General features: G+C 60.7%; 55 protein-coding genes (1 of these 55 running past the window's edge). 19 read left to right on the forward strand and 36 right to left on the reverse strand.

The features are described from left to right. Positions 1-125: 125 nt before the first annotated feature. Together ACI0FO_RS21200 and ACI0FO_RS21205 are read right to left on the reverse strand one after the other, a co-directional pair. Positions 126-1,427, reverse strand: coding sequence for a UDP-N-acetylglucosamine 1-carboxyvinyltransferase (locus tag ACI0FO_RS21200; protein WP_416029866.1), 1,302 nt, complete (start codon positions 1,425-1,427; stop codon positions 126-128). 114 nt (positions 1,428-1,541) lie between these two features. Continuing rightward, positions 1,542-2,762 carry an MFS transporter gene (locus ACI0FO_RS21205; RefSeq protein WP_416029867.1) on the reverse strand — a complete coding sequence of 407 codons (1,221 nt, stop codon included), beginning with the start codon at positions 2,760-2,762 and terminating at the stop codon, positions 1,542-1,544. Between the two features lie 175 nt (positions 2,763-2,937). On the opposite strand from ACI0FO_RS21205, the gene ACI0FO_RS21210 reads away from it, so the two are divergent. Continuing rightward, a complete protein-coding gene (locus ACI0FO_RS21210) occupies positions 2,938-3,552 on the forward strand; it encodes a TetR/AcrR family transcriptional regulator (protein ID WP_416029868.1) in 615 nt (204 codons plus the stop codon). Between the two features lie 50 nt (positions 3,553-3,602). Here ACI0FO_RS21210 and ACI0FO_RS21215 read toward each other — a convergent pair whose 3' ends face one another. Continuing rightward, a complete protein-coding gene (locus ACI0FO_RS21215) occupies positions 3,603-4,148 on the reverse strand; it encodes a carboxymuconolactone decarboxylase family protein (protein ID WP_416029870.1) in 546 nt (181 codons plus the stop codon). Between the two features lie 122 nt (positions 4,149-4,270). Here ACI0FO_RS21215 and ACI0FO_RS21220 point away from each other — a divergent pair, with 122 nt between their 5' ends. Then, positions 4,271-5,137, forward strand: coding sequence for an AraC family transcriptional regulator (locus ACI0FO_RS21220; RefSeq protein WP_416029871.1), 867 nt, complete (start codon positions 4,271-4,273; stop codon positions 5,135-5,137). Between the two features lie 86 nt (positions 5,138-5,223). On the opposite strand, the gene ACI0FO_RS21225 is transcribed toward ACI0FO_RS21220, so the two are convergent. Next, positions 5,224-6,180, reverse strand: a complete 957-nt coding sequence (locus tag ACI0FO_RS21225) for a GlxA family transcriptional regulator (protein WP_416029872.1) — start codon at positions 6,178-6,180, stop codon at positions 5,224-5,226. Between the two features lie 125 nt (positions 6,181-6,305). On the opposite strand from ACI0FO_RS21225, the gene ACI0FO_RS21230 reads away from it, so the two are divergent. Further along, on the forward strand, positions 6,306-6,917 hold the full coding sequence (locus tag ACI0FO_RS21230) for a cysteine hydrolase family protein (RefSeq protein WP_416029873.1): 612 nt from the start codon (positions 6,306-6,308) through the stop codon (positions 6,915-6,917). A 9-nt stretch (positions 6,918-6,926) separates the two neighbouring features. Here ACI0FO_RS21230 and ACI0FO_RS21235 read toward each other — a convergent pair whose 3' ends face one another. From ACI0FO_RS21235 to ACI0FO_RS21245, 3 genes are all read right to left on the reverse strand, one after another. Beyond that, positions 6,927-7,424, reverse strand: a complete 498-nt coding sequence (locus ACI0FO_RS21235) for a hypothetical protein (protein ID WP_416029874.1) — start codon at positions 7,422-7,424, stop codon at positions 6,927-6,929. Positions 7,425-7,497: 73 nt separating this feature from the next. Continuing rightward, complete coding sequence (locus ACI0FO_RS21240) at positions 7,498-8,067, reverse strand: hypothetical protein (RefSeq protein ID WP_416029876.1); 570 nt, start codon at positions 8,065-8,067, stop codon at positions 7,498-7,500. 164 nt (positions 8,068-8,231) lie between these two features. Then, on the reverse strand, positions 8,232-8,708 hold the full coding sequence (locus tag ACI0FO_RS21245) for a nucleoside deaminase (RefSeq protein ID WP_416029878.1): 477 nt from the start codon (positions 8,706-8,708) through the stop codon (positions 8,232-8,234). Between the two features lie 120 nt (positions 8,709-8,828). Here ACI0FO_RS21245 and ACI0FO_RS21250 point away from each other — a divergent pair, with 120 nt between their 5' ends. Next, on the forward strand, positions 8,829-9,470 hold the full coding sequence (locus tag ACI0FO_RS21250) for a glutathione S-transferase family protein (RefSeq protein WP_416029879.1): 642 nt from the start codon (positions 8,829-8,831) through the stop codon (positions 9,468-9,470). A gap of 63 nt (positions 9,471-9,533) precedes the next feature. Here ACI0FO_RS21250 and ACI0FO_RS21255 read toward each other — a convergent pair whose 3' ends face one another. Next, positions 9,534-10,127: a BPSL1445 family SYLF domain-containing lipoprotein gene (locus tag ACI0FO_RS21255; protein WP_416029881.1), complete on the reverse strand. Its 594-nt coding sequence runs from the start codon at positions 10,125-10,127 to the stop codon at positions 9,534-9,536. A gap of 143 nt (positions 10,128-10,270) precedes the next feature. Between ACI0FO_RS21255 and ACI0FO_RS21260 the strand changes: the two genes are divergently transcribed. Both ACI0FO_RS21260 and ACI0FO_RS21265 read left to right on the forward strand, forming a co-directional pair. Further along, positions 10,271-11,050 carry a hypothetical protein gene (locus ACI0FO_RS21260; RefSeq protein WP_416029882.1) on the forward strand — a complete coding sequence of 260 codons (780 nt, stop codon included), beginning with the start codon at positions 10,271-10,273 and terminating at the stop codon, positions 11,048-11,050. Between the two features lie 183 nt (positions 11,051-11,233). After that, a complete protein-coding gene (locus tag ACI0FO_RS21265) occupies positions 11,234-12,379 on the forward strand; it encodes an alpha-hydroxy acid oxidase (protein ID WP_416029883.1) in 1,146 nt (381 codons plus the stop codon). 11 nt (positions 12,380-12,390) lie between these two features. Here ACI0FO_RS21265 and ACI0FO_RS21270 read toward each other — a convergent pair whose 3' ends face one another. Then, entirely contained in the window at positions 12,391-13,293 is a 903-nt protein-coding gene (locus ACI0FO_RS21270) for a LysR family transcriptional regulator (protein ID WP_416029885.1), read from the reverse strand. A gap of 111 nt (positions 13,294-13,404) precedes the next feature. Here ACI0FO_RS21270 and ACI0FO_RS21275 point away from each other — a divergent pair, with 111 nt between their 5' ends. After that, positions 13,405-14,433 (forward strand): NADP-dependent oxidoreductase, encoded by a 1,029-nt coding sequence (locus tag ACI0FO_RS21275; protein ID WP_416029887.1) that lies wholly within the window; start codon positions 13,405-13,407, stop codon positions 14,431-14,433. Positions 14,434-14,456: 23 nt separating this feature from the next. Here ACI0FO_RS21275 and ACI0FO_RS21280 read toward each other — a convergent pair whose 3' ends face one another. Then, entirely contained in the window at positions 14,457-14,885 is a 429-nt protein-coding gene (locus ACI0FO_RS21280) for a hypothetical protein (RefSeq protein ID WP_416029890.1), read from the reverse strand. A gap of 189 nt (positions 14,886-15,074) precedes the next feature. On the opposite strand from ACI0FO_RS21280, the gene ACI0FO_RS21285 reads away from it, so the two are divergent. Both ACI0FO_RS21285 and ACI0FO_RS21290 read left to right on the forward strand, forming a co-directional pair. Continuing rightward, the gene (locus ACI0FO_RS21285) at positions 15,075-16,988 is read left to right on the forward strand and encodes a B12-binding domain-containing radical SAM protein (RefSeq protein WP_416029892.1); all 1,914 of its coding nucleotides are present in this window, start codon (positions 15,075-15,077) and stop codon (positions 16,986-16,988) included. Positions 16,989-17,025: 37 nt separating this feature from the next. Next, on the forward strand, positions 17,026-17,475 hold the full coding sequence (locus tag ACI0FO_RS21290) for a hypothetical protein (RefSeq protein WP_416029894.1): 450 nt from the start codon (positions 17,026-17,028) through the stop codon (positions 17,473-17,475). Between the two features lie 32 nt (positions 17,476-17,507). On the opposite strand, the gene ACI0FO_RS21295 is transcribed toward ACI0FO_RS21290, so the two are convergent. From ACI0FO_RS21295 to ACI0FO_RS21305, 3 genes are all read right to left on the reverse strand, one after another. Then, on the reverse strand, positions 17,508-18,308 hold the full coding sequence (locus ACI0FO_RS21295; protein ID WP_416029896.1) for a DUF899 domain-containing protein: 801 nt from the start codon (positions 18,306-18,308) through the stop codon (positions 17,508-17,510). Positions 18,309-18,429: 121 nt separating this feature from the next. Further along, positions 18,430-19,335 carry a hypothetical protein gene (locus ACI0FO_RS21300; protein WP_416029898.1) on the reverse strand — a complete coding sequence of 302 codons (906 nt, stop codon included), beginning with the start codon at positions 19,333-19,335 and terminating at the stop codon, positions 18,430-18,432. Then, entirely contained in the window at positions 19,304-19,960 is a 657-nt protein-coding gene (locus ACI0FO_RS21305) for a DUF7716 domain-containing protein (protein ID WP_416029900.1), read from the reverse strand. Before ACI0FO_RS21305 ends, ACI0FO_RS21300 begins: the two co-directional genes overlap by 32 nt. Before the next feature lie 145 nt (positions 19,961-20,105). On the opposite strand from ACI0FO_RS21305, the gene ACI0FO_RS21310 reads away from it, so the two are divergent. Further along, a complete protein-coding gene (locus ACI0FO_RS21310) occupies positions 20,106-20,315 on the forward strand; it encodes a hypothetical protein (RefSeq protein ID WP_105557777.1) in 210 nt (69 codons plus the stop codon). Positions 20,316-20,404: 89 nt separating this feature from the next. Here the strand turns inward: ACI0FO_RS21310 and ACI0FO_RS21315 are convergent, their stop codons facing one another. The 6 genes from ACI0FO_RS21315 to ACI0FO_RS21340 form a co-directional block, all read right to left on the reverse strand. Further along, positions 20,405-21,172, reverse strand: a complete 768-nt coding sequence (locus ACI0FO_RS21315; RefSeq protein ID WP_416029902.1) for an aldolase/citrate lyase family protein — start codon at positions 21,170-21,172, stop codon at positions 20,405-20,407. 10 nt (positions 21,173-21,182) lie between these two features. After that, entirely contained in the window at positions 21,183-21,965 is a 783-nt protein-coding gene (gene hpaH, locus ACI0FO_RS21320; RefSeq protein WP_416029903.1) for a 2-oxo-hept-4-ene-1,7-dioate hydratase, read from the reverse strand. Between the two features lie 13 nt (positions 21,966-21,978). Further along, entirely contained in the window at positions 21,979-22,848 is an 870-nt protein-coding gene (locus ACI0FO_RS21325; RefSeq protein WP_416029905.1) for a fumarylacetoacetate hydrolase family protein, read from the reverse strand. Further along, a complete protein-coding gene (locus ACI0FO_RS21330) occupies positions 22,845-23,732 on the reverse strand; it encodes an amidohydrolase family protein (protein ID WP_416029907.1) in 888 nt (295 codons plus the stop codon). Before ACI0FO_RS21330 ends, ACI0FO_RS21325 begins: the two co-directional genes overlap by 4 nt. Positions 23,733-23,744: 12 nt before the next feature. After that, positions 23,745-24,125, reverse strand: coding sequence for a RidA family protein (locus ACI0FO_RS21335; RefSeq protein ID WP_416029909.1), 381 nt, complete (start codon positions 24,123-24,125; stop codon positions 23,745-23,747). Positions 24,126-24,260: 135 nt separating this feature from the next. Then, positions 24,261-25,229, reverse strand: a complete 969-nt coding sequence (locus tag ACI0FO_RS21340) for a Bug family tripartite tricarboxylate transporter substrate binding protein (protein ID WP_416029911.1) — start codon at positions 25,227-25,229, stop codon at positions 24,261-24,263. 248 nt (positions 25,230-25,477) lie between these two features. Here ACI0FO_RS21340 and ACI0FO_RS21345 point away from each other — a divergent pair, with 248 nt between their 5' ends. The 8 genes from ACI0FO_RS21345 to ACI0FO_RS21380 all read left to right on the forward strand — a co-directional run bounded on the left by ACI0FO_RS21345 (position 25,478) and on the right by ACI0FO_RS21380 (position 34,905). Further along, positions 25,478-26,110, forward strand: a complete 633-nt coding sequence (locus tag ACI0FO_RS21345; RefSeq protein ID WP_313462423.1) for a flavin reductase family protein — start codon at positions 25,478-25,480, stop codon at positions 26,108-26,110. Continuing rightward, complete coding sequence (locus tag ACI0FO_RS21350; protein ID WP_416029913.1) at positions 26,107-26,898, forward strand: IclR family transcriptional regulator; 792 nt, start codon at positions 26,107-26,109, stop codon at positions 26,896-26,898. Before ACI0FO_RS21345 ends, ACI0FO_RS21350 begins: the two co-directional genes overlap by 4 nt. A gap of 550 nt (positions 26,899-27,448) precedes the next feature. Next, the gene (locus ACI0FO_RS21355; protein ID WP_416029915.1) at positions 27,449-28,534 is read left to right on the forward strand and encodes a type I restriction endonuclease; all 1,086 of its coding nucleotides are present in this window, start codon (positions 27,449-27,451) and stop codon (positions 28,532-28,534) included. A 216-nt stretch (positions 28,535-28,750) separates the two neighbouring features. Continuing rightward, positions 28,751-29,371 (forward strand): hypothetical protein, encoded by a 621-nt coding sequence (locus ACI0FO_RS21360; RefSeq protein WP_416029917.1) that lies wholly within the window; start codon positions 28,751-28,753, stop codon positions 29,369-29,371. A 334-nt stretch (positions 29,372-29,705) separates the two neighbouring features. Then, positions 29,706-30,053 (forward strand): hypothetical protein, encoded by a 348-nt coding sequence (locus tag ACI0FO_RS21365; RefSeq protein WP_416029919.1) that lies wholly within the window; start codon positions 29,706-29,708, stop codon positions 30,051-30,053. A 295-nt stretch (positions 30,054-30,348) separates the two neighbouring features. Next, a complete protein-coding gene (locus ACI0FO_RS21370; protein WP_416029921.1) occupies positions 30,349-32,775 on the forward strand; it encodes an AAA family ATPase in 2,427 nt (808 codons plus the stop codon). Positions 32,776-32,909: 134 nt separating this feature from the next. Continuing rightward, the gene (locus ACI0FO_RS21375) at positions 32,910-33,668 is read left to right on the forward strand and encodes a hypothetical protein (RefSeq protein ID WP_416029923.1); all 759 of its coding nucleotides are present in this window, start codon (positions 32,910-32,912) and stop codon (positions 33,666-33,668) included. A gap of 178 nt (positions 33,669-33,846) precedes the next feature. After that, positions 33,847-34,905, forward strand: coding sequence for a hypothetical protein (locus ACI0FO_RS21380; RefSeq protein WP_416029925.1), 1,059 nt, complete (start codon positions 33,847-33,849; stop codon positions 34,903-34,905). 119 nt (positions 34,906-35,024) lie between these two features. On the opposite strand, the gene ACI0FO_RS21385 is transcribed toward ACI0FO_RS21380, so the two are convergent. The 16 genes from ACI0FO_RS21385 to ACI0FO_RS21460 all read right to left on the reverse strand — a co-directional run bounded on the left by ACI0FO_RS21385 (position 35,025) and on the right by ACI0FO_RS21460 (position 53,000). Then, entirely contained in the window at positions 35,025-35,336 is a 312-nt protein-coding gene (locus ACI0FO_RS21385; protein ID WP_416029927.1) for a hypothetical protein, read from the reverse strand. 272 nt (positions 35,337-35,608) lie between these two features. Then, complete coding sequence (locus ACI0FO_RS21390; RefSeq protein WP_416029929.1) at positions 35,609-36,472, reverse strand: class I SAM-dependent methyltransferase; 864 nt, start codon at positions 36,470-36,472, stop codon at positions 35,609-35,611. A 105-nt stretch (positions 36,473-36,577) separates the two neighbouring features. Further along, complete coding sequence (locus tag ACI0FO_RS21395) at positions 36,578-37,753, reverse strand: CMD domain protein (RefSeq protein ID WP_416029931.1); 1,176 nt, start codon at positions 37,751-37,753, stop codon at positions 36,578-36,580. 24 nt (positions 37,754-37,777) lie between these two features. After that, positions 37,778-39,136, reverse strand: a complete 1,359-nt coding sequence (locus ACI0FO_RS21400) for an acyl-CoA thioester hydrolase/BAAT C-terminal domain-containing protein (RefSeq protein ID WP_416029933.1) — start codon at positions 39,134-39,136, stop codon at positions 37,778-37,780. 3 nt (positions 39,137-39,139) lie between these two features. Beyond that, positions 39,140-40,723: an ABC transporter substrate-binding protein gene (locus tag ACI0FO_RS21405; protein ID WP_219992317.1), complete on the reverse strand. Its 1,584-nt coding sequence runs from the start codon at positions 40,721-40,723 to the stop codon at positions 39,140-39,142. Positions 40,724-40,825: 102 nt separating this feature from the next. Then, the gene (locus ACI0FO_RS21410) at positions 40,826-41,842 is read right to left on the reverse strand and encodes an ABC transporter ATP-binding protein (RefSeq protein WP_416029935.1); all 1,017 of its coding nucleotides are present in this window, start codon (positions 41,840-41,842) and stop codon (positions 40,826-40,828) included. Then, entirely contained in the window at positions 41,839-42,852 is a 1,014-nt protein-coding gene (locus ACI0FO_RS21415; RefSeq protein WP_416029937.1) for an ABC transporter ATP-binding protein, read from the reverse strand. Before ACI0FO_RS21415 ends, ACI0FO_RS21410 begins: the two co-directional genes overlap by 4 nt. After that, positions 42,849-43,766, reverse strand: a complete 918-nt coding sequence (locus ACI0FO_RS21420; RefSeq protein WP_100856132.1) for an ABC transporter permease — start codon at positions 43,764-43,766, stop codon at positions 42,849-42,851. Before ACI0FO_RS21420 ends, ACI0FO_RS21415 begins: the two co-directional genes overlap by 4 nt. Then, a complete protein-coding gene (locus tag ACI0FO_RS21425; protein WP_120155148.1) occupies positions 43,763-44,737 on the reverse strand; it encodes an ABC transporter permease in 975 nt (324 codons plus the stop codon). The genes ACI0FO_RS21420 and ACI0FO_RS21425 overlap by 4 nt, the downstream gene beginning before the upstream one ends. Further along, positions 44,734-46,221 carry a SidA/IucD/PvdA family monooxygenase gene (locus ACI0FO_RS21430; protein ID WP_416029939.1) on the reverse strand — a complete coding sequence of 496 codons (1,488 nt, stop codon included), beginning with the start codon at positions 46,219-46,221 and terminating at the stop codon, positions 44,734-44,736. Before ACI0FO_RS21430 ends, ACI0FO_RS21425 begins: the two co-directional genes overlap by 4 nt. Further along, positions 46,218-47,195 carry a LysR family transcriptional regulator gene (locus ACI0FO_RS21435; protein ID WP_416029941.1) on the reverse strand — a complete coding sequence of 326 codons (978 nt, stop codon included), beginning with the start codon at positions 47,193-47,195 and terminating at the stop codon, positions 46,218-46,220. Before ACI0FO_RS21435 ends, ACI0FO_RS21430 begins: the two co-directional genes overlap by 4 nt. Before the next feature lie 553 nt (positions 47,196-47,748). Beyond that, positions 47,749-49,233 carry a hypothetical protein gene (locus tag ACI0FO_RS21440; protein ID WP_416029943.1) on the reverse strand — a complete coding sequence of 495 codons (1,485 nt, stop codon included), beginning with the start codon at positions 49,231-49,233 and terminating at the stop codon, positions 47,749-47,751. A gap of 91 nt (positions 49,234-49,324) precedes the next feature. After that, entirely contained in the window at positions 49,325-50,116 is a 792-nt protein-coding gene (locus ACI0FO_RS21445) for a hypothetical protein (protein ID WP_416029945.1), read from the reverse strand. 148 nt (positions 50,117-50,264) lie between these two features. Further along, positions 50,265-51,791 carry a hypothetical protein gene (locus ACI0FO_RS21450; RefSeq protein WP_416029947.1) on the reverse strand — a complete coding sequence of 509 codons (1,527 nt, stop codon included), beginning with the start codon at positions 51,789-51,791 and terminating at the stop codon, positions 50,265-50,267. Between the two features lie 102 nt (positions 51,792-51,893). Next, positions 51,894-52,499: an OmpA family protein gene (locus ACI0FO_RS21455; protein WP_416029949.1), complete on the reverse strand. Its 606-nt coding sequence runs from the start codon at positions 52,497-52,499 to the stop codon at positions 51,894-51,896. A 3-nt stretch (positions 52,500-52,502) separates the two neighbouring features. Next, entirely contained in the window at positions 52,503-53,000 is a 498-nt protein-coding gene (locus ACI0FO_RS21460) for a hypothetical protein (RefSeq protein WP_416029951.1), read from the reverse strand. A 373-nt stretch (positions 53,001-53,373) separates the two neighbouring features. Between ACI0FO_RS21460 and ACI0FO_RS21465 the strand changes: the two genes are divergently transcribed. Continuing rightward, positions 53,374-53,775 carry a hypothetical protein gene (locus tag ACI0FO_RS21465; RefSeq protein ID WP_416029953.1) on the forward strand — a complete coding sequence of 134 codons (402 nt, stop codon included), beginning with the start codon at positions 53,374-53,376 and terminating at the stop codon, positions 53,773-53,775. An 18-nt stretch (positions 53,776-53,793) separates the two neighbouring features. Here the strand turns inward: ACI0FO_RS21465 and ACI0FO_RS21470 are convergent, their stop codons facing one another. Further along, positions 53,794-54,530, reverse strand: partial view of a 2-hydroxyacid dehydrogenase gene (locus ACI0FO_RS21470; RefSeq protein ID WP_416029955.1) — the 3' portion only. Its footprint extends 229 nt past the window's final position; only the last 737 of its 966 coding nucleotides appear in the window; the start codon falls outside the window, past its right edge — the gene reads right to left on this strand; its stop codon occupies positions 53,794-53,796.

The following is a 54,530-nucleotide window of genomic DNA, read 5'->3' on the forward strand; positions in this document are numbered from 1 at the left end:
AGAACCCCGTTAGGATAAAAACACATGTGTTACCCATGTCTCCGAACATGTGTCACCTATGTCCCCGGTCCGTACAAGCGCGCGTAACCCATCACACATGCCACCGCCGTGCCCCCAAAGCCATCTTATTCTTCGCTGGTCCATTCCACCTGCACGCCCAGGCTGCGCAGGTTTTCCACGAACTGCGGATGCGCCCGGCGGATCGGCGTGGCGTTGCGGATTTCAGAGCGGCCCTTGATGCTGCTGGCCACCATGAACAAGGCGATGGCCACACGGATGATGTAGGGGCTTTCGACCACGGCCGGCGTCAGCGGATTGCCGCCAAACGTCACGACCCGATGCGGGTCGGACGAAAACACGTGCGCGCCGAACTTCGACAATTCGCCCGTCCAGCCCAGCGCGCCGTCGTAGACCTTGTTCCAGAACATCGCATTGCCCTCGGCGCATACGCCCAGCGCGATGAAGATCGGCAACAGGTCCACCGGAAAGTACGGCCACGGCGCCGCCTCGACCTTGGTCAGCACGTTGCTGGTGAAGGGCGTCTGCACCTTCAGCGGCCCGGCGCGCAACGCGCGCGACCAGCCGTCCTTGTGCTCGATCTGCACACCGAACTTGGCGAACGTGCGGTCGATCAGCGGAAAGTTGCCCGGCGTGCGATTGCGCACCACCACGTCGCCGCCCGTGATCGCGCCCAACGCCAGGAAGGTCGTGATCTCGTGGAAGTCTTCTTCAAACGTGAACTCGCCGCCGGCCAGCGGCTTGCCGCCCCGGACCGTCAGGCGGGACGTGCCGATGCCGTCGATATCGGCGCCCATCATCGCCATGAAGCGGCAGAACTCCTGCACGTGCGGTTCCGAGGCGGCATTGGTCAGCGACGATTCGCCGTCGGCCGCGGCCGCACACAGCACGAAGTTCTCGGTCGTGGTTACCGATGCGTAGTCCAGCCAATGGTGCGTGGGCTTCAACGCGCCGCTGCTGCGGACCAGCAGGGAACCGCTGGCGCGTTCGACCTGGCCGCCGAACGAACGGAAGATCTCCACATGCGGATCGATCTCGCGCACGCCCAGCGTGCAGCCCTTCACATTGTCTTCCAACCGCGCCACGCCAAAGCGGGCCAGCAGCGGCGGAACCAGCATGATCGACGAACGCATTTCTTCGGGCAGGCGGTGTGCCTTGGCATCGAACGTGGTGTGCTGGTGATGCAGATTCAGCGTGCGGGTCGTTTCATCCAGCCGGACTTCGCTGCCCAGCGTGCGAAAAATATCCAGGATCTTGCGCACGTCCGTGATGTCCGGCACGCCGTGCAGCGTCAGCGGCTGATTGGTCAGCAGCGTGGCGCACAGAATGGGAAGCACGGCGTTCTTGTTGGCCGAAGGGATGACGCGGCCGCGCAGGGGCGTGCCACCGTGGACGATGAGGTTGGACATGGGAAGAGGGCGGCCGGGAGTGAATAAGAAAGGACAGCGCCGGAATTGTACCGGCGTCGCGTGGCTTGCATTGGGGGACGTATTATCTCAAACGTTTCAAACTGCGTGCGCGGCTTAATGGCCGACGACGACCGCGCCCGCCGTGCGCAACCCCGGCCGGAATGCGTAAGCGTGGCCCGACAGCGCGATCAGGAACGCAATGCCCGCCAGGACGAGCAAGGCCCAAGGGAAGGCGCCCGGGCCCCAAGCGTCAAGCAGCATGCCACCCGCCACGCCGGCGCCGGCGATCGCCCCGTTCCAGGCGACCACATTCATCGACAACGCCACGTCGGCGCCGCTTCCGGCTGTGTCGGCCAGGGCCGTTTGCAACAGCGTGGCCGCACCGCCGAAGCTGATTCCCCATACGGCGACCCCCACGTAGATCACTACCGGATTTGCTGGCGCCATGCCGAACGCCAGCGCCGTGACGCCAAACGCCGCCAGGCTGGCCAGTACGGTCGATCGCAAGTGATGGTCCACCAGCTTGCCGGTGATCCAGATGCCGGCCAGCGCGGCCAGGCCGAAAATGAACAGCACAAGATCCACCCGGGCACCCAGACCGGCTGGCGCCACGAACGGCGCGATATAGGTGTAGAGAATGTTGTGGGCCAGCATCCATGTGATGACGACGGCCAGCACGCGCCGCACGCCGGGAGTCGTGAATACGCGGCGCAACGGCATCCGTTCGTGGGCGGACTGTCCGGGGTAGTCGGGGACCTTGGCCAGCACCCACGCAATCAGGACCAGCGTCAGCCCGGACATGATCCAGAAGGCGGCGCGCCAGCCCACCGCGGACCCTAGCAGCGTGCCCAGCGGCACGCCCAACGACAAGGCCACGGGTGTGCCCACCATGGCAAGCGCCATCGCCTGGCCTTGCTGATAGGGGGCGACCATGCGGCGGGCATAACCCGCCAGCAGGCTCCAGGCCAGCCCGGCGGCCATGCCGGCGAAGAAACGCGCCACCAAGGTCAGCCAGTAATGGGACGACAGTGCCGTGGCGGAATTGAAGACCAGGAAACCGACGATGGTCAGCAGCAGCACGTTGCGGCGTCGCCATCCGCGGGTGGCGATGGTGAGTGGAATGGCTGCCAGCAACGAGCCCAACGCATAGGCAGTGACCATCTGGCCCGCCATCGACGCGCTGACGTCCAGGCCGCGGCTGATCTGCGGTAACAGGCCGGCTGGCAGGGTCTCGGTGACGATGCAGATAAAGCCCGTCATGGCCAGCGCCAGCAGTCCGGATACCGGCAGACGATCGGGCGCAGGCTTTCCGGCCTGAAAAGAGGAATGGCTCACGCAAAAATCCTTTGGAAGATGAATCGGGGCCGATACGGACGGGCAGCGCCTGGAAAAAAGGCCGAGGCTTCGTCCTACATATATATCGATCGGTATAAATGTAGGGGGCGCGCGATCGCGTTGTCAACGACTTTTGTATCGAGTAGTATGTATGTCGTGAACAAAGGAGCCTGCCATGGCGCAGATGGGCCGGCCGCGCGCGTTTGACCGCCATCAGGCGATCGACCAGGCGCTGCATTTATTCTGGGAACAGGGCTACGAATCCACGTCGTTGAGCCAGCTGAAGGCCGGTATCGGCGGCGGCATTTCCGCGCCCAGCTTTTATGCGGCCTTCGGGTCGAAAGAGGCGCTGTTCAAAGAGACCGTCCAGCGCTATCTGGACACCTACGCCCAGGTCACGGAATGCTTGTGGGATGACGCTATGCCCGCCCGCGATGCCGTGGAACTGGCGTTGCGCCAATCGGCCAGGATGCAATGCGAACGCGGGCACCCCAAGGGTTGCATGGTGGCGCTGGGCGTCATGAGCGCGCCGACTCCCGAGCATGCGGACGTGGTTAAACCACTGACGGAATCTCGCCTGCGCACGCGCGCGGGTTTTGTCCATTGCGTCGAACGCGCCATCGCCGCCGGCGAATTGTCCGCTGGCACGGATGCCCGGTCGATGGCCTGCGTGTTCGACAGCTTCCTGGTGGGAGTGTCCACATTGGCGCGCGATGGGGTCCGCTATGCGACCTTCGATGCCGCGATCACGCAGCTGATGCGGCTCTGGGACGCCTCGCGCGCCAGCTAGGGCGCGCGGCCCGGTTTGCCCGGCCCGCGGCCCCGGGCGCTTAGTGCCGTTTACGCGGCGCGGCGCAGCTTCACGGCCGGAAAGTCCACCGGCACGGCGAACGCCACGTTCACATAATTCGTGAACAGGTTCAACGCCACATGCGCCAGGATTTCCACGATCTCTTCGTCGTTGAAGCCCGCCGCGCGCACCGCCTCCACGTCAGCCTGGCTGACCTGGCCGCGCGCTTCCACCAGTTGCAGCGCAAACCGCAAGGCGGCGGCCGTCTTGGGGTCGCTGGCTTGGCCGGCCTGGGCCGCGGTCATCTCTTCCGCGCTGGCGCCCGCCTTGCGGCCCAGCGCCGTGTGGGCGGCCAGGCAATAGTCGCAAGCATTGCGGTCGGCGACGGCCACCGCGATCTGTTCGCCCAGCTTGGCCGGGATGACGCCGCCGCCCAAGGCGCCAAACGCGCCCCACATGCTCTTCAGCGCGGCGGGCGAATTGGCTACGGCCTTGAACATGTTGGGCGTTGCGCCGAAGGCGCCGTGGATTTGGGTCAGCAGCGCGGCGCGGTCGGCGGTGGTGCTGCTGGAATCGATCAGGGATACGCGGGTCATGGTCATTACTCCTGGTTGGGATGGGGACACCGCCGGGTTGTGGCGGGTTAAGGGAATCCTACGTACAATTCCTGGATGTAAGGAGCAAATATGTCCACAAAACATGTCCTTTCGTCCAGGCTATGAAAACACCTGTCCATCCTCCCGTCGACCGCCTGTCCGCCTTGCTTGACCGCTTTCGCGTGCGCGCCAGCCTGTTCCATACGGGCGCGCTTTGCGGTATCCAGACGTTCGAGGCCCAGCCCGGCAGGGGCTTTCTGCACGTGTTGCGCCAGGGTGAAATGGAAGTTCGGCACCTGCCGGGCGCCGATGGGCCGCCGCGCATGGTGCTGACTGAACCCACGCTGCTGTTCTATCCCCGCGCCATGCAGCACCAGTTCATCAACCCGCCCGTCGGCGGGTCGGACTTCACCTGCGCGGCGCTGGATTTCGATGGCGGGGAACGCAATCCCATCGTTCAATCCTTGCCGGCGGTGCTGCGGGTGCCGCTGGATGCCGTGCAAGGGCTGCGGCCCGCGCTGGATTTGCTGTTCGCCGAAGCCGATAACGTGCGCTGCGGCGCGCGCCTGTTGGCTGACCGCCTGTTTGAAGTGGTGCTGATCCAGTTGCTTCGCTGGATACTCGACCATCCGGCGCAGGCCGGTGTCAGCAGCGGGCTGGTGATGGGGCTGTCCGATCCGAAGCTGGCCCGGGCGCTGGCCGCCTTGCATCAGGCGCCCAGCGAGGAATGGCCGCTGGAAAAGATGGCGGCGGTTGCCGGCATGTCGCGCAGCGCGTTCGCCGCTGCGTTCAAGGACGCCACGGGGACGTCACCAGCGGCGTACCTGACCGATTGGCGGTTGAGCTTGGCTGCGTCGATGATGCGGGCCGGCCGCCCCGTGAAATGGGTTGCCGATGAGCTGGGTTTTGCCAGCGCGTCGTCCTTGTCCAAGGCGTTCAGGCAGCGAATGGGCGCGTCGCCGCGGGAATGGCTGATGGTGAACCGGTAAACGGCGCGCTTTTGCCGCGCGGCACCGGTCGCGTGGCTGGCTACTGCGTGGCTGGCTTATGCGTCGCGGGCTTACGCGCCGCCCGCTTATGCGCCGCCCGCCCTGAATTGCTTGCGGTAAGCGGAGGGCGAAATCGCGAACGCGTGCGTGAAGTGCTGGCGGAATGAAACCGGCGAACCGAAACCCACGTGTTCGGCGATCAGGTCCACCGCCTGCCCGCTGGTTTCCAGCAGCCGTTGCGCCGCGGCCAGCCGGTGGTTCAGCACCCAGCCGGAAACCGTTGCGCCTGTCTTTGCCTTGAAACGCCGCGTGAAGTTGCGTCGGCTCATCCCGGCCTTGTCCGCCAGCAGATCCAGCGTCAACGGTTGCCGCAGGTTTTCAATGGCCCAATCCAGCGCGGCGCTGAGCTTGTCTGCCCCCTGACGTTCGGGCAAGGGCTGTTCGATGTACTGGGCCTGACCGCCGTGCCGGTGCGGCGCCACGACCATGCGGCGGGCGGCGCGGTTGGCGACCTCGGCGCCGTGATCGCGGCGTAGCAAGTGCAGGCAGCAATCAATGGCGGCGGCCGTGCCGGCGGACGTGAGGATATCGCCGTCGTCGATGTACAGCGATTTCCGGTCCAATCGGACCTTCGGGTGCCGGCGCTCGAAGTCGTCGCCCCACACCCAATGCGTAGCCGCGGTGCGCCCGTCCAGCAAGCCGGCTTCGGCCAGCACGAACGTGCCCAGGCACAGCCCGGCGATGCGGGCGCCCCGGGCGTGGCCGGCTCGCAGCGCATCCAGCAGGGCAGGGGGCGCGGATTCTTCGGGGTCGCGCCAGGCGGGCATGATGATGGTGTCGGCCTGGGCCAGTGCCGACAGGTCGTGCGCCACCTCGATCTTGAATCCCGACATCGTGGGAAGCAGCCCCGTGCGTTCCCCGCAGATCATCAGGCGATAGCGCGGCACGCCCAAATGGGCCAGATCGTCGCCGAACACCATGCACGGCACGGACAGATGAAAGGGGCTGATGCCCTCGAAGGCGATGACGGCGACGGTATGCATGGTTTTCCAGGATCAGGATCCGTTTGGCCCGATTCTAGCAATTGTTGTCCATCGGGCCACTATCGCGAAAGCGGGCCTGGCGGGACACTGTGGCTTCTTCCACTACCCACTCAAGAGGGCAAGCCGTGAACCATCCCACCATCCGCACCCTGGCCGGCGCCGCCGCGCCAGCTTCCATCGATGCCTCCACTACGGCGTTGCTGGTGATCGATTTCCAGAACGAATACTTCAGCGGCAAGCTGCCCATCCCTGCCGGCCGCGCGGCCCTGGGCAATGCGCAACGCCTGATCGCGCACGCCGACCAGGCCGGCATCCCCGTCTACCACGTCCAGCACGTCACGCCTGCGGGCAGCCCGGTCTTTGCCGACCAAAGCCCCACTGGCGCCTTCCATGCCGAGTTGCAGCCGGGGCCGCGCCACCATGTCGTGCGCAAATCTTCGGTCAGCGTGTTTCCCACGACTGACCTGGACCAGCAGTTGAAGGCGGCGGGCGTGAAGACGCTGGTGATTACCGGGCTGATGACGCACGCTTGCGTGGCCGGCGCCGCGCGGGACGCCGTGCCGTTGGGCTATGGCGTCATCGTGGCCGAAGACGCGTGCGCGACTCGCGATCTGGACCGTGCCGACGGCAGTGTCGTCAGCCACGACAGCCTGCACCGCGCCGCACTGGTCAGCATCGAGGACACGTTCGGGGATGTATTGACGACGGAGCAGGTGTTAAAGCTGCCCGTGGCGTGATCCGCGCGGTCAGCGGGCTGCGGGTTCGATCGGCGCCTGGCCGGGATTTTTACGGATCAGGATGATGCCCGCGATCGTCAGCGCCAGCCCGCCGCCAAGGTACGGCAGGCCAAAGATAAGGGCCCAGAAGAACAGCGCGGTATTCGTGTCATTGGCGGCCCGCGCGCCTGCGGTGGCGGCGTCGTGCGCCGCGGGGTCCACAAGCAGCATGCTGGCTGGCAGCGTCAGCAACAGCGCGACCCCCAGCAGGGTGCAGCCCCAGCCAATCAAACGGCGAATGTTGGGAATGCGGACCAGCGCCGCCGTCACCGCGATCGTCACCAGCAACGTAACGACCGCGCCCGCTATCTGCATCTTTTCCACGGTGCCCGAGACATCGGCGCCCGCAGCGGGCTCGTTCAGCCCGAACGCGATGACCAAGAGCGGATTGAGCAAGCTGTAGGCGGTTTGCCCGATCAGCAGGCCGAAGGCAATGCTGGCAAGCCATTTGATCGCGGTGGGAGGCATCGTGGGGTCCGGAGTTGAGGAGCGGGCGCGGGATGGCGCACCGGTTTCCCGAAGCGGAACCGGTGCCCGTGGCTTAGTAGTAGATGTCCACGTAATCGGTCAGGCGGCCGCAGCTTTCCATCTGCTGCAGGCGCCAGTACTTGCGCTTGCCCGTCGCCCGGAACTCGTAATCGCCCGTGCGCTCGCAGCGGCGGCCTTTGTCCGGCGCGTCCAGGATCAGGATGGTGCCGCGGAAGGTGAAGCGGTCGCTATCAATCGAGACGATTTCACCGTTGATCTTCAACGTGCCTTCGAAATTGGCTTGCGTGCCGTCGATGCGGACCACGTCGTTCACGTCCTTGGCGGTCAGGTGGCCGCGGGCCGCGGACCAGAGCCATTGCACACTGACGCCGCTGTTGTTCAGCAGGCGTTCGTAAGCGGCCTGGTTTTTGATTTCAGTTTTGGCTACCGGCGCAAGCGCAGTGGCGCCAGCCGGCTGGGCCGGCGCGCTGTTTTGCTGGACGGGGGCGTTGTTCTGCTGGACGCCGCCGACGTTGAGTGGGTTGCTGCCGTGAGCCCTGAGCGCGCCGTCATTCTGCGCCGCGATAATGGGCGAAGCTGCAGCAAGGGCCAGGCCCAGCGCCAGGGGAATCAGTCGGGACATCCGCTTCGTTCTCTTGGCAATCGTCAAATCGCGATCAAGCGTCGTGTGCATGGTCATGAATAAGGTGGCAAAGGACAGCGCCGCCTTCGGTCGAGGGCAGCTACGGGCGCCTAAATTAGCATGCGAATTGCGTCTAATAATTGCCGGTTTTCCGTGTTGTGTATCTATTGGTTAAGTTTCGCCTGGTGCAGCAGGCGGACCTGCTCGGCCAATTCCGGATCTGGCCCATCGACCTCGATGCCGTCCACGACCTCGGCGATGGCCAGCGGCCGCACGCGGGATGCCGGCACGCCCCATTCGCGCATCCACTGCGAATACTGTGCCGACGAACTGGCATATACGATGCGCCCCAGGCCCACCCATCCATGTGCCGCCGAACACATCGGGCAGTGTTCGCCAGAGGTATAGACCACGCACGAGGCGCGTTCGGCGGCCGGCACATGGTTGGCGGCCCAGCGCGCGATCTCGAATTCGGGGTGCTGGGTGTGGTCGCCGCCAGCGACGTGGTTGTGGTCTTCAAACAGCACCGTGCCGTCGGCCGAAACCAGAACGGAACCAAAGGGCTCGTCGCCCGCGTCCAACGCTTGCTTGGCCAGCGCCACGCACCGCGCAAGGTGTTTTTTGTCCTGTTCGGTAATCACGAAGGTCTCCTCATCATGAAAGACGGCATCCGCCGGGTAGGCATGCAAGGATATCGCGGCGACAGTGAAGCAGGGTAGAGTGGCGGAATCTAGCAGACGCATTCACACCGGGAAATCTTCATGCTGACCGTCCATCATCTGGGAAAATCGCAATCCGAACGCATCGTATGGCTGTGCGAAGAACTCGCCATCCCGTATGAACTGAAAGTCTACGACCGCGACCCGGTCACGCGCCTGGCGCCGCCCGAGTACAAGGCCCTGCATCCGCTGGGCACGGCGCCGATCATCACCGACGGCGATACCGTGCTGGCCGAATCCACCGCCATCGTCGAATACCTGCTGGCCAAGCATGGCAACGGCCGCCTGTCGGCGGCGCCCACGGACGCCAACTTTGCGGACTACCTCTATTGGTCCCATTTCGCCAACGGATCGCTACAGCCCAGCCTGATGCGCTGCATGGTGCTGGCGCGGGCCGAGGTGCCGGCCGACAAACCGGTGGCGCAGTTTGCCGACGCCCGGCGCAAACAGGCGCTGGCCCTGATCGACAAGCAGTTGGGGGCAAACGATTACCTGGCGGGCAACGCGTTGACCGCCGCGGACATCATCGCGGTGTTCTCCTTGACGACGATGCGGCTGTACTTTCCGTTCGACTTGGCACCGTACCCGAACATCCTGGCCTATCTGCAGCGCATCGGCGCACGGCAGGCTTATCGCCGCGCCATGCAGAAAGGGGATCCGGACATGGCCCCAATGCTGACTTGAACCCAAGCCAAAAAAGCAAGGGCCCGCCATCCGGCGGGCCCGTTGCCGTTCAGGCCGGCAGATTTACAGCAGCAGCGGCGAAATCTTGCTGCCATCCACGGACACGCCGGCCATCAGGCCGCCATTGTTCATGACGAAGCCCACCACGGGCTGCTGCACGGTATTCGAGTCAATCGTGCCGTTGGCGCCCAGGTTCGCCACGGCGACGGTCGCGTCCGCCCCGATCGTCCATCCGCTGCTGGCGCGGAACTTGGCCAGCGCATCGTCCGTCATGAACAGCAGCACCATGGCTTTGGACTGGGCGCCGGCCTGAAAGCCGATGGAGCCGCCCGTGATGCTGTAGTAGCCGCTGTCTTGCCCGTTGACCCGAAGCTCGCCCGTTCCATGCTGCGCGCCCACGATGAAGCTGGCGCTTAACACGGCCGGAAACACCAGCACGCCACGGGCTTGCGCGACCAGTTGCTTGGACTGCGGCGCGGCTTCGTACAACTTGGACAAGGTGGCGGTGGTGGCGCTGTTCAGTTCCTGGCGCTTTTCCGCCGCCGTCGGCGAGGCTTGCGGACCGTTCATCGTGCAACCCGCAAGGAACACGCTGGCTATCCCCAGCGTCAACGCCGCCACGCCGGTTTTACGCAAGGTTGAAAATGAGTTGAGCATGTAGGCTTCCTTTGAGTTGCTAGCGATCAGGTCGCACCAGAGATGGCGCTACGGCGAAGATTACTCCCGCTGGCTGCCTACGCACGCGCTTTCGAAGCAGGCGTGAAAAAAAACCGCGTCCGCTCCCGGTTTAACATCGCGCCATGCTTATTTACCTTGTCCTCGTTTGGGTCGCGCTGTCCATTGCCGTCGGGTTCCTGGCGGCCGGGCGCGGCCGCAATGCCGTCGGTTGGACGATGCTTGCCTGCCTGATCAGCCCGGTCGGGGCCGGCATCTTCCTGATGGTCATTGACGACCGCTCGGCCCGGGCCGGGCGGCCTGTGCTGGCGGCGTATATCGACTGCCCGGGATGCGGCAAGCGCATCCTGCGGGACGCACGCGTCTGCCGGCATTGTGGCGGCACGGTGGTCGACATGGCCGAACGCAGCGGAGCGCAACGGATGGCGGCGCTGCGGCAACTTGGCGTGTCAGAACCGTTGGTTCAGCTGTCATCCGGCAACTGCCTGCACGAGGCGTTCCGCGGCGTCTGTTTGGGCCCGCCCACCCGCGCCTATCCTCGCGCTGGCGCTTCCGATGGCCCGGCCTGGCTTGCGCTGTGGGACCATGGCAGCATGGTCTACGCCGTCCTGGAAGACGAGGGCGGCCTGGAGTTCAACCGCTACAGCATCGAACGCCCGCGCGATATCAACGTGATCGCCCGCACCGAGCAAGGGTTCTGGCTGCATCGTTTTGATTTCCTGTACGAACGCGACATGCCGGACGACACGCTGCGGCAAGCCGCGCAGGCGGTAGATTTTCGGTACCTGGATCGATACCTCAGCGAAAGGAACGCCGCCGACGCGCAACCGGGAAATTTCACGGCGCATCGCGCATGGCTTCAAGGCTTGATCGCGCAAGTTGATTGCGATGCTGGCCACGGTTGACGCCGGCCATCCCGCTCTCGTCGACATGAACGTCAAGGGCATGCCGGGCGTCAAGGCCACGTTCGCGGTGATGGCCCCGGTTTGATTCGACAGCAGATGGGTCGTTTGACGATATGATGGCGACGGCGTCGCGGCCGTAGTCCGCTCGCCCGTCTACCGTGCAGCGTTGATAAGGCCCTTCCGATGCGTCTGAACCAGTGCCAGAATTTCCACGATTTTCGCCGCATGGCGCGCCAGCGGTTGCCTGGCCCGATCTTCAACTACATCGACGGCGCGGCCGACGACGAAACGACCTACCGCCGCAATACGCAGGCGTTTGAAGCCTGCGATCTGGTGCCGGACGTGCTGCGGGGCGTGTCGCAGGTGGACATGTCGGTGACCGTGATGGGCCAGAAGCTGGCGATGCCCGTGTATTGTTCGCCCACGGCCCTGCAACGCCTGTTTCACCACGACGGCGAGCGCGCCGTCGCGGCGGCCGCGGGCAAGTTCGGCACGATGTTCGGCGTGTCCTCATTGGGCACCGTCAGCCTGGAAGAAGCCCGCAAAATCAGCGGCGGCCCCCAGGTCTACCAGTTCTACTTTCACAAAGACCGGGGCCTGAACCGCGACATGATGGTGCGCGCCAAAGCCGCCGGTGTGCAGGTCATGATGCTGACGGTGGACAGCATCACCGGCGGCAACCGCGAACGCGATAAGCGCACCGGCTTCGCCATTCCGTTCCGGCTCAATCTGGCCGGCATCGCCCAGTTTGCGGCCAAGCCCGCCTGGGCGCTCAACTACGTCACGCATGAACGGTTCCGGCTGCCGCAGCTGGACGGCCACGTCGACATGGGCGGGGGCGCCATGTCGATCAGCCGTTATTTCACCGAAATGCTGGACCCGGCGATGTCGTGGGACGACGTCGCCGACATGGTGCGGCAATGGGGCGGCCAGTTCTGCCTGAAGGGCGTGATGTCGGTGGAAGACGCCAAACGCGCGGTCGACATCGGCTGCACCGGCATCGTGCTATCGAACCACGGCGGGCGGCAACTGGACGGTTCGCGCAGCGCCTTCGACCAGCTGGCTGAAATCGTGGACGCCGTAGGCGACCGGATCGACGTGATGATGGATGGCGGCGTGCAGCGCGGCACGCACGTGCTCAAGGCCCTGGCGCTGGGCGCCAAGGCGGTGGGGCTGGGCCGCTACTACCTGTTCCCGCTGGCGGCAGCCGGACGGCCCGGCGTGGAGCGCTCGCTGGAACTGATGCGCATCGAGATCGAGCGCGCCATGAAGCTGATGGGCTGCAGGTCCGTGGCGGATCTGCAGCGGCGGCATTTGCGGTTCCGGTAGGCGGCGCGGGCTCAGGCTTCCACCAGGCCAGCGCGTTCCGCGGCAACCCTGGGCGCGGTCCAGCCCCGCAGGCTTTCACGCAGCAACGATACCGCGGCCCGGCCGCTTTCGTTCAGCCGTTTCGACGCGTACATGCCGAACTGCGCGCTCAGGCCGGAAGCGCCGTCCGGTCCGATCGAGATAATCCGCATGGTGTCGGGCCGCACGCATTCGGTCGTCAGCACCGCCACGCCCAGACCGTTTTCGACCGCCGCGATGGTGGCGCCCACATTGTGGCTGGTCAGCGCGACGCGGAAGTCGCGTCCCGCCGCGGTCAGCGCATCGAACACCAGCCGGCGCCACGAGCACGGTTCCGCGTACACGATCATGTCCAGCGGCTGGTCGGGGTCCGGCGCATCGTCGATGCCGCACACCCAGTGCAGGTCCACTGACCATGTTTCGACGGGCTCGTCCACAAAGCCGGCGCAAACGCCTACCGCCACATCCAGCGTGCCTTCCTGCCAGCGCGCGGCCAGTCTTTCGCCATCGTCCACCACGACTTCCAGATGCAGCTGGGGGCATGACCGTTTCAACCGGCCCAGGGCGGCGGGCAGGGCGGCTACCGCCACGTCTTCGGACAGGCCGATCCGGACGCTGCCCGCCACCGCGCGTTCCCGGAGCCGGGCCGCAGCCGCTTCGCCCAGCGCAAGGATGCGGTTGGCGTAGCTAAGCAGCAATTCGCCTTCGGTCGTGGGCGACATGCCGCGCCCCGTGCGGTGCAGCAGCCGCTTGCCCACCATTTCTTCCAGCCGCCGTATCTGCGTGCTTAGCGCCGACTGCGCCCGCCCGGCCTGGTCCGCGGCGCGGCTCAGGCTGCCATGGCGGCAAACGGCAACAAAGGTGCGCAACAGGGCAGGGTCGAAGTCGCCTGACATTATCAATCCGTTAAGTCTGCATTATGGGAATTCAGTCTACCTTTATCTCTCGAGGATGCCTAGGATCGAGTTGTTGCCAATCGGCCCACCTGAACCCCGGAGATTCCTCCCATGTCTGACCATCAAAACCTGCGCGTCGTCCTTGCATCTCGCCCCGTCGGACGCCCCAAGCCCAGCGACTTCCGCTTCGAACATGCCCCCATTCCGGAACCCGGCGACGGCCAGGTGCTGCTGGAAATCCAGACCTTGTCCCTGGATCCCTACATGCGCTGGCGCGTCAGTGCCGCCAAGTCCTACGCGCCGCCGATTGAAATCGGTGACGTCATCGTTGGGGGCACGGTGGCCCGGATCAAGGCGTCCCGCCATCCCGACTGGCGCGAAGGCGAGATCGTGCTGTCCGAATCGGGCTGGCAACGCTACGCGCTGTCGGACGGCAGCGGCCTGCGCCGGCTTGACCCGGCCATTGCGCCGCCATCCACCGCATTGGGGGTATTGGGCATGCCGGGTTTCACGGCGTATGGCGGGCTGCTCAACATCGGCCAGCCCAAACCCGGTGAAACCGTCGTCGTCGCCGCCGCCAGCGGCGCGGTAGGCTCGATCGTGGGCCAGATCGCCCGCATTCACGGCGCACGCGCCGTCGGCATCGCCGGTGGCCCCGAGAAATGCGCCTTCGTGAAAAATGAACTGGGCTTTGACGCGGTCGTCGACCACCACGCGCCCGATTTCGCGCAGAAATTGGCGGAAGCCTGCCCCGATGGCATCGACGTCTATTTCGAGAACGTCAGCGGCCACGTGTGGGATGCCGTGCTGCCGCTGCTGAACGACTTCGCCCGCGTGCCCGTGTGCGGCCTGATCGCGAACTACAACGACGATCCGTCGGCATCCAGCGGCCCGGACCGCCTGCCCGCCACGATGCGCGAAGTCCTGGCCAGGCGGATCACGTTGCGCGGCTTCCTGGTGTTTGACTTCACGGATGCGCAGCAGCAGGAGTTCCAGCGCCAGGCCGCGCAGTGGATCAAAGAAGGCAAGCTGCGGTGGCGTGAAGACGTGGTCGACGGGCTGGAGCAGGCGCCCCAGGCGTTCATCGGCCTGCTGGACGGGCGGAACTTCGGCAAGCTGGTGGTGCGCGTGGCGCCGTAACCGTTAACCGACGGGCGCTATCGTTAACCGGCGCTATCGTCGGTGCGCCAGGGCTTGCGGCGCCGGGCCTTCGGTTTAGGGACGACCCCGAACCGGGGGTCCCGCGCGAGTGCAAGCTGTACAAGCCGGGCCGCGATCGCCTCGAACGCTTCGTCGCTTTGTGGCAGGTACAGCCACTTTCCCAGTTGCGGGTGGGGGACCAGGCTTGGAAAATCGGTAATCAACGCCGCCTGGCGTTCATGCGACGTGCACACCATGACGCCGTCCCAGGGGGCTTCACGGTCGGCCACCACCAGATACAGCAGCCCGTCCAGGTACGCGGCATCGCAACCGAACATCTTCCGGCGTGCGTACTCGGCATCGCGCTCCAGCGGTTCAAGAATCCAAATCAGGGAATTCTGGCGGGCAGGGCGCTGTTTTCTGGGCGGGGCGAAGAGGTCTGGGGTGCGCATGGGCAAGGCGTGCGTTTCTGTGCGATGTTCGGGGTGAGCGTACAGGTTTCCTGGCGATTATCGATAGATCCCCAGGCGAATTTCAACATTGGCAGGCTCCCGCGTTTCAAGCGGGCCGCGGGCGAGTCGGCTGGCACTGCCTATAATTCCCCCAATCCCCGCTTTTTGACGGCAACCCTGCCGTGCCCCATGTCCACCTCGCCTGTACGCGTGCTGTCGGTCATCCCGCCGATGACGCAGCTTAATACCCCTTACCCGTCCACCGCCTACCTGACGGGCTTCCTGCGTTCGCGTGACGTCACCGCATTCCAGGAAGACCTGGCGTTGGCGCTAGTGTTGCGCCTGCTGTCCACCGACGGCCTGCGCGCCGTGGCGGCACGCATCGAGGCGATGCCCATTGCAAAACACACGCCTCCCATCCAGGCGTTCGTGGCGATGCAGTCACGCTACCTGTCCACCATCGGCCCGACGATCGCCTTCCTGCAAGGCCGGGACTCCACCTTGGCGCACCGCATCGTCGGCCGCCATTTCCTGCCCGAAGGCCCCCGTTTCAGCTCGCTGGACGTCTACCTGGACGAAGACGGCGGCGACCCCCTGGGCTGGGCATTTGGGGCGCTGGGCCTGCACGACCGCGCCAAGCACCTGGCCACGCTGTACCTGAACGACCTGGCCGACGTGCTGCGCGACGCCATCGACCCGCGCTTTGAATTCGTGCGCTACGCCGAATCCCTGGCCGGCAGCCAACCCACCTTCGATCCCTTGGCCAACGCCCTGGCGTCCCCGCCCACGCTGGTGGACGACACGCTGCGCGAACTGACGCTTGACGCGCTGGCCCGCCACACGCCGACCATGGTGCTGCTGTCGGTGCCGTTCCCCGGCGCCGTCTACGCCGCCTTCCGCATCGCCCAGACCATCAAGGCGCAAGACCCCAGCATCATCACCGTGCTGGGCGGCGGCTTCGTCAACACTGAACTGCGCGAACTGAAAGATCCGCGCGTGTTCGACTACTTCGATTTCGTCTGCCTGGACGCCGGCGAACGCCCCTTGCTAGCGCTGCTGGAACACGTGCAAGGCAAGCGCTCGCGCCAGCGCCTGGTCCGCACCTTCGTGCGCGACAAGGACTCGGGCGAGGTCAAGTACGTGAACCTGGTCGAGCCCGACGTGGCCTTCGCCGAAGTGGGCACGCCCACCTGGGACGGCCTGCCGCTGGACCGCTACCTGTCGCTGCTGGACATGTTGAACCCGATGAACCGCCTGTGGAGCGACGGCCGCTGGAACAAGCTGACCGTGGCGCATGGCTGCTACTGGAAGAAATGCAGCTTCTGCGACGTCAGCCTGGACTACATCGGCCGCTACGAAGGCGCATCGGCGTCCGTGCTGGCCGACCGCATCGAAGCCATCGTGCAAGAAACCGGGCAAACCGGCTTTCACTTCGTCGACGAAGCCGCGCCGCCCAAATCCCTGAAGGCGCTGGCAACGGAACTGATTGATCGCAACGCTGGCATTTCGTGGTGGGGCAACATCCGGTTCGAAAAGACCTTCAGCCCGGAACTGTGCGAATTGCTGGCCGACAGCGGCTGCATCGCCGTATCAGGCGGCCTGGAAGTCGCGTCGGACCGGCTGCTGACCTTGATGAAGAAGGGCGTGTCGGTGGACCAGGTGGCACGCGTCACCCGTGCGTTCACCGACGCCGGCATTCTGGTGCACGCATACCTGATGTACGGTTTTCCCACGCAAACGGTGCAAGACACCGTCGACGCGCTGGAATATGTGCGCCAACTGTTCGAAAACGGCTGTATCCAAAGCGGATTCTTTCACCGGTTCGCCTGTACGGTGCACTCGCCGGTGGGGAAGAATCCCGAGGAATATGGGGTGACGCTACAGCCGCTGCCCGACGTGACATTCGCCAAGAACGATATCGGTTTTCATGACCCGACCGGCGTGGATCATGACGCGCTGGGTAAAGCGCTGAAGAAGGCGATTTATAACTACATGCACGGCATCGGGCTGGAAGAAGACGTGCGGACGTGGTTCCCGTTCAAGGTGCCAAAGACGACGGTGTCGCGGAACCGGATTGCCAGGGCGTTGAGCCAGCAGGGGTAAGTCGTCTTCTGCGTCCCGAAACGTCGCGCCGGGTATCATGGCGATCGACGTGTTCACGGACCGGCTGCCCAGGCAGTCACAAGGTAGCTCGATGAGAAACAGACTTACCCTCCTGGCGCCATCGGCTGCGCTTTTGACTGCGTTTTTGACCGGATGCGGCCCAAACAAGATCATCGTGGATCTGCCGTCGCCCCAGGGCCAATACCACGTTGAAGTGCGCAAATGCCCTCAACCGGGCGCCATGACGTGGACCGAGAAAACCCAGGTGTCGGTCTTAACGTCCGGCACATCTGAGAACTGCCAGTCCGCGGTGAATGCGCTGGCGCAATTCGGTTCTTTTTCGCCGGATGACCAACTGCAGTTGGAATGGATTTCCGAAACCGAGCTTAGGGCCTGGCATCCGGGCTTTGATCCCAAGTTCGGGCCTGCATCCGCCTCATACAAGGCGGATAACCCGGTAAAGATCATATTTGCGCCAGCCAAATAGTCAGCGCGTCGTGCGTTCGGCAAGCGCGGCGGCTATGTCGACGGCTTAGCTCCGTCGCAATGGTCCCGGAACGCCTTCTCGCCCGCATCAGAGATTTCTACCCACTTCTGGTCTGGCGGTGCATCAGCGACATAGCTGTCGTGCCAATTCCACCACTTGTAGGTCTGCGTCTGCGGATATCCCTCGGGTGAATCCTCCCAGACCTCTTGCCGGCCCAGCGGCGTGATGTCCAGATAGTTCCACGTTCCGCCCATCTGCTCGTCGCCGCGGTTATTCAAAAAGTACGTTCGGAATACGCGGTCTCCGTCGCGAAAGAACACGTTCGTTCCGTGCCATTCATTCACGCCAAAGTCCGTATCGAAACTATCGGTCAGCGTGAACCACGGCATCTTCCAGTCCATGTTCGCCTTCAAGCGCGCGATGTCCGCTTGCGGGGCGCGGGAAACGAAAACCAGTGTGGTGTCCCGGGCGTTCAGATGGGCCAGGTGGGCGACCTGATCGGCCACCATCGAGCAGCCACGGCACGCGTGTTCCGGCCAGCCGTAAACGCCGGGTTCGAAGAAGGCGCGGTAGATAATCAGTTGGCGGCGGCCGTCGAACAGGTCGCGCAGGGTGACGGAACCGTCAGGGCCTTCGAAGACGTATTCCTTGTCGACGGGCGTCCAGGGCATGCGGCGGCGTTCGGCCGCCAAGGCGTCCCGGGCGCGGGTGTGGGCCTTCTCTTTCAGCAAGAGCCGCTGGCGGGCGGATTCCCATTCATCGGGGGTGACGATGGGGGGCGTGTGCATGGCGGTCTGGCTGACACGGCCGCTGGATGGGGTAGGCGTGGTCATGGCTGGGAATCCTCCAAAGTGCGGTGATGTAAAGACAGTTTTGCACCATCGGAGGCCGCCGGGGAGTAACAAATGTGGCGCTATTTCAGTGGCTTACTGGCGGTAGGGCGCCCGTTGTCCGCTAGTCTTGTTGCGCGTCAAATTCGCTGCGGTTGAGCAATTCCAGGCACAACGTGTCGAACCACTGCAACCCCAACGGATATTCCGTTTCGCCCGTGCGCGTGCTGTCGAATTCGTCGTCCAAACGCAAACCGAAAAAGGCGTCCAGCGGGGGCGGGCCGGGTTGGCGGGTGGCCAATACCAGCTGTCGTCCTGCCTGGTTGATGTCGGCCGGAAGCGCATCTACGGCCGCGCCTGCCTGTACGCATCGCGCAATTTCCTGCTCGACGCGCGCCTTCAACCGGGCCTCTTCAGATTCGGACATGGTGTCCAGCTCGAAGGTTTCCAATAGCAGATATGCGTCGCGGTGGGCCTCCAGAAACGTGATGGTTTCGTCAAGGCCGGCGAGCAGGTCATCGATCTCCGGATGCGGCGCCGGCTCCGCATCCACGGATGTGTCTCGGCCAGGCGCGAATACCTGCTTCAGTCGGCTGACAAAGGACGGCGACTGCGGCGTGGCGGCCGGCGGCCCACCTGCCGATAGGCGGGCCGCCGCGCGCACAATCTCCGCGAAGCGTTTCACCCGCTGGAATCCGGTATCGAATTCGCTGCTGATCGCATACAGGCGCGGCTTTTCGTCGGACTCGTCGCTATCGAAACCATCGTCCACGAGCGATGCGCAAAGCTGTGGATCTCCCGACATCAGCAGGCGGTACATGAATGGCACGGCGTAAGGCCATTCGGACAGGCCGGAAATTGTCTCGGGACGGTCTGCGTAGGAGCTGGGACGATTGCTCAAGCTGTAAAGATAGGAGCGATTGGCCATGGATAGTCCGAGAGAAAAGGGAACAGGTGATTGGCACGGTACGGCGTCAGACCGAGCTGATAGCCCGGCCCTAGCGGCCCGTTTGCCAAGCAAACGATACATGGATCGTGCGCTGCAGCGGCAAGGAAATGCTGGCGAATCGCGCTTCGATGCGATCGCGCTCCCGTGCATCGATGCGGTCGCCAAGCACCAACGGCAGCCGCCGGCAACGGCTGAGCGCATCGGCTACGCCAATCTGCAGCAGTTCAGCCGTTGCACGTGCCGCAGCAGCGATGCGGTCCGCCGGGCACGTCATCAGGTGCAGATCGTACTCAGCGTAAAGGTCGCGCGAGATGCCTGGCAATGGCTGCGGCGCGTTGCCACCGCTATAAAACTCCCCGCGATCCAAAAATGCATCCTGCTCGGCGTAGTGCTCAAGCGCAGCCGCATAATCTTCAAGCTGTGAAAGCGGCTGCTGCCGTTTTTGAACGCTTAGCACGTCGGCGAAGGTGGCGGCCTCCAGATAAGTGACCAGCCCATGCGCGACAGCGAATGCGGGATGCTCCTCACCTTCTTCATTGGTCACCGGTTCGATCTCGTCTTCGCTGCAAGACAAATAGATCTGCGCCTTAACGAGCGGAACGCCATCCGTCGCGTAGACCCAGGAATAGCGGTCCCATACATCCCTATCGTCGTGACAGGCAGCGATGGCTTGGATGCTGTCTAGAAGGCTTAAAAGCTTGGCCATGGAGAATCTATCTGTCGAAAGGGACGATGATGCCAGATCACGGCTCCGCTAACTCACACCCGCAGTCTGACACCATTTTTTACTGAGCCACGCGGCCGCATGCGGCATCCTCGCCCGTACACTACCCGGATCATCAAGGAGCGATATGTCGATGCAGAAGTTGGGCCGTTACGGGGTAGTGCTGTTTCTTGCTGCGCTGAGTTCCGGGTGTTCTTCAATCGTTGGCGAATGCGGATTGGTCCGCAGCAGCTGCATGTATGAAGGCCAATACGAGCAGGGCGAGGAAGACTACGCAGAAGAGGAAGCGCAGCGCTTGAACAAGCAGTCGACGGATCGGTTGCGCCGAAGCAATTGATCTCCGGAATATGGCGTCAGACTGCATTTTGGGTAATAGCTGAACGGTCTTGTGTCAGACGACCCGTGTCAGACGACCAGTCAAGGCCGTCACACTCCCGCAAACCGCCCCGCCAACGCATCGCAATATCGCACCAGAATCGCCGCGTCCACGCCGACAGCCGTAAACAAGCTACCGGCTTCGATATACCGACGCGCCAGCGCCTCGTCACCCGTCAACACCCCAGGTGCCTTGCCTGCCGCGCGTACCCGGCGAATCGCGTTTTCCACTTCCGCCACCACCTTCGGATGCTGCGGCTCGCCCGGATACCCCAAGCTGGCAGCCAGATCCGCGGGGCCGATAAACACCCCATCGACGCCATCCACCGCAATCATGGCGTCCAGGTTCTCTAGCGCTTCGCCCGTCTCGGCCTGCACCAGTAAACACAGTTCTTCTTCGCACCGGCGCATATAGTCCGGCACGCGCCCATACCGCGTCGCGCGCATGGTGCCGCTGACACCGCGCACGCCGCGCGGCGCATAACGCATACCGGCCACCGCGCTTCGCGCCTCGTCCGCGTTCTGCACATACGGCAGCAACAACGTCTGCGCGCCGATATCCAGATACTGTTTGATCTGCACCTTGTCGTTCCATGACGGCCGTACCACCGGATGGCTCTTATACGGGCCAGCCGCCTGCAACTGCGCCATTACCGTCGGCAGCACCACGGGTGTGTGCTCGGTATCCAGCAGCAGCCAATCAAAGCCGCTGGCCGCGACCAGTTCGGTACTATTCGCATGCCCAAGCGTCACCCACAGCCCGGTTTGATGGCGCTGTTCACGCAGCGCGCGTTTGAACGTATTGATCGGAAGTTCCATGCGCGCCGCCTTATGAGAAGTGCACCGAGATGCTGCCCAGCTTGCCGTAGTCGGCATGCAGCGTGTCGCCGCGTTTGACAGCGACGGTGCGGGTGAAAGACCCCGCCAGCACGACGTGCCCGGCTTCCAGCCCGGCGTCGTGCTGCGCAAGCTTGTTCGCCAGCCAGGCAATGCCCAGCGCCGGATGCCCGAGCACGGCCGCCGACACGCCGGATTCCTCGATCACGCCATTTTTAAGCAGCAGGGCGCCGACCCAGCGCAGGTCGATATCCATCGGCCGCACCGGCCGGCCGCCCAGCACGATGCCGGCACACGCGGCGTTGTCGGCAATGTTGTCCACGATGCGGCGCGGGTATTTACTGCGGCCGTCGATCAGTTCCAGCGCGGGCACCACATAATCCGTGGCGTCCAGCACATCGAATAGGCTGACGTCCGGCCCTTGTAGCGGCTTGCCCAGCACGAAGGCCAGTTCCACTTCGACGCGCGGCACGATAAGCTTGTCTGTGGGAATCGTCTGCCCGTCTTGATAGAACATCGTGTCCAGCAAATGGCCGTAGTCGGGCTCGTCAATGCCCACGGTGCTTTGCATGGCCTTGGATGTCAGGCCGATCTTGTGGCCGCGCAGCTTGGCGCCGTCGGCAATCTTCTGATCAATATTGCGTTGCTGGATGGCATACGCATCCGCAATCTCAATCCCGGGAAACGCCTGGTCAAGCTGCGTGGTGGGCACGCCGCTGCGCTCGGCTTCAAGCAGCAGGCTGGCCGCGCGGGCGCGGTCGTCGTCGTTAAGCATGGAAGGCTCCTGATCAGTGCGCGGCGACTTCGTCGGCCACGGGGTTGGACAACACGCCGATGCCGGCCACTTCGACTTCCACCACATCGCCCGGCTTCAAGAAGCGCGGCGGCGTGAAGCGCACGCCTGCGCCGATGGGCGTGCCGGTCGAGATCACATCGCCGGGCTGCAGCGTGGTCCAGATCGAGATGTAGCGGATCAGTTCCGCGAACGGAAACATCAGGTTGTCGGTAGCGTCTTGCTGGCGCAGTTCACCGTTGACACGCGTCGTCACCGTCAACGGCGCGGCGGGGTCGAATTCATCGGCTGTCACCATCCACGGGCCCATCGAGCCGCTGGCGTCAAAGTTCTTGCCCTGCGTCACGTTGAACTTGCCGTGCTTGATCCAGTCGCGCACCGTGCCTTCGTTCAGGCAGGTCAGGCCCGCGACGTGGCTCCAGGCGTCCTCGGCAGCGATGCGGCGACCGGCCTTGCCGATGATGATGGCGATCTCGCCTTCGTAATCCAGTTGCTCGGATTCCGGTGGGCGCAGCAAGGGTTCGCCATGGCCCACGAACGAACCGGGAAAGCGCGGGAACACGCTGGGGTAGGCGGGCGGCGCGCTGCCGTCTTTATATTCTTCGTTGCGCTTGCCGTAGTTCACACCTACGCAGATGATCTTTTCGGGCGAGGGTATTGGCGGCAACAGCCGCACTTCGTTCAGCTTGTGCGTGGCGGGAAGCGAGTCCGCCAATTTGGCCAGCGCGGGCAGGGCGTTGGCTTCCAGTGCAGCGCGCAGGCTGTCATAACCATGGCCATGTTGATCCAAGGCCACGATCTGGTCCTGGCCACGCAGCGCGCCAAAGTGCGTACGGCCTTCATGCGTATAAGTCAGCAGTTTCATTCGTCGAATCCAAACAAGCGAGCGGGGTTGTCCACCAGGATTTTCTTAAGCGTCGCGGCGTCGCCCGCATAGCGCGCCAACTGGTCCACCAACTGGCCCTCGTCGGGCGTGGGCTTGGTGGACACGGGATGCGGCCAGTCGCTGCCCCACACCACGCGGTCGGGGTTGGCGGCGATCAGCGCTTGCGCAAGGGGCGTCACATCGTCCCAAGGCGGGCCGCTGCGTGAGATTTTTTCCGTCAACGACAACATCACCCAGAAGTTGCCGCGACGTAGCAACGACTCCAACAACTGCCGAGTCGGGTCCGCCGCGCCCGCAGAGGGATCGGCACGCCCCATGTGATCCAGCAGCACCGGAATATCCAGCCGTTCAAACTGCGCCGCTTGCGCCATCATGCCGTCGGGCTCCGGCTGAAACTTGGCGTACCAACCCAGTTCACGAATGCGCGCAATGGCGCGGTCAAACACGGCCGGCGCCATGCTGATGCCCAAGCCCTGACGCGTGAACCGCGCCCCGCGCACGCCCGCATCGTGCAGCTTTTGTATGTAGGCGTCGTCACGCTCGGCCAGCACCACCGCATTCGCGCAACCGCGATATGACGGGCCGGCGGCGGCCAGGCCGTCCAGCACCACCTGGTGATCCGCCCCGTAGGTCGTGGCCTGCACGATCACGCCGCGCTCGATGCCCAGCAGGCGGTGCAGGCCCAGCGCGGTCTCGATGGTGGCGCTGGGCATCTCGTACGCCGCGCCGGGGCGCACGGGGTAACGGTCTGCGGAGCCGAATACGTGAAACTGGCTATCGCAGGAGTGCGCCGGAAGGTGGGTAGCCGGGGCGGTCGGATAGGGGTTGAAAGGCTGATATTGCGAGGGTTGATACTGCGCCATTGTCTGTCTCCCTTATCCGATCACGGCCACAAAATCGCATTCGATCAGCTTGTCGCCGTCCAGATCGGCCTGCATCGTGTGGCGTGCCGGGCGATTATCCGCATCCGGAAACGCTTGCAGCCATACCGCATTCAGCGCCGCGCGCTGGCTACGGTCGCGCATCCACACCGTCATCTTCGCGATCTGATCCAGCGTGCCGCCGCCCGCTTCCACAATGCGCCGCACGTGGTCGAACATGAGTTCGCACTGGCGTTCCAGCGACGCGCCATACGCGCCCGTGGCGGGGTCGGTGCCTTGGATGCTGCCCGAATACAGCAAGGGTCCAATCCGGCACGCGGCCGGAATGGGATTCTTGTGGCTGAAGCCTTCGGCGTAAATGCTGCGTCTGCTCATGGCGGGTTCCGTTTGCAAAGAAGAGGGTGGGGCGGCATCGCGGCCATGACCAGGCAAGGCCGCGATGCGTTCGGTTTTCAGGGCGTAGCTACTGGCGGTCAGGCAAGGCTGTGGTCCGGCGGCCGTGGTCTGGCCTTAGTTCGCCGTGATGCCCGCACGCTTGATGATCGGCGTCCAGCGCGCGTCTTCCGACGCCAGATAGCGCGTGAATTCCTCGGGCGTACTGCCGCGCGCCTCGGCGCCCAGCTCATCAAAACGCTGAATAATCGTCGGCTGCGCCAGAATCTTCGTCAGCGCTTCGCTCAAGCGCTTCTGCACATCCGGCGGCGTGCCCTTGGGCGCAAGCAGGCCCGTAAACGTGGCCGCCTCCATGCCCTGCACACCCGCTTCCGCGAACGTCGGCACGTCTGGCATCGACGGCACGCGCTTGGCCGTCGTCACCGCCAACGCGCGCAAGCGGCCATCCTTCACATACGGCAGCGCCACCGAAATCTGATCAAAGTTGAAATCGACTTGCCCGCCCAACAGATCGGTTGTGGCCGGCGCGTTGCCCTTGTATTGCGCCGTCGTCCAACGCGCGCCCGTCAACGACTGCAACAGCTCGCTGACCAGATGATTCGTGGTCCCCGCACCCGGAGACGCCATGTTCAGCTTGCCCGGCTCTTTCTTCGCCAGCGCCAGCAATTCAGCCAGCGTCTTCGCCGGCACGCTCGGCTTCACCTGCAACACCAACGGCGTGTACGACACCGAACTGATCGGCGCAAAGTCCCGGTCCCACTTGTACGCATCCCGCTTGAAAATCAGCGGCGAGAACAGCAGCGGCCCGTTCGCCGCCATGAACAAGGTGTAGCCATCGGGCTCGGACCGCGCCACCTGCTCACCGGCAATCATGCCGCCCGCACCCGGCTTGTTCTCGACAATAAACGGCTGCCCAAACGCCGCCTGCAAGCCCGGCGCAATCAGCCGCGCCGCCACATCCACATTGCCGCCCGGCGGATAGGGCACCACGATCTTCACGGGCTTCTCGGGCCACGCGGCGTGCGCCATGGAAGTCAGAACGGTCAGCGCCACCGTGGCGCAGGCGCGAAGCGCATTGCGATGCATGGTTTGTCTCCTGGTCGTGTCATCACGTTTTGTTTGTTGTGTTTGACGACACTCTAGAAATTCCCGCGCCGCTGAACAATCCGAATTTCAAGAAAAGTTCCGGATGTTGGACTCTTTTGGTAGGTTGCTTTGCGGGCGGCTTCTGGCATGACCGCGTTTCACCGCAGAATTACCCTGGGCGCCTATTGCGCACGCGGTTTTATTCATTGTTGAATGTTCAATATCCGGACTACGGAGCCACACCCATCATGCACTTTCCCGCCAGCGACCTGAACCCCGAACAAACCTACCGCCTGATGAGCGGCATCGTCGTGCCACGGCCCATCGCCTGGATCAGCAGCGTCAACGCCCACGGCGGCGTCAACCTGGCGCCGTTCAGTTGCTACACCTTCGTCTCAAACAAACCCCCCATGATCGGCGTCAACATCGGCCGCAAAGCCGGCAAACGCAAAGACACCGCCGAAAACATCCTGGCCAACCGCCACTTCGTCGTCAACGTTGGCGACGAAACCCTGCTTGATCCCCTGCACGACAGCGCCCAAGAACACCCGCCCGAAATCAGCGAAGTCGACGTGCTGGGCTTAAGCGTGCTTCCCGGCGCCGTTATCGACACCCCCAGACTTGCCGCCGCGCCCATCAGTCTGGAATGCCGCTTTCATAGCGTGACCCCGTTTGGCGATACCGGCGCGGAGTTCTTCGTGGGCGAAGTGGTGATGTTCCATATACGCGATGGCCTGCTGCAAGACGGCAAGATCGATACGGCATTACTACGCCCCATCTGCCGCATCGGTGGTCCCAACTACGCATCGCTAGGCCCCATCGTCACCAAGCGCGGTATTCAGCAGACGCCCAAATCCATTATCAAACCGGAGGCCGCGTGAGCGAATCAGAAGATAAAAGCGCATCCGGCGCGCAGACGGTACGCAGGGCCTTGGCTCTGCTGCGGCTGATTGCCTGCGGACAAGAGCGGGGAGTAAGGTTGGTGGATCTGGAACGCATGTCCGGCCTGAATCGGCCCACCGTGCATCGCTTGCTGAAGACGCTGGTGCAAGAGGGCGCGGTTGAACAGGATTCAGAAACGCGACGGTATTTGATCGGGCAAGAGATCAGTTTGCTGGGGCTGGCCAGGACAAGGCGTTTTCCGCTGCTGACGCTGGCGGACCCGTATATGAGCGAGCTGGCCGATCAGGTGGGGGATACGGTGTTTTTGAGTATTCGACATGGGCACGATTCGATATGTATTGGTCGCCGGACGGGCAGGCATCCGATACAGGTGCTGTCGATTGAGGTGGGGGTTAGACGGCCGTTGGGAGTCGGCGTGTCGGGGGTGGCGTTGTTGGCGAGTTTGGGAAGGGAGGAAAGTGTGGAGTTAGTGCGGGGGAATGCGGCCAGGCTGGAGGTGATGGGGGAGCGGGTGGAGGATGTGATTGGGAGGGTGGAGGTGGCAAGGAGGGAGGGGATTGCGCATGCGGCAATGGGGCTGATGCCGGGGACTAGTGCGGTGGCGGTGCCGGTGTTGACGGAGGGAGGCGTGGCGCTGGGGGCGATTACGGTGACGGCGATGGCGGAGAGGTTCGGGGTGGAAAGGTTTGGGATGGTGGTGGAGAGGATGAAGGCGGCGGCGGGGGGGATTGCGGGGAGGTATGCACAGGTCTTGGGTCAGGCGTAAGTCTTTGGCCGGACGCCATCTGTCCGTGAGTTGTGCCGGGCGCTAATAGGAAGTCCGGCCAGGCTCCCAGGCTTCTGCGTCGCCGCTATGGGATTCGCTTCAGATATGCAATGCCATAGCGGCTAATTCTCTCGGCATGGTGAAACTGTGCCGCATTGTTCCGTCCAGCTTGAGCAACGCCTCTCTGTGTCCAACCGCTGCCGGGGAACGCTGCGCCGTATCATTTAGAAAAAAAACGGCATGTGCAGTAATATCAGAAGCGTCTCGGCCCGTGCTCCGGCACTGCGTCCGAAACGAAGTGTGTCCACAGCACGTGTGGCGCGAATTTCCGTCTGCCGGCATTCCAGTGATGTGACCCGCCTCTAGTGCGAAACAGTAAGGCCTTTCCTTGGTTTGTCCTGTCTTCTGTGGTTCTCAATACATGAGGCAAGGAAGGGGGGATGACACCGCACATCTAAAGGGGCGCTGTTGCATAGGCGCTCATCTGTCGGATGTACAAGCAACTTATGCACCGCGCGAGCCTCATCTCGCGCACATATTGGAGCAGCGCATGGAACTGATGGAGAAACTCAGAGGCCTTTCCGAGAAGATTCGGCAGCAAGGTTCCGGAATCAAGACCGAGGAAGCGACAAAGAACGCATTTGTTATGCCGTTCATCCATAACATCTTGGGGTACGACGTATTTGATCCCAATGAGGTGACGCCCGAGTTCATCTCCGATGTAGGCACAAAAAAGGGCGAAAAGGTCGATTACGCAATTCTTCAGAATTCGGAAATCCAGATCTTGATTGAGTGCAAGAAGTTCGGTGATCCGCTCAACATAAATCACGCTTCCCAACTGTTTCGCTATTTTCACGTCACGACAGCACGAGTTTCGGTTCTTACCAATGGGCAGATATATCAGTTCTATACCGATCTTGATGCGCCTAACAAGATGGATCAGAAGCCATTCTTGGAACTTGACCTGCTAGATATCGATGATTACATCGTGCCGGAGTTGAAGAAACTCACTAAAGGTGCGTTTGACCTGGAGTCGGTCATTAGCGCGGCTGGAGAACTCAAGTATTTGAGCCAGATCAAGAAGGTCGTGGCCAATCAATTCGTAGCGCCAGAAGAGGATTTTGTGAAGTTATTCGCTTCGCGAGTGTACGAGGGCGTAATTACACAACGCGTTCGAGACCAATTCTCTTCGTTGGCGAAACGCGCTTTAAGTCAATTCTTGAACGATCAAATCAATGAACGGCTGAAGTCTGCCATGAGTAGCAATGCGGTTGCTTCCGTAGTGGCAGATACACCAGAAGCGGAAAATGTGGAAAATAAGGCGGACGATTCAATCACCACGACACTCGAGGAGATTGAGGGATACCACGTTGTCAAAGCAATCGTCAGAGCTGTCGTCGATGTCAAGCGCGTCGTTCAACGCGACACCCAGAGTTATATGGGAATACTGTTGGATGACAACAATAGAAAGCCTATATGTCGTCTTCATTTCAACCGTGCCCAGAAGTACGTCGGAATATTCGACGAGAATAAATCCGAAACCCGGCATCCCATCTCGTCAATAGACGAAATATATGGCTTTTCAGACGCGCTGAAGAAGACAGTGGGATTCTATGCGGCCGATGCTGCAACTTGACGCATCTGGCCGTGGCAGAGAGGGCGACAATAAAGCTCTCAGATCGCAATAATGGTGTCAGCCTGAGAGATAGCGGCGGATAGCTGGTGAAATTGCCGGTTGATACCTATATCTCCGCTGTTTAACTTGTGGCCTGCTAGGTTTGATGGTTTGTGCGGGCTAGCGCTTGAGCCATGAAGTTGCTCGATTGGGATTCGATAAATTTAATAATGCGCTATGAATATCGATAAAATATCTAAAACAACGATAGTTTTCTTAATATTTTCCGTTGCACTGGCTGTGATTTCTATCTCTTTGATGATGTGGTCCAGCTATAAAGCCAACCAGCCTCTTATGATTTACGGTCGAGAGTTTGGTTTTGGTACAAATGAGCTAAAAAAAAGAACAGAAGATTTGCTGCAGTGTCGTTCAACTTCGGAAAACGCTGCAAGTGATTTTCACGATACCTTGGAATGGTTCAAGGCGGAGAATTCCAGGTTGAAGGCAGAAAATTCTAAATGGACTGCTGAGTATCAAGCGCGCGCGAGAAGAGATGCTGAGATGTGGTATCCGGTTAGTGATATAGATTTCGTGGAAGAGGGGGCTTTTACGACATCGGATGGTAAAGAAATGGGCAAGGGGGCGTGGAAAAGTAGTAGCAAAGATTTGACGCTCAAGTTGCTCTCATCTTGGGTTGGTGAGGTTGTATTGGAAACTAATCTGAATCCCCCATCGGATAGGATTCGGCTTGATAAGAATGCGATGATTATAAATGCTAATGTTTGGCAATATAGAGTTTACTTGTTATCTTCCTACAGCGACAGAGCTAGTGTTAGGGTCGAAAGAAGGGAGAAATAATTTTGTTGGTTAGTTCAGAAATAAGGTGTCAGCCAGGACTACTTGGATTTTATGGACAGTTTGGTTAAGGAACTGCCGCCTCAATCTGAGCCGGGGTTCAATAGCCAAGCCCCTGATGGATTCGCCGGTTGTTGTAGAAGACATCGATGTAGTCAAAGATCGTCAGCCATGCGTAGCCTTGCTGTGGCGAATAAGGTGTTGGACTCATGCCCCCGAGTTGAACAGGGCATCAGAGTTGCAAGTCGTAGTTCTGGATCCTGTCATAGGCAGGGAGATAAGGTGTCAATCTGCAACTTCGATCGAGTCATGCCCGGGGTTGACCCGGGAATCGGAATTGGAAGCCGTAGTTCCCGAGTCTGTATCGAGCAGCGTAACTGTTGCCATTATTAATTATTGCATTCAAACAAAAATGAGCCGAGTAACCGTAGACGACCTCCCTGACCCAGACGATTCACGAGCGGTGTTCGCCTTTGCAATGTCCTTCAGTGGCTATGAATATTTCGGCTCGTTTTCCGCTTCTATGAAAGCGGCAAAACACCGCACGCTCGCGACATTGCTTGATGTTCGGAATGAGCTTTTCGCTTCGGCTCGTGCGTCTCGGCATGCGGGAACTGAGGATTTCTTAGACTTGTACCGCGAGTTGCTCCCCTTATTGCATGAATTAACCGGGCCGGATGCATAAGTCTGTTGTTAGCGGAGGTTGCTGGAAACGTTAATCACGTGGCGCCGCAATCATTCCGAAGTAGGCCGAATTAAGGTGTTTTACTCAAATTTGACCTGGTCCACTGCGGTGTTCAAGTTTATTCCGTCTGACACCTTTATTTGGAGCGACGGCCTCAGGCTGTAGCCGGTCACTCGATTATCGAAGGAAAATCCTCCTTGGTCGGAAAGGAATTGTCTTGCACAACGGGAGCCTTGTAGACTGAAGCAACATTCTGTTTCGAACAGCCTGAGGGCCCTATAGGAGGACTGAGCCGGTGATTAATCAGATAGACATAGCAAGCTTTGGTAGCTTCCAAGGTCTGGAGTGGAAAAAGACCGTTCGGGACAGCGGCAAAAACGTCAAGCTTTTCCAGCGTCTGAACATCCTCTATGGACGCAACTACTCTGGCAAGACGACTCTCTCTCGTGTTTTTCGTGCGCTGGAAACGCGCAAGCTCCCCCTGAACTATATTGGCTCGTGCTTTACCGTGACTGGTGGGAAAGGTGCGGTCACCGATGCTGACCTGCTGACGCACAACTATGACGTGCGGGTCTACAACCGCGACTTCGTGACCGACAATCTGAGCTTCCTGGTCAATCAGGAGATCGGAGGCGTTATCAAGACCTTCGCCATCGTCGGTGAGCAGAACAAGGAGATTGACGACGCCATTGCTGCCATCGAGGCCAAGCTTGGTAGTGTGGAGGGCAAGGCTGGACTGCGCTTTGACCTGGAGGCCAAGAAGAGAGAGCGCGATCGCACCAAGACAGCCCACAGCACGGCTTTGAACGGCTTGGAACAGAAGCTGCGCTCACATGCTGCTGAGAAGATCAAGAAGAATCCCCTGTACCGCGTGCCCGTCTACACCATCGACCACATCAAGCGCGACATTGCTTTCACCAGTAAGCCCGGCTTCATCGCCCTGTCCCCTGAGGAACAAGCAAGCAAGCTCATCTTGCTCAAGCAGGAGGCCCTACCTGACATCGAAGGCTCTCTGGCCATCACCCTCAAGCTGGAGTCGCTGAAGGCCACTGCTGAACCTCTTCTGTCCAAGGCGATAACGCCTACCAAAGCGATTGAAGAGCTGCTCAAGGACAGCGCTTTGCAGCTTTGGGTCAAGCAAGGTATCGGACACCACCGAGACAAACGGGACTCCTGTGCTTTCTGCCGACAGGACTTGCCGCACGACATTTGGCAGGTGCTGGACGAGCACTTCAGCAAAGAGTCGGGCGACCTGGAAACCGCCTTGGATGCTGCTATAGCGTCGGTCACGGACGAGATCAAGTCGATTGCAGGGCTCAATACCTTTACAGGTGCTCAGTTTTATGCGGATGAGCGTACCGCGTTTGAAGCGAGCAGCAAGGCACTGTCGGAAGCACTTGGTGTCTACAAAAAGGACTTGGAATTCCTGAAGCAGTCGCTTGAGACTCGCAAGAACAACCTGTTCCAGCTCGTGCTTCTGAAGCCCTCTTCCCATGACGCCAAAGAGATCGAGAAGCATGTTCAGGACATCAATGCGCTGATCGTCACGAGCAACGGCAAGACGAGGACCCTGGAAAAAGACAAGACTGCTGCCATAGATGCACTTCGCCTGGCTGACGTGTTCGCGTTTGCTGATGCGATCACCTATGACAAGGAGGTTGCCCGCATAGCTACCCTCAAGACCGGCGCCGACACGGCAGGCACGGCCCATACGGAAGCGGAAAAAGAGATCCGTGACGCGGAAGCAGAAGTCCAAAATTTGAGAGCCAAGCAAAAGGATGAGCGGAAAGGGGCCGAGCGAGTCAACTCTCTGCTCAACAACTTCTTCGGCCATGACGGTATCAAGCTTGAAGCGCGCGACGGCGCAGACAAAACCACGGTCAAGTTTGAAATCACGCGAAACGGCAAGGCCGCGTACAACCTCAGCGAAGGCGAGTGCAGCCTGATTGCCTTCTGCTATTTCATTGCCAAGCTAGAAGACCCTGAGAGCAAAGGCAAAGAACTGATTATCTACATTGATGATCCAATTTCTAGCCTAGACGGAAACCATATCTTCTTCATGTTCAGCTTGATTGAGAGCTTGATTGCCAAGCCGATCAAGAATGCTGACGGTTCAAACGCCTACCGCTACAAGCAGCTTTTTATCTCCACCCATAATCTGGACTTCCTGAAGTACCTCAAGCGCCTGTCCATTCCGAAGAAGAAAATCCCTGCTGGTGAAGGCAAGACGAAAAGTGCCGATGACCACGAGCATTTCATGATCGAGCGCAACGGCGCTTCAAGCAACATCTTGCTCATGCCGTCTTATCTCAAAGATTACATAACTGAGTTTCACTACCTCTTCCATCAAATCTACAAGTGCAGAGATCAAGCTGCCGCAGCAGATAGCCATGAGCCATTTTTCGGCTTTGGCAACAACCTGCGAAAATTTCTAGAAGCCTTTTTGTTCTTCAAGTACCCCTATCATGATGATAGAAACGACGCCTTTGAACGGATCAAGAAATTCTTTGGGGAAGAGGAAGATACAGCAGTTGCACTGGTCAATCGGCTTAACAACGAGTTTTCGCACCTGGAGGCCGTCCCAGATAGAGGCTTTAAGCCCGTGGAAATTCCTGAGATCGCCAAGGTAGCTAACTATGTCTTGGACAAGATTTACGCTGCCGACAAGGTGCAATATAACGCTCTGTTGAAGAGCATTGGAGAGCCTGAGCGAGTGGGCTGAAGGATCGCTCCCAATGTTCGATTGGGGAGGGAAGCCGCCACATGAATCAATCCATGCCGAATGGCCGTGACGGGTCGGAGAGCGCCCCTCCGTAGGAGCACACTGAATCTCCCTTTACTCAAAAGGAGATTGTCATGGAATCCGCGAATGCCGCCGTTGACCGTCATGTACATCGCATGTCTCCTAAATCTAGTTATGCGTGCGTGGGAGTCCAGCAAGTGTTTAAAGATTCAGATCGTGACTTCATGGCGAAAAACATGAAAATAGTTGTTGAGTCTATTGAATCGAAACTGAATGAGCCGTTCTTTGCCGAGTTCAAGGAGATAGCGACGTCCTCAATTTCCAAGTATATCGAAGCAATTAAGGATTTTGAGGCATCGGGACAGCATCGAGATTTGATGTACGCAATAGATAATCAAGCGGAAGAGGCGATACGTGCGCACTTCTGTGAGATTGTTGATGGGATATCCAATGACGATGCAATTCAAGTTCTCGACGCCTTGCGATATTCATTTTCATGTTATGCGTACAATGGGCTTCATCAACTTTATACTCGCCAGCAAAATGAATCTTGGCACCCAAAAGTAGTGCTCACAGAAATCTTAGAGCCCAATGATATTGAATCGCTACCAAATATTTTGGCCCTATATCGAGGATGCGATATAGGGGAGCTTGAAAATTACTCCTTCGGGCAAGCGTGGACTACGTCGTTAGAGTGCGCTAGAGAATTCGCGTACGTGCACTACAGAGACCAAGAGTGGTTTGATGAAAGTAGAAGAATCGTATTGGAAACTAGATACGCTAAAACTCATGTTTTGTTTTCGGATCAATCAACTGAGTTTGAGGTGGTGATTGATGCCGGAAAGTTGGGTGTCGTGCGCAAACACTCATAAAAATTCGTTCAAGCCGACCAGCCTTCGGCGGTCGGCTTAGCTTATTCGTCAGTAATTTGGTTGTCTGCTTTGGGTCGAATGTGGCCAGAAGCAGTCTGCTAAATTTTTCGGATCATGCCAATAATGCATTGCGCAATTCAACAGCCCAGCTTACGGTCATCACGAGGGGGATAGATCCATGAACCAGACTGAAAAAGCCAAGCATAATATTATCGAATCCATTGTTAAAAAAACAGCAGACCTCGGTACCAAACTGGCCTTAAGTTTCGTACCTGGTGCCTCAATTGCCTATGAGGTTGCCAAATTAGGTGTCAGTCAGGCCACGGCATTTGTTCAACAAAAACAAGAGGAAAGAATCACCCAGTTCCATGAAATGTTGCTCAAGCCGGATGAGAAATGGGATGATGCTCTTGCAGATGCCTGCATAGAAGCAGTTGACTATCATTTATTACTTTCCGCATGCGTGCAGGATCTGGAGGATGAAAAAACAGAGCTATATGCAGAATTAGCAAAAAACGCGGCGGCGAAAAACATCACCCCAGTCAATATTCGATTCTTTACTCTCTCGCTTCAACAGCTTTCCTTTTCCGATCTGGAGGAAATGAGGATAGCCTATGTCTCAGAGCATTTTTCTCTTATGGACAGTACCGGTTCGGGAAACCACAAGAAGAATCTTGCCGCCGAAAATGCCAATGATATACAGGCACACGGAAGGCGATTGATGGATCTGCGTGGTTTTCTTCAGGAAAATACTCTAAATGAGTTTGGCGAGTTGTTCATACAATCATGTTACCCATCTGCCAAGCTTACGCCTAGGACCATTGGGATGCGAGAGTGGCTTAACCCTCAATCGCCGTTAATGACCGTGTGTTATGAAATGGAAGATACTGAGACCGTCAATTTCTGCGTCCACCTTAGCGAAAAGCTAAGGGATGGAGGGGTAAAAATCGGCCCGATTGTCGCCATTACGGATAATCGCTCGTTTATCACCCCTACTGTCAGCCTATTTGTCATTAAATCCAAGCCTGAACAGATACTAAAAAATCAACCGTATCTGCAAAGAATTTTAAATAATACATGCATCGCAATCTTCCTGCGGGAAGATTATCCGAAGGAACTGGAAGGTATAAAAAGTCACTTCAAAAAAATCATCACAGTGGCCGGGAAGGGTAGTCGAGAGGCTGCTGAAATAGTTGCTGAGCAACTGCTTCTAAAAGAACAATTGACGACTGGCTGAAGATGCCTCAGTCATACGGCGTGCGTAGCCTCCCACCATCGACCTTAAACACTGAATGCTGTTATGGGTCGCAAGCCGACTAATGGACAGTGTTTTCTGCGCTTGCTGACATGACTGCGCTATTGCGTCGGAGTTCCTGCTCCGGAAAATAATGGATCTACCGGCGATTCATCCATTGAGCTTGCCGCTAGATCAGCGATCTGATCGCACAGGCTCTCCACTCCGCCAAGCAAATTCGACACCACCCAAGCATCCAACGGCCTCGCACCCGTAGCTCCAGGCTCATTCGCGCTATTCCCCACAATCCTCGCAATAGCCCAAATCCCCAAGCAAGCCCGCTCGATCTTCCGCAAATCATCAAACCGCACAACGCCAAACTCGGGATCATCCGGCAAGGCCCAACGGTCATAGGTAAAAGGGTGGTCGCTCATCTCGGCGCTCCGGTGTAATTGACGCAATGAAAGAAAGGAGGCCGCCATTGCAGCGGCCACTTGTTCTGTCTTTCCGGCTGTCAACCCGGGCGATCCTTTGGACCACGGGGCGAGTATGCCCCGTTAGGCGACGGACACCATGCGGTTCCGTGCCAAATTGCTCACGCTTTCTCTAAGGCAAGCGCAATCGCAGACTACTGATCAGGGATGTATCAGCAGTCCACCACCAGCTAAAGCTATCTCTGGTTCATGCCAATCAGCCAAGCAGATACCTACCCAGCTACGGCCGCCGAAGCCACCGGCACAAAAAACCGATCCTTCAACTCCTGCAACCCAATCCTCTCCAACATCTCCGTCAGCCTCTCCGCAGGCTTCCGAGTCGGCAGATTCTTATACTGCGCCACGATCAGCTCATTCTTCATCGAATGCTCCCACCCGACCAGTTCCGTCACGCTAACCTGATACCCATGCGCTTCAAGCTGCAAGCACCGCAGCACATTCGTAATCTGGCTTCCAAACTCCCGCGTATGCAACGGATGCCGCCAGATCTCTGCCAGCGGATCAGCCAGCGCCTTGCCTTTATTCTTCCTTAGCACCGAAGCCACTTCCGCCTGGCAGCAAGGCACAACGACGATGTACTTCGCCTTCTTCTCCAACGCAAAGTGAATCGCGTCATCGGTGGCGGTATTACAAGCGTGCAACGCAGTGACCACATCAATCGTCGCCGGCAACTTATCCGACGTAATCGACTCTGCCACAGAGAGATTCAAGAACGACATCCCGCCAAACCCGAGCCGCTTCGCCAGTTCCTCTGACGACTTCACCAGTTCTTCCCGAGTCTCGATCCCATAAATATGGGACCCATTCCCGACGGCGTCTTTCTGTTCCTTGAAGAACAGGTCATACAGAATGAACCCCAGATACGATTTGCCGGCCCCGTGATCCGCGAGCGTGACGGCGCCGCGTTCTTGTTGGACGTCTTTCAGCAGCGGCTCGATGAACTGAAACAGGTGATAGACCTGCTTAAGCTTACGGCGGCTGTCCTGGTTCATCTTCCCGTCGCGGGTAAGAATATGCAGGGCTTTTAGCAGTTCGATCGACTGGCCGGGGCGGATGTCGTGGGTTTTTTCTGACATGGGGGAAGGCAAAGCGCCCCGCACGGGGCGGGGCGCGTAGTGGCGCGGAAAGCGTCAGTTTAACGAAAACGCTGACGTGGCCGCAGGGCGGCGGGGAAGCGGGTCTTAGCCTACGGTGGCAAAAACCGGTTCGCCCAGGTTCAGCATCAAACGATTTGCCCAGGCGAAGATGGCGTCCGAGTGCAGCAGGTCCAGCACTTCGCCTTCGCTCAAGCCCGCATCCTTCAATGCCTGGATGCTGTTGGCGTTGACGTCGGCCTGGGCTTCGGTGATCTGGATCGAGAACTGGGCAATCGCCAGTTCACGCGCCGTGGTGCCGGCGGTGTAGGGGTCTTCGAACACTTGCGCGATCACTTCATTACGCTTGGCCAGTTGTTCAAAGCGCTGCGCGTGGACGGATGCGCAGTACACGCAGCCGTTTACGCGGGACACCACCGTCGAACCCAGTTCGCGTTCGGCGCGCGACAGGCCGCCTGGGGCGTACATGATGGCGTTGAAGGCGGTGGAGCGCTGGCGCAGGATTTCCGGTTGGTGGACCAGGAACAGGTAGTAGTCCGAGACCTTGGCCTTGGGGTGGCTTTCTTCCAGGACGGCGATTTGTTCCGGGGTGGCGGTGTCGACGTTGACGACGTCGAGCCATGCCTTCCACTCCAGCACTTCGTTGGTGAAGCCGTGGGCCTTGATGACGGCGCCGGGTTCGGTGGCGGCGGTGTTGGGGTCGAAGGGCGCGGGCGGGACGGCGGCGGCGCGGGGGGCTTGGCCTTCCAGGTCTTTCATCGCGGCCAGGCCCGCGACCAGGCGGGTCTGGTACGACAGGAAGGCGATCAGTTGCGACAGGGTGACGACCGCGGGCGTGGAGACGCCTGCCGCGGGCAGGGTCTTCAGGGCGGCTTCGTCGCCTTCGACGGGGTTTTCGATCAGCTTGCGCGTGAATTCCAGCACGGCAGCCAGGCGCGGGGTGGAGGCGTCTGACGGCTTGCCGGATTCTGCGACGGCGATGTCGGCGGGGGCTGCGTCAGTTTCCGCCAGGCGGGCGCGGTAGTGCGAGGCCAGCAGCGGCGACGGGCTGATGCGGGTGGCGTACAGCGCGACCAGCAGGCGTTCGGCCAGCGACAAGCCGGGCAGTGCCGGGTCGAACAGGGCGTCGTAGCTGCCTTGCGTGGCGGCGGCGACTTTCTCGCGTTGGTGACGGACTTCAAAAGTTTTGCTGCCGGGGGTCAGGCCGACGAGCTTGTCGACCAGATCATTGACGGCGTCATAGACGATGGGTTGTTGTGCCATGGGGATGTTCTCCTTGGTGTCTGATCAGCCGGCGTTGCCGGAAGTGCTTGCCGAAGGGGCAGGAGCCGAAGCCGAAGCCGCCCGCGCCTTCACTGCCGCGTCCAAAAACTTCTTCACGCCTTCCCACGATTCCTGGTCGGCGCGTGCGTTGTCTTTCGGATTCCCGCCGCTGGTGCTGATCTTGCCCGACACGGGGTGGGCGTAGACGAGCTGGGTGGTGGGCACGTACGGGAACAGGATCGAGTGGCCGCCGTTCTCGTAGTCGAGCCATTCGACGGGGTAGGGGTGTTTCACGTCGACCAGCTTGTCCTGCACCATCTTCGAGTACAGGCTCGACGGCCACGAGCCATCGTCGGTGGCCGACAGCAGCATGACCGGGCCTTCGATGTCTTCCACGCGAATACGGGCGCGGGCGACGGCGTCGGGGTCTTGCAGCGCGGTCAGGATGGCTTTTTCGTGACGGTGCGGCGATGGGCCTTCGTCAAACGGCGCCCAGGTGGCGGTGCGGTTGTTTTCCCAGACGTGGGGGATGGGCTTGCCGCCCAGCAGCCAGGTCGGGCCTTCGCGGCCGATCTTGGGGTCGCAGGCGTTCTGGCCGCTGTGGACGACGGCGCCGGGTACGTAGGCGACGACGGCGGACACTTCCTTGGGGAAGGTTGCGCCCAGCAGCAGCACCAGTTCACCGCCGCGCGATTGGCCGCTGATGGCGACGAAGTCATGCTTGGGTTGAACCTTTTTGCGCAGCCAACGCAGGCCGGTCTGGAAGTATTCCAGCGGTGTGTTCGAGATGTAGTCGGACAGGCCGGGTGCTTTGAAGTACGCCAGCGCAAAGGCGGCGTAGCCGCGCGAAGCGTACAGCGCTGCGCGCGGTTCGTTGATGCCGCCGCCCGAGCCGTTCAGGATCATGACGGCGGGGTGCGAACCGGGCTTGCTGCCTGCCGGCAGGTACAGCGTGCCGACCAAGCCTTCTTCGCGGACCTCGTGGCGCGTGACGCCATCCAGCGCCAAGCGCTGCGTGAGCGTGGCTTGGGCCTGCATGCCGCCTTCAGCACCACCCACACGCGCAACCACATCGGTGACCAACGCATCGGTCACCGGGTGGTTGAAGTGTTCGCGGCTGGGCGAGTCCACCGGGGCTTGCGACCAGATCAGGCCCATGGGCGACAAGCCGGTGTAGTCGCCCGAGACGGGCGCGTCGCGGGTCAGGTCGACGGCGCCGTCTTCGCCCGCCGTGTAGGCGGCCTGGGCTTGCCACAGCACGCCGCTGCGGCGGGTCCGCGCGGTGATTTCCACCGTTTGGCCGGGTGCCACGTTTTCCACCCGGATCTGGCGCGGCACGTCGATCAAGGCGTCCGCGGGGGTGATGGTCAGGGTCGGCGCCATGGCTTATTTACCGGCAGCGGCGGCGGGTTCTTTGGTGACCATCATGGCGGCCGTGCGGTCGCTGGTCATCGGCGTCACCTTCAAGCCCTTCTTGGTGGCCCAGATGTTCTTGTAGTGGAACAGCGGGATGATGCCGACGTCGTCCGACACCAGCTTGACCGAGTCGCGCAGGATGGCTTCACGCTTGGCCACATCGAATTCCGACGTGGACTGTTCCAGCGCGGCGTCCACCTTGGGGTTGGTGTAGTGGCCCCAGTTGGAGGCGCCCAGGCCCTTCTTGGCGTCAACCGTCGCCAGGATGTTGACCAGCGCGTAGCTGGCTTCGCCCGTGCCGTTGCCCCACGCCAGCATGCTGACGGCGAATTCGTTCTTGTTTGCGCGGCCCGAATACACGGCCCATGGCACCACTTCCACCTGGGTCTTCACGCCGACGCGGGTCCAGAACTGTGCCACGGCCTGGGCCGTTTCCGGGCCTTGCGGGTAGCGGTCGTTGGGCACGTGCATGGTCAGCTTGAAGCCGTCGGGAAAGCCCGCTTCAGCCAGCAGCTTCTTGGCTTGCGCGACGTCGTTGGGGATGTCTTTCACGTCGGGGTTGTAGCCGAAGGTGCCCTTGGGCATCCACTGGTTGGCTTCGGTGGCCGCGCCTTGCAGGATGCGGTCGGAAATGGCCTTGCGGTTGATGGCCAGGTTCAGCGCTTGACGCACGCGCAGGTCCAGCAGTGGGTTCTTGTCCAGCGGCTTGCCGTTGTTGTCGGTGATGTACTGATTGGGTGCGGGGTTGAAGCTGGGTTGCAGGATCATGACGCGCAGGCCGTCGTACGGGTACACCGCGATGTTCGGGGCCTTTTGCAGCTTGGCCAGGTCCGACACCGACACCTTGTCGATCACGTCCACGTCACCGGCCAACAGCGCAGCGGTGCGCGAGGCGGCGTTGTTGATGTAGCGGTAATTGACCTTGTCCCAGGTGGCCTTGTCGCCCCAGTAGCCGTCGTTGCGTTCCATGATGACGCGGTCGCCCGGCGTGTAGGACACGAACTTGTACGGGCCGGTGCCGACCATGGCCTTGCCCGAGTTGTAGTCTTCGGTGGTGGACTTTTCACCGACGTGCTTGCTGACGACGTGTACGGATGCCAGGTTCAGCGGCAGGTCGGGGTTGGGCGCCTTGGTCTTGACGATGAGGGTCAGCGGGTCCTTGGCGGTCATCGTGTCGATGGTGCGCAGGTAGCCGGCGTAGGTGGCCACGCTGCCGGGCACGGCGCGCGCGCGGGTGTAGGAATAGATCAGGTCGTCGGCGGTAAACGGCGTGCCGTCTTGCCACTTGACGCCTTCACGCAGCTTGAATTCCCAGGTGGTGGGGTCCAGCGGCTTCCAGCTGACGGCCAGGCCGGGTTGAAGCTTGTTCCACTTGTTTTCGATCAGCAGGTCCCAGAAGTGCAGGGCCACCGAGCGGTCGCCGGCGTGGTTGTTCAGCTGCGGGTCCAGGGACGACAGCGGGTCGGCAAAACCGATCGACAGGTTGTCGGCCGACGCGGCGGCAGAGGCGCCAAGGATGGCGGCGGTCAGGGTCGAAAGAATCAAGCGTTTCATGTTCGGGGTCCTTGGTAGGGGGGGAACGAGTTAAGTGTTCCGAAGGCTGCGTTGTCATTCAGGCCAATAAAAAGGCATTAAGGACAACGCGGCCAATTAGGTTCAGGCCATGTCGTTCAAATGACAGGCGCTTAAATGGTTGATGGCGATTCCCTTCAATGTGGGAACTTCGGTCTTGCAGCGCGGCATCGCATGCGGACATCGCGGATGAAAATGGCAGCCGCCGGGCGGGTTCAGCGGGCTGGGAATCTCGCCCTTGATCGCGGTAAAGACCTTGTGGCGCGACTTCAGGCTGGGAATTTCCGCCAGCAGCGCTTGCGTGTACGGGTGGTTGGGGCGCTGGAATACTTCGTCCACGGTGGCCGTTTCCACGACGCGGCCCAGGTACATGATGACGACGCGGTCAGACAGGTGTTCCACCACGCCCAGGTCATGGCTGATGAACAGATACGTCAGGTTCAGTTCTTCGCGCAGGTCCATGAACAGGTTCAGGATCTGCGCTTGAATGGACACGTCCAGCGCGGCCACGGCTTCGTCGCATACCAGCATGGACGGCTGCACGGCCAGCGCGCGGGCGATGCCGATGCGTTGGCGCTGGCCGCCGCTGAATTGGTGCGGATAGCGTTGGCGCAGCGCCGGGTCCAGCCCCGCACGTTCCAGCTGGGCGCTGACGTAGTCGTCAAAGCCCGCGTTGTCGACCAGCCCGTGGATGCGGGCCGCTTCGCCCACGATCTCGTCCACGCGCAGGCGCGGGTTTAGGCTGGCATAGGGGTCCTGGAAAATCATCTGCACGGTCAGGCGCGCGGCGTGGGCGGCGGCGGAATTCATGTCCGACGGGCGCACGCCGTTGATGCGCACTTCACCGCCCGATGGCGTCAACAAGCCGGCCGCGATGCGGCCCAGCGTGGATTTGCCGCAACCGGATTCACCGACCAGGCCGACCACTTCGCCGGGGTTCACGATCAGGTCCACGTTGTCGACGGCGCGGGTCACGGCGGGCGGCTTGGACAAGCCCATGCGCTGCATGGCGCGGCCGGCCGGGCCGACTTTTCTTTCGCCAAAGCGCTTGCTGACTTGAGAAAGGTCAATCAGCGGAGTGGGGGCGGCGGATACAGTCATGCCGTCACCTCGTTGTGGATCTGGATAGTCGGATGGAAGCAGCGCACATCGTGTTCGGGCAGGGCTTGCGTGATGCCGGGTTGCTGGCCACAGGCGGCGGTGGCGCGCGAGCAGCGCGCCGAAAACGCGCAGCCGGCGGGCAGGTGCAGCAGGTTGGGCGTCATGCCGGGAATCTGGCGCAGGCGCTGGCCCCGCAGGTTATTGCTGGGCAGGCTGTCGATCAGGCCAACGGTGTAGGGGTGCTGCGGGCGGTCAAGCACGTCGTCGACCTTGCCGTGTTCGACGATGCGGCCGGCGTACATCACGGCCACGTCATCCGCCAAGCCTGCCACCACGGACAGATCATGCGTAATCCAGATCAGGCTGGTGCCGTGTTGCTGCGCCAGCTTCTGCACTTCAGACAGAATCTGCGCCTGGATGGTGACGTCCAGCGCGGTGGTGGGTTCGTCGGCGATGATCAGGTCAGGGCGGTGCAGCATGGCGATGGCAATGGCTACGCGCTGGCGCATGCCGCCAGACAGCTGATGCGGGTAGGCCAGCAGGCGTTCTTCCGGGCTGGGGATGCCCATCATGCCTAGCGTGTCGCGGGCCAGCGTGCGGGCTTCGCGCTTGCTCATCTTGTTATGCGCGCGCACGGTTTCGATCATCTGCACGTCCACGCGCAGGACCGGGTTCAGCGTCATCATCGGATCTTGGAAGATCATGGCGATGCGGTTGCCTTGCAGGCGGCGCAGTTCGCGCGGAGCCAGCTTGGTCAGGTCGCGGCCCTGGAACAGGATTTCTCCGCCGACGATGCGGCCCGGCGCGTCGACCAGACCCATGATGGAAAAGCCCGTCACGGATTTGCCCGAGCCGGATTCTCCGACCAGGCCCAGAATCTTGCCGCGCTCCAGCGTGAACGACACGTCGTCCACGGCGGGCAGCACGCCCGCGCGGGTGTGGAAGTGCGTGCGCAAGTTGCGCACTTCAAGCGTGGCCGGCGCGCCAGCGAAAGCGGTGCGGTCGGTCATTTGTGAGTCCTTGGGTTCAGCACGTCGCGCAGGCGGTCGCCCACCAGGTTGATGGCGACGATGGTGATCAGCAGCGCGATGCCGGGGTAGAAGCTGATCCAGTATTCGCCGGACAGCATGTATTGAAAGCCGTTGGAAATCAGCAGGCCCAGCGACGGTTCGGTCACCGGCACGCCCAGGCCCAGAAAGCTCAACGTGGCCTCCAGCGTGATGGCGCGCGCGATCTGCAAGGTGCCGATGACAATCAGCGGCGGCAAGCAGTTGGGCAGGATGTGCTTCAACATGATCCGCCAGTTGGGAATGTCCAGGCAGCGGGCGGCTTCCACGTATTCACGGCGGCGTTCCACCAGCGCCTGGCCGCGCGCGGTGCGGGCGTAATAGGCCCATTCCAGAATCACCAGCGTCAGCACCACGTTGCCCACGCCCTTGCCCAGAAAGGCCAGGATCATCATGGCAACCAGGATGGACGGAAACGACAGGATCAGGTCGACCAAGCGCATGATGAAGGCGTCGACCTTGCCGCCCGCGTAGGCGGCAAGCAGGCCCAGCAGCGTGCCGACGATGCCGGCGATAACCGCCGAGCCCACGCCCACCATCAAGCTGATGCGCAGTCCGTACAGAATGCCGGACAGCAAATCGCGCCCCTGGCCGTCGGTGCCCAGCCAGTAGTGGAAGGTGTCCAGGCCGTTCATGGACCCAGGCGGCATGCGGGAATCCAGCACGTCGATTTGCAGCAGGTCGTATGGGTTCTGCGGCGAAATCCACGGCGCGAAGATCGCGGCCAGGATCAGCAGAGTGGCAACGGCCAGGCCGAACACCGCCGTCTTGGACGACAGGAATTCGGTCAGGTTGCGGCGCCAGGGCGATTCCCGGCGCAGGGCGGGAACCTTGTCAGGGGTTGCAGTGGTGCTCATGCCGAGCCCTCCAGCCGTACCCGGGGGTCCAGCACTTTATAAAGAATGTCGACGATCAGGTTCAGCGTGACGAACAGGCACACCACCACGATCAGGTAGGCAACGATGACGGGGCGGTCCAGTGCGTTCAGGCTGTCCAGGATCAGCTTGCCGGCGCCGGGCCACGAGAAAATGCTCTCCGTGATGACGGCGAACGCGATGGTCGACCCCAGCTCCAGGCCCAGCACCGTCACCAGCGGGATCATCGTGTTGCGCAGCACGTGCACACAGACCACGCGAAACGGCGACAAGCCTTTGGCACGCGCGAACTTCACGAAGTCCAGCGGGATCACGTCGCGCACGCCAGCGCGCGTCAGGCGGATGACGAGCGAAATCTTGAACAGCGACAGGTTCAGCGCGGGCAAGATCAAATGGCGCCAGCCGTCGGCGGTCAGCCACGACCATTGAAAGCCCAGGAATTCCACCGTCTGCCCACGGCCGCTGGCGGGCAGCCAGCCGAGTGACACGCTAAACGTCATGATCAGCATCAGCGCCACCCAGAACGTGGGCAGCGAGAAGCCGACGATGCTGCCGGCCATGATCATCTTGGAAAAGCGGCTGTCGGGGTATAGGCCGGCGATCAAGCCCAGCGGCAGGCCGATGATGACGGCCAGAAGCAGGGCGCTGATGGCCAGTTCCAGGGTGGCGGGCAGGCGCTGGATCACCAATTCAATCGCGGGGATGTTGTAGACGAAGCTGTTGCCCAGGTTGCCATGCAGCGCCCCGTTCAGAAAGCCCAGGTATTGCTGCCACAGTGGTTTGTCCAGGCCAAGTTCCGCGATGATGCGGGCGCGGTCCACCTGGTCCACGTCCTGGCCGATCAGGATGTCCACGGGGTTGCCGATGGCGTGCAGGCCCACGAAGACGATCAGCGTCATCAGCAAAACCACCACCGCCGCTTGCGCGACACGGCGTATCAACCAACCGGTCATTGCGCGGTCTCCGTTTGCGAGGCCGGGGTGGCGATTGCCGCGGGCGGCGGGGCCGGCGTCCATTCATCGCCGAACACTTCCGGTTCGGAAAACGCTTCCATGTTGGCGTAGTACGTTTCGACGTCTTCGCGGTAGAACAGGCCGGCGATGCCTTGCGCCAAGCGCTTGGCGCCGTCGCTGATGGCGGGGATGTCGCCCGAGATCGTGCCTTGGGTCAACGCGGCGGGGTACGAAAAGCAGTGCACGCGGTCCAGACCCGGGCAGGCACCGGGCACTTTTTCTTGCAGTTCAAAGACGGCGCCCAGGTCGGGCGAGTCATGCAGTTCCTGGTCTTCTTCGCCGGGGGGCGGGGTGAAACGGTCGCCCCAGTTGCGCACGTGGGGCGCCAGCGGCGCGAATTCCGGGCGCACGGTCCAGTCGATACGAAAGCCCGTGGAGAAGATCAGAAAGTCCAGCACGAACACGCCTTTGGGCGTGGTGACGTGGATGTCGTCACCGACCAAGGCCAGGTCTTGCACGCCACAGCCCAGGTTGAAGCGGGCATTGGGGAAACGAGACACGCGCAAGGTGCTGCCGCGCGGGGGCGGCACTTGCGCGGCGTTGATGTAGTGGCGGATCTTCCACTTCCATTCGTCGGGCAGGGTCAGGTGGCCGTGGGTCAGGCCTGGGTTGCCCGCGCCTTTGCCCTTGTTGACGCGCGGGATGTCGTTGCGGCGGATCAGCAGGTCGACGCTGGCGGCGCCGGCTTCCAAGGCCGTGCCGGCGCTGTCCATGGCGGACGCGCCCGCGCCCACGACGCCGACGCGCTTGCCGGCCAGCGTGGCGTAGTCCATCACGTCGGACGAATGCGCCCAGCGGTCGCGCGGCAGTGTCTTGGCAAAGTCAGGCACATAGGCGCCGCCCAGGCCGTCGCGGCCGGTGGCCAGCACCACGCGGCGGGCCAGCACGGTGCTGCGTCCGGCGGGCGATTCGATGTCCAGTTGCACCAGGCGGTCGGCGCGCGGTTGCACGGACAGCACGCGGTGTTCATTGCGCACGTCCAGGTTCAGGACGCGGCGATACCAGCGCAGGTAGTCCATCCATTGCAGGCGCGGAATCTTGTCCAGCGCGTCCCATTCGGCCGTGCCGAACTGCGCTTCGAACCAGGCGCGGAAGGTCAGCGCGGGCAAGCCCAGCGCGGGGCCGGTCAGTTGCTTGGGACTACGCAGCGTTTCCATGCGGGCGGTGGTGGCCCACGGGCCCTCGTAGCCTTCAGGCGCCTGGTCGAAGATGGGCGCGGTGATGCCCAGGTGCGTCAACGAGGCAGCCGCGGCCAAGCCGGCCATGCCGCCGCCGATGACGACAACGTCCAGTACCTGCTGGCCGTCAACCAGACGGGGCGCAACCCAGTTCTTGGCGGGAATTTCCAGCCAGGACAGGTCTTGCCGCAAACGCGCTTCTAGCGCATCCAGGCCTTGCGGCGGGGTGGCAACGGGCAGATTCATAGTGTGGGGGTGTCCAAAACAGGGGCGTCATCACCGTAGATCGACTGCAACAGCGCCGCGTGTTCGCAGGCGTCGTGCAGCACAAAACCGGGCAGCAGGGCGGCGGCGGCTTCGGCCAGCGCGTCGGCCATGGCCTGGCAGGCCGGCGTCAGGGGTTGCGACTGCGGGGTGATGACCCCAAAGAAAAAAGGGATGTCCAGGTCGATCGGCCGGATCGCCACGCCCGGCATCGGGACGCCGTAAGCGGTGATCGGTTCCAGCACCGACACGCCCAAGCCAGCGCGCACGGCGGCCAGGGCGTTGACGGACGAATTGGTTTCGATGGTGCCCGGCGCATTGCCGACCGGCGCCAGTGCGGCGTCCAGGCGACGGCGCAGCCGGTACGGGTTGGCCATGGTGATCAGGCGGTGTCCGGCCAGTTGATTGACCGGCACCACGTCGTGCGCGGCCAGCGGATCGTCGTCGCGCAGCGCCACGACGCAGGGCGCTTGGGCAATCCAATGCACCGTCAAGCCACGATGTTCCAGCGGCAAGCTGGTGGCGCCCAGTTGCGCGGCGCCGGTCAGCACCGCGTGCACGACGCGTTCGGGCGAGGCGCTGCGCACTTGCACGCGCGTGGCGCCGGTTTGGGACTCGATGCGCTTGAGCGCGTCGGGCAGCAGGCCGGCAGCCAGCGCGGACGTTGCCGCCAGCAGCAGCGGCTTGGCTTGGCCCCGCGCAATTTCTTCGGCGCGGCTGCGAATCTGCTGCAAGCCGGCCAGCGCGCGTTCTACGTCGTCATACAGCAGAAAGCCCTGTTCAGTCGGCGTGACGCGGGGCCCACTGCGGTTGAACAGGGCATAGCCGATTTCAGCTTCCAGCTCTTGCAACAGGCGGCTGATGGCCGGCTGCGAGCGCCCAAGCAGGCGCCCGGCAGCCGTGACGCTGCCCGTAGACATGACGGCCGCGAAGGCCTCGAGTTGACGTAATTCCATCTGCGTTGCTTTATGCTCAGGACGAATTCTTGCCCGGTAAGTATGCGCGCTGCAAATAGTTAAAAGGCATAAGCAAATTCCCTAATGGGGATTTCCTTATGCCTTTTCATTACTTGCAGTTATTTCAACGACTTAGCGAAACCCGGTCAGGCGACGCATACGAAGCGTGGGTGACTGTTGGGTGACTCGGCGATGGCGCATGTCGCACATGATCGCCAAAGGGTTGAGGGATTCCCCGCCTGCGCCAGCCTGGCGGACAGCTTCAAGGGCCTTGTGAATCTCTCGCGGCTGTGCGGCTGGATAGGGCTCGGTCATGCTTGCGCCGCCATGCCATAGGGTGTCGTTTTGGGTCCGGTCTGAGATCGCGGCGGCCCGCAGGCGCATCCCCACGGTATGGCGCGCCAGCGGGCATTTTGCATTCTGAGCGCTTGATATTAAGGCGGGCAGCCCTCGTTAAGTCAGCTTAGGCTGCGGCAGCCCCCAACAAAACCCCAAAACCGCCGGTGAGACTTATTGGATGTTCTTGCTGAAGGCAATGCCGAGGAAAATCGTCTTAGATATTAATATTGGGCGTGTTGGGGGCGGCCCGTACTTCCTCAATGTGCACGGCGCTGATTTCAGGGTTGCCATGTAGGATAAGCGTGGCGATATTGCCGCGATTCACCAGTAGCGTCGCTCCCTCGTCGCCAATCACGTTATTGGATAGGTCCAGCGTCTCGAAATTGGGAAGCTTGGGTTGTTCCGCCATTTTCGGGTCGCCGATATTGAATTTAACTAGCTCCGCCACTTCCTGGTTGCCAATAGAGCATTTAACTAGCTTAAGCGTGCACAGATGGGCAAGCTTGGTCAGTGCCGTCGCTAATGGGAGGCCGATAGAGTTTCTAGACAGGTCAAGGTCAGAGAGCAGGGGCAGCTTAGCCAGCTCCGCCAGTGCTTCGCCATTAAGCTTTTGGTCGAAATGCTCGCCCGGCCAAGACAAGTGGTTGGATAGGTTAAGCGTGGTGAGGGTGAGGATGTTAGCCACTTCTTTCATCTCCGCGTGGCCAAGTCTGTTCGAAGACAGATTAAGGTTGGAGAGTTTGGGCAGCTTAAGCAGTTCCTTCAATCCCTCGGGGCCGATTCTGTTATTGGCCAAGTGAAGCTCGGACAGATTTTCGAGCTTAGCAATGTTCATTGGTATCTGGCCGTCAATATGGCAATCGTTCAGCTTGAGGCAGGACAGTTTATTGAACATCTCCAGTGGCGTTGAATCTTCCGAGAAAATAATGTGATCGGACAAGTCAAGCGTGCGGAGATTGGGAAGCGCAGCCAATGCCCTCACTCCGTCGAAAAAAATGTCGGTGGTACTCATGTTAAGCTCGGTGAGCTCAAGTAGCTTAGCCACTTCGGCCGCACCCGCGCAGCCGATAAAATTGCCAGACAGGTCAAGCGTGGAAAGATTAACAAGCTTAGGCAGCTCCATCGCTCCGTAGTCGCTTATGTCGCAATTGCCCACTTTCAGCGAGGTAAGGTTGGTGATCTTGGCCACTTCCTTGATCCCCTCATTCGCTATCTTGGATGCAGTCAGGTCAAGTTCAGTGAGCTTTTCAAACCTCTGCAGCACTGCCACGGCGTCTTCATCCAGTATGTTATTTCTCAAGTTCAACGATTGAATGTTGGGGCATTGTTTGACGAGTGCTTCAAGAAATTTGGCGCTGATGGTTGGGGGCCAACGCCTCTGGTGATTAAGCTCCAAGTGCGTAATACTATCGGGCAGATGCTGTAGTTTCTCGGTCGAGACGTTGAACTGCAGCGCTAGATGGGCCGGACGGGCAGCACACTTGGGTTCGTGGGGCGCGGGGAAGAACCGCGAGAATCCCTCCGGGCTATTGATAAGCAGATGTTCCACCACTCCGGTGGCGCGTTTGTAGTTTCGCTTGTCCAATTGTCTGATCACGCTAAAGGCCGCGAAGTCTTTAGCTAAAAAGTGGTCGACGATATGATTGAGCTCATAGTCGGGCAAGATCGGTGAATTTGGGTTGCGGCCGTGTATGTTCATGAGTAATCCGCCTTTGCGTATATGTGAGTATTGGCGCGTGACTTCATTATTTCCCTGGCCCTTCGCTATCGAAGTCCGCGCGAGGGCACGTTCATGCCAAAGGCAACGCGTATAGAACTCGGCCCGTATCAATCCGCAGGGTGTTGTAGGCGGTTCGTATCGCCTCCAGGTGCACGGCGCTGATTTGGGCGTTGTTACGCAGTCTGAGCATGGTCAGGTTGCGGAGCGTGGCCAGTACCGTTAACCCCTCGTCGCCGATAGGATTGCTGGTCAGGTCAAGCGTAGAAAGATTGGTGAGGCTGGCAAGTTGCGTCGCTTTCTCGTCGTTAATCAAGCTACCAGTCAGGTTAAGTGTCGTAAGTTGTCTAAACTTAGTCAGCTCTGTTAGGGCGTTTGTGGAAAGCCGTTTCCATGCCAACTTCATCGTGTGTATATGGGGGCATTGTTCGGCGAGAACCCGAAGATGATCGGAGATGATAGTGCGGGTCAGCGAGTGCCGTGCCATTTTGCTAAAGTTAATGTGCCTGATGCTGCTGGGAAGATGATTAAGTTGCGCGGCAGTAGGTACGAACATCAACTTTAGGTGCGTCGGGCTAATCGTGCTTCCAGGCCCGAAAAGTGCCAATAGGTCATGCGGATTTTCGGCGGTCACGCATTGTTCCGCCCCGTGCGCACGCTCTGCGACGTTCACTTTCCTTACGCTAAAGCTCTTGGATTCATTAGCCCCAGAAGCGCCGAAGGTCTCGCCGATATAACTCGATAGGACGGGGCTACGTGGCGATGAGGGTGCATCGATGTTCGATACGCCAGTCGACGAAGACGCCGAACCGGCCGAATTGGCTTGGAAACTGTTCGTGGGTGTATAGGTAGGGCCGGTGATCATCGGGGGCTCGTGTTGGTTGTCAGTGGAATTTATTAATCCGTAGTCCAAATTTGCATGGATTCTGGCCGCAGGCGCAGGCGGATACAAAACTCGCTGAAATTCATGGGGTTCGTGCTGAAGCCAGTGGCTAGGGAACTCTGCTTGAATATCAATATAGGACGATATTGCGCGCGTTCCGTATATTTTTGATGCACGCAGTGCTGATTCCGGGGTTGTATCGTAATTTCAGCGTGGTAAGGGTAAGGTTCTGTGCCAGTGCATTCACGCCTTCATCGCCGATATTTGTGAAACTCAAGTCGAGAATTCCGAGCTTCCTCAGATTGATCAGTGCAGCCGCACCCCGATCGCCAATATCGTTGAAACTCAGGTCAAGCGTGTGAAGATGGATAAGCTTGGCCAGTTCCATCGTTCCCTCATCGCCAACATCGCTTTTAGTCAGGTTAAGCGTGGAAAGATTGATGAGATTAACGAGTGCCGCAGCACCCCCGTCGCCAATGAGGTTGCTGGACAGGTCCAGCGTAGAAAGGCTGATGCGCTTGGACAGTGCCATTGCGCCTGGGTAGCGGATAGCATTGTTAGCCAAGTTCAGGGTGATCAAATTGATAAGCTTGGCCAGATACTCCGCGCCCACGTCACCGATCAGGTTGCGAGACAGGTCAAGTGTGGTGAGCTTGCTGAGATTAGCGAGTTCTGCCGCTTCGTCGTCGCCGATATAGTTTTCGGCCAATTCAAGCGTGCGTAGATTCTCCAGCTGGGCCAGTGCGGTCACGCCCACTCCGCTTATCAGGTTGCCCGACAGGCGAAGGACGGACAGATTGATAAGGTTAGCCAGTTCCGTCGTGCCCAGGTCGCCAAGACTATTGAAACTTAGGTCGAGCGTGTTCAGATTGATCAGTTTGGACAGTGCCATCGCGCCTTGTTGGCGGATTTGGTTGTACTTGAGGTTAAGCGTGTTGAGAGTGCTGAGCTTAGCGACTTCCGCCGCTCCGTCGTTGTCGATATCGTTGCTAGACAGGTCAAGCGCGGTCAGCTGTTTAAATTCCTGCAGCGCCGTCAAGTCGCTTGTGGACAGCCTTTGGCCTGCCAAGTCCAGCGACTGTATGTTGGGACATTGCTGAGCCAGTACGCGGAGATAACCTGCCGTGATGCGCGCATCCCCCACGGCAAAGCTCACGTGAATAATGCTCTCGGGCAGATTCTTCAGTTCCTCGATCGTAGGTTGGCACCGAAAAGTCAGATGCGTCGGGAAGATCGTATTATCCGGGGCCGAGAATTTCTGTAGTCCACGTTCATCATGGACGGTCGAGTGCTGCACTGCTCTGTCGACCCACCTCTTGGTGTTCTTGTTTACCAACCTGAACCCGCTAAAGTCTTGGGAATCTCTAACGGCAAACTCGAGAATGGCTCCAAGAACAGGTTTCACGGAATAGGGATTGCGGGGCGGCAACCCATTGCTAGTGGATACAACCCCATTCCCCACATTCTGCGAGGGCTCGACTTGAGACGAGGTGGAGGTGGAAATGCTTGTGGGTGTATTGGAAACGCCAGAAGTGGCCATGGAGAACTCGCCTTTGGGCGCATTTGAATATTGGCACGTGATTTCACAGTGTCGTGCTGTCGGGTCGCCAGAAACCGGCACGCTGTCTGTCACATCCAGGGACGAACGGTTCCACATGCCGTTTTATCTCGTCAGCTGCGCCATCCGATGTAGCGGTCTGGCGCCAAGGCAGAGGCTGCCGGTCCTGTGCGGGCGTTCTATTCTCCGCGCCCGGCCACGCTAGTGCTTGGCCAGCACGAATTCCACCCGCCGGTTCTGCGCGCGTCCTTTCGGATTGTCCGCGCCGCTGGTCAGCGCGTTGGGCTGCACGGGCCGGGCATCACCGTAGCCCTTGGCGGTTAATCGCGCCTTATCCACGCCGTGATCGGCCAACCACTGCAATACGGCGTTCGCCCGTTTTAAGGACAGTGCCTTGTTATACGACGCGGCGCCCTTGGAATCGGTATGGCCCTCAATGGCCACACGGGCCGGGCCAACTGGGGCCGCCTGGATCGCACGCGCAATATCCTGCAGGGCGGGTTCGGCTGCCGGCCGGATATCGGCCTTGTCGAAATCGAACAGCACATCACCCAGCATCGACACCGTGACGGCGTCCTTGTCCTGGCGCACGGACAAGCCTTCGTGGCGGCCCGCCAGATCGCCTATCTGTGCGGACAGGTCAGAGACGCCGCCGCCCGTTCCGGACGGGAATCCCTTCAAGTCCAAAATCGTGGCTTGCAAGTCCAGCACTTCGGCTTTGTAGGGCGGTTCTTGCGCTTTGGCACCGCTAGCCGCAGCTAGCAATAGCGCCACAATAGTGGCTGAAACGTTCCAGGCGGCAGCCATCGTTTATCGATCGGTGATCTTGATGGCATCGAAGGTTTCGACACCCGGTATTGTCAAAGATACTTCCGTGATGTCTTTCGGCGGAGCGGGAAATTTTCCCTGCCAGGCGCCAGCCAGCGGCGTGTCTTTAGAGGTCTTGAGCACCAGTTTCGGGTTGGTCAGCGGCTTATCGTTGCTGTCTTTCAGCAGCAAGTGTTTTTTATTGCCGGCGATGACGTAGAAGCTGTCTTCGTAATCGTTCTTCGTGATCTGCGAATAGACCATCTCGGTCTTGCCTGGAATGATGGGCTTGAACCGGACCTTAAGGGTGAGGATATCGCCGCTGCGCACCGCTTCAACGACTTGGCCTTCGGCGCTGCCGGTTTCGGTCAGCCCAGTTGCCAACGGTTTGGCGGCCGTCGCATCGGCCGTGGTCTGGGCGTTGGTGGTATGGCCTAAGCTTCCCAGCGTCAGCATGGCGCCCAGCGCACAGGCCGCTACTGCGGGTCTGATCGAATGCACGATAAGTCTCCTTGATTCGCCCGGTCTAATCCAATCGGCGATGGTCGGCTTTCGTGTCGCATATTTCAATGCGATTATCTTCCAAATCGTTACCGCGATAAGTGCTGCGAGGCCGCTATTTGGCAAGCGCGGCCAAGAAGAAAACGAAGGAGGTTAGCCACTGTAAAGGGCATGCGCCGTCTTCGATGAATGAAACAAGTGGTTGTATTATTTCGCTGCATTTCCGCAAGTTGCTGCGGCGGGGACGGGTTATCTGTCAATGCCGCAGGTCCGGTTAGACTGATGGGCGCTTTCACGTGGGTTTCTCCCCGCGGCGGCGGCCATGTGCCAGAATTCGTGGCCGCTTGCTAACCATAATCGGACCCCGCATTCCATGAAAATAAGAAAACTCATCGAAGAACGACGCCAGGGTGACCGCGCCGCGCTAAGAGAACGCGTCAATCCGTCGGAAGTGGATTTGCTTGCCGCGCTGGACCGGTTGGATGGCGCCGAATTCAGTTCGACCGCGTTCGTGACGGAAGACGAAACCGTCATGGCGGTTGGCGGGGGCGACGGCGGTTACGTCGTTTCCATCACGCTAGATGACGACGCGCGCATCTACACGCTGGTTGACCGGTCAAAATCCGAAGACCATGACCAGGATCTGGTGGTGGGCGGCCAGTCCGGCAGCTATCAGCAATATCAATGCGTGGGCCGCGAACTGGCTCAAGAGGCCATCTTGTATTTCCAGCAGCAGGGCGCGCCGTCGCCTAAGCTGCAATGGGTCAGCGAATAGGCGCGGTCCGCCGTCGGATCACACGACCCGCGTCAGCACCTTTTCATCCCGGAACCAGCCGTCCAGGTTCGCGACCATCAGGTCGGCCATGGCGCGGCGGGTTTCGTGCGTGCCGCTGGCAATATGCGGCAGCAGCACGACGTTGTCCATCGTGTGCAACGCGGCCGGTGTGGCCGGTTCGTGTTCGAACACATCCAACCCTGCGCCGGCGATCCCTTTGTTTTGCAGCGCGCCGACCAGCGCGGCTTCGTCAACGACCGTGCCCCGCGAGATGTTGATCAGCCAGCCTTGCGGCCCCAGGGCGTTCAGCACTTCGGCATTCACCAAGTGGCGCGTCGCGCTTCCGCCCGGCACAGCCAGCACCAGAAAATCGCAGGCGGCGGCCAAGGACGTGATATCGGGGCAATAACGGTAGCCGGCGGGCGCATCGGCGCGCGGTTTGCGGCTGGTGTAGAGAATTTCCATGTCGAAGGCGGCGGCGCGGCGGGCAATTTGCAAGCCGATATTGCCCAGGCCGGCAATGCCGCAGCGCTTGCCGGTCATGCGCGTGCCCAGCGGGAAGCCTTCGGTCGGCCAGCGTCCAGCGCGCACGAAGCGGTCTGCCTCGGCGATGCGGCGCGGCGCGGCCAGCATCAGTGCCAACGCCGTGTCGGCCACGCACGCGTCCAGTACGCCGGGCGTGTTGGTGACGACCACGCCGTGTTCTTGCGCCGCCGTCAGGTCGATGGTGTCGTATCCCACGCCAAAACTGAAAA

It is taken from the genome of Achromobacter marplatensis (assembly GCF_049060505.1).
GTDB lineage: Bacteria > Pseudomonadota > Gammaproteobacteria > Burkholderiales > Burkholderiaceae_B > Achromobacter > Achromobacter marplatensis_A.

What these genes read in the sequence shown, in the direction of transcription:
- ACI0FO_RS21310 (WP_105557777.1), top strand. Translation starts at nt 20,106, where the DNA reads ATGTCGATGCAGAAGTTGGGCCGTTACGGGGTAGTGCTGTTTCTTGCT.
- ACI0FO_RS21325 (WP_416029905.1), bottom strand. Translation starts at nt 22,848, where the DNA reads ATGAAACTGCTGACTTATACGCATGAAGGCCGTACGCACTTTGGCGCG.
- ACI0FO_RS21255 (WP_416029881.1), bottom strand. Translation starts at nt 10,127, where the DNA reads ATGCTCAACTCATTTTCAACCTTGCGTAAAACCGGCGTGGCGGCGTTG.
- ACI0FO_RS21425 (WP_120155148.1), bottom strand. Translation starts at nt 44,737, where the DNA reads ATGACCGGTTGGTTGATACGCCGTGTCGCGCAAGCGGCGGTGGTGGTT.
- ACI0FO_RS21450 (WP_416029947.1), bottom strand. Translation starts at nt 51,791, where the DNA reads ATGTGGAACCGTTCGTCCCTGGATGTGACAGACAGCGTGCCGGTTTCT.
- ACI0FO_RS21315 (WP_416029902.1), bottom strand. Translation starts at nt 21,172, where the DNA reads ATGGAACTTCCGATCAATACGTTCAAACGCGCGCTGCGTGAACAGCGC.
- ACI0FO_RS21335 (WP_416029909.1), bottom strand. Translation starts at nt 24,125, where the DNA reads ATGAGCAGACGCAGCATTTACGCCGAAGGCTTCAGCCACAAGAATCCC.
- ACI0FO_RS21235 (WP_416029874.1), bottom strand. Translation starts at nt 7,424, where the DNA reads ATGCCTCCCACCGCGATCAAATGGCTTGCCAGCATTGCCTTCGGCCTG.
- hpaH (WP_416029903.1), bottom strand. Translation starts at nt 21,965, where the DNA reads ATGCTTAACGACGACGACCGCGCCCGCGCGGCCAGCCTGCTGCTTGAA.
- ACI0FO_RS21285 (WP_416029892.1), top strand. Translation starts at nt 15,075, where the DNA reads ATGTCCACCTCGCCTGTACGCGTGCTGTCGGTCATCCCGCCGATGACG.
- ACI0FO_RS21355 (WP_416029915.1), top strand. Translation starts at nt 27,449, where the DNA reads ATGGAACTGATGGAGAAACTCAGAGGCCTTTCCGAGAAGATTCGGCAG.
- ACI0FO_RS21340 (WP_416029911.1), bottom strand. Translation starts at nt 25,229, where the DNA reads ATGCATCGCAATGCGCTTCGCGCCTGCGCCACGGTGGCGCTGACCGTT.
- ACI0FO_RS21415 (WP_416029937.1), bottom strand. Translation starts at nt 42,852, where the DNA reads ATGACCGACCGCACCGCTTTCGCTGGCGCGCCGGCCACGCTTGAAGTG.
- ACI0FO_RS21295 (WP_416029896.1), bottom strand. Translation starts at nt 18,308, where the DNA reads ATGACCACGCCTACCCCATCCAGCGGCCGTGTCAGCCAGACCGCCATG.
- ACI0FO_RS21240 (WP_416029876.1), bottom strand. Translation starts at nt 8,067, where the DNA reads ATGTCCCGACTGATTCCCCTGGCGCTGGGCCTGGCCCTTGCTGCAGCT.
- ACI0FO_RS21305 (WP_416029900.1), bottom strand. Translation starts at nt 19,960, where the DNA reads ATGGCCAAGCTTTTAAGCCTTCTAGACAGCATCCAAGCCATCGCTGCC.
- ACI0FO_RS21410 (WP_416029935.1), bottom strand. Translation starts at nt 41,842, where the DNA reads ATGACTGTATCCGCCGCCCCCACTCCGCTGATTGACCTTTCTCAAGTC.
- ACI0FO_RS21225 (WP_416029872.1), bottom strand. Translation starts at nt 6,180, where the DNA reads ATGCATACCGTCGCCGTCATCGCCTTCGAGGGCATCAGCCCCTTTCAT.
- ACI0FO_RS21270 (WP_416029885.1), bottom strand. Translation starts at nt 13,293, where the DNA reads ATGTCAGGCGACTTCGACCCTGCCCTGTTGCGCACCTTTGTTGCCGTT.
- ACI0FO_RS21275 (WP_416029887.1), top strand. Translation starts at nt 13,405, where the DNA reads ATGTCTGACCATCAAAACCTGCGCGTCGTCCTTGCATCTCGCCCCGTC.
- ACI0FO_RS21400 (WP_416029933.1), bottom strand. Translation starts at nt 39,136, where the DNA reads ATGGCGCCGACCCTGACCATCACCCCCGCGGACGCCTTGATCGACGTG.
- ACI0FO_RS21290 (WP_416029894.1), top strand. Translation starts at nt 17,026, where the DNA reads ATGGCGATCGACGTGTTCACGGACCGGCTGCCCAGGCAGTCACAAGGT.
- ACI0FO_RS21250 (WP_416029879.1), top strand. Translation starts at nt 8,829, where the DNA reads ATGCTGACCGTCCATCATCTGGGAAAATCGCAATCCGAACGCATCGTA.
- ACI0FO_RS21200 (WP_416029866.1), bottom strand. Translation starts at nt 1,427, where the DNA reads ATGTCCAACCTCATCGTCCACGGTGGCACGCCCCTGCGCGGCCGCGTC.
- ACI0FO_RS21390 (WP_416029929.1), bottom strand. Translation starts at nt 36,472, where the DNA reads ATGTCAGAAAAAACCCACGACATCCGCCCCGGCCAGTCGATCGAACTG.
- ACI0FO_RS21380 (WP_416029925.1), top strand. Translation starts at nt 33,847, where the DNA reads ATGAACCAGACTGAAAAAGCCAAGCATAATATTATCGAATCCATTGTT.
- ACI0FO_RS21280 (WP_416029890.1), bottom strand. Translation starts at nt 14,885, where the DNA reads ATGCGCACCCCAGACCTCTTCGCCCCGCCCAGAAAACAGCGCCCTGCC.
- ACI0FO_RS21385 (WP_416029927.1), bottom strand. Translation starts at nt 35,336, where the DNA reads ATGAGCGACCACCCTTTTACCTATGACCGTTGGGCCTTGCCGGATGAT.
- ACI0FO_RS21345 (WP_313462423.1), top strand. Translation starts at nt 25,478, where the DNA reads ATGCACTTTCCCGCCAGCGACCTGAACCCCGAACAAACCTACCGCCTG.
- ACI0FO_RS21215 (WP_416029870.1), bottom strand. Translation starts at nt 4,148, where the DNA reads ATGACCCGCGTATCCCTGATCGATTCCAGCAGCACCACCGCCGACCGC.
- ACI0FO_RS21420 (WP_100856132.1), bottom strand. Translation starts at nt 43,766, where the DNA reads ATGAGCACCACTGCAACCCCTGACAAGGTTCCCGCCCTGCGCCGGGAA.
- ACI0FO_RS21260 (WP_416029882.1), top strand. Translation starts at nt 10,271, where the DNA reads ATGCTTATTTACCTTGTCCTCGTTTGGGTCGCGCTGTCCATTGCCGTC.
- ACI0FO_RS21465 (WP_416029953.1), top strand. Translation starts at nt 53,374, where the DNA reads ATGAAAATAAGAAAACTCATCGAAGAACGACGCCAGGGTGACCGCGCC.
- ACI0FO_RS21360 (WP_416029917.1), top strand. Translation starts at nt 28,751, where the DNA reads ATGAATATCGATAAAATATCTAAAACAACGATAGTTTTCTTAATATTT.
- ACI0FO_RS21210 (WP_416029868.1), top strand. Translation starts at nt 2,938, where the DNA reads ATGGCGCAGATGGGCCGGCCGCGCGCGTTTGACCGCCATCAGGCGATC.
- ACI0FO_RS21265 (WP_416029883.1), top strand. Translation starts at nt 11,234, where the DNA reads ATGCGTCTGAACCAGTGCCAGAATTTCCACGATTTTCGCCGCATGGCG.
- ACI0FO_RS21440 (WP_416029943.1), bottom strand. Translation starts at nt 49,233, where the DNA reads ATGAACATACACGGCCGCAACCCAAATTCACCGATCTTGCCCGACTAT.
- ACI0FO_RS21220 (WP_416029871.1), top strand. Translation starts at nt 4,271, where the DNA reads ATGAAAACACCTGTCCATCCTCCCGTCGACCGCCTGTCCGCCTTGCTT.
- ACI0FO_RS21395 (WP_416029931.1), bottom strand. Translation starts at nt 37,753, where the DNA reads ATGGCACAACAACCCATCGTCTATGACGCCGTCAATGATCTGGTCGAC.
- ACI0FO_RS21455 (WP_416029949.1), bottom strand. Translation starts at nt 52,499, where the DNA reads ATGGCTGCCGCCTGGAACGTTTCAGCCACTATTGTGGCGCTATTGCTA.
- ACI0FO_RS21330 (WP_416029907.1), bottom strand. Translation starts at nt 23,732, where the DNA reads ATGGCGCAGTATCAACCCTCGCAATATCAGCCTTTCAACCCCTATCCG.
- ACI0FO_RS21375 (WP_416029923.1), top strand. Translation starts at nt 32,910, where the DNA reads ATGGAATCCGCGAATGCCGCCGTTGACCGTCATGTACATCGCATGTCT.
- ACI0FO_RS21430 (WP_416029939.1), bottom strand. Translation starts at nt 46,221, where the DNA reads ATGAATCTGCCCGTTGCCACCCCGCCGCAAGGCCTGGATGCGCTAGAA.
- ACI0FO_RS21405 (WP_219992317.1), bottom strand. Translation starts at nt 40,723, where the DNA reads ATGAAACGCTTGATTCTTTCGACCCTGACCGCCGCCATCCTTGGCGCC.
- ACI0FO_RS21435 (WP_416029941.1), bottom strand. Translation starts at nt 47,195, where the DNA reads ATGGAATTACGTCAACTCGAGGCCTTCGCGGCCGTCATGTCTACGGGC.
- ACI0FO_RS21445 (WP_416029945.1), bottom strand. Translation starts at nt 50,116, where the DNA reads ATGATCACCGGCCCTACCTATACACCCACGAACAGTTTCCAAGCCAAT.
- ACI0FO_RS21300 (WP_416029898.1), bottom strand. Translation starts at nt 19,335, where the DNA reads ATGTATCGTTTGCTTGGCAAACGGGCCGCTAGGGCCGGGCTATCAGCT.